This is a genomic window from Serratia bockelmannii (genome assembly GCF_008011855.1).
Lineage (GTDB): Bacteria > Pseudomonadota > Gammaproteobacteria > Enterobacterales > Enterobacteriaceae > Serratia > Serratia bockelmannii.
In genome coordinates, this window is sequence record NZ_VOUX01000031.1 from 111,294 (window position 1) to 163,819 (window position 52,526).

Sequence of the window (52,526 nt, forward strand, 5' to 3'; positions counted from 1 at the left end):
AGGCTGACGCCATCCTGTCGATCGATACCACCAAGGGCAATCGCATCATCAACCACAAAGGCTATGCGCTGTCGCCGACGGTGAAAGAGGGCTACATCCTGCGGGTGGCGGAAGATCTGCTGCGCATCATGGAGATGACCAGCGGCCGCCCAGCGGTGACCTTCCCGATCACCACGCAGGATATCACCCCTTATGGCAACGGCGTGCATCACCTCAACAGCATCCTGCAGCCCTCGACCGCTACTGCGGCGCCGGTGGTCGGCGTGGCGATTTGCAGCGAATCGGTGGTGCCGGGCTGCGGCACCGGCGCCAGCCATGAAACGGACATCGCGCTGGTGGTCAAATTCGCGGTGGAGGTCGCCAAAGAATTTGGCCGCGGCACTTGCCGGTTCTACGATGCTGCCGAATTCGGCCAGCTGCTGGCGCTGTACGGCAGTCTGAGCCACCTGCAAAAAAGGAGATAGACCCATGACGGCTTCATTCGCCACGCTGACCCTCGGTCAGGCGCCGCGCAGCGATATCATGCCGCTGCTGTCTGCTTATCTGCCGGCGGAGCGGGTGAGGCACGTCGGTTTGCTGGACGGCCTGGATGCCGGGCAGATCGCCGAGCGTTATGCGCCGCAACAGGGCGATAAGCTGCTGGTGTCGCGCCTGTTGGACGGCACGCAGGTGACGCTCGGTGCCGCTCGCGTCGAAAGCGGGTTGCAGCAGAAGATCCGCGAGTTGGAGGCGGCGGGGTGCCAGGTGATCCTGCTGCTGTGCACCGGCGAATTCGGCCAATTGCAGGCGGAACAGGCGCTGTTGCTGGAGCCGGATCGCATTATTCCGCCGTTGATCTCCGCGATCGTCGGCGCACACCGCGTCGGCATCGTGGTGCCGATGGCGGAACAGGTTGAGCAGCAGGCGCGTAAATGGCGGCAGCTGGCGACGCCGCCGAGCTATGCCGTCGCCAGCCCCTATCTGGCAGATGATGCCGCGCTGGAGCAGGCGGCTTGCGCACTGCTGCGGCAGGGGGCGGAGGTGGTGGTGCTAGACTGCATCGGTTATCACCAGCGTCACCGCGCCTTTTTGCAGGCGCGTCTGTCGGTGCCAGTGTTGTTGTCGAACGTACTGGTCGCCAAGCTGGCTGCAGAGTTAGTCGACTGATTCAAATAGCGAAAAGTTACCGCTCGACGCGGTCTCAGGCGCTTTGCGCCCGTGGATCTCCCTGGGCTTCAGCAGCCCTGACTGCCGGTGAGAAGCCCGGCAGCGTTTTACTCTGCGCCGCGATCGCATTTCGCGCGAAAAACCAGTGACAGATCAACCGCAATCCCCCAATATGGATTTTCCATCAAGATGATTACGCGGGTGCCAGTCTATGCTGAAAGTGAATGAGTATTTTGCCGGAAAAGTGAAGTCTATCGGTTTTGACAGTAGCAGCATCGGTCTTACCAGCGTGGGCGTGATGGAAGAGGGCGAATACACCTTCTCCACCGCGCAGCCGGAAGAAATGACGGTGATCACTGGGGCGCTGAAAGTGCTGCTACCGGGCGCGCCGGACTGGCAGGTGTTTACGCCGGGTGAGAAGTTCTTCGTGCCGGGGCACAGCGAGTTCAACCTGCAGGTGGCCGACGCGACCGCCTATCTGTGCCGCTATCTGAGCAAATAAACGTTGCTCGTTAGGGGAACGCAGGGCTCAGCGAAGGCTGGGCCCTGGTCGTTTCTGAGGCGGGATTAACGCTGGGCTTCGCCGCCGAGCGCTTCGATGGTGTTTTTGATCAACGCCGCCAGCTCGCTGGTCATCAGGATAAAGTCGGCGTCAAAGCGCTGGGCGAAGTCGTCGCGATCGATGTCGTCGTTCTGCTCGCGCAGTGTGTCGGCGAACTTCAGGCGCTTGAGCGAGCCGTCGTCCGATAGCATCAGCTGAATGCGCTCCTGCCAATCCACCGCCAGCTTGGTCACCAGCTTGCCGGCTTCGATATGCACCGCGATTTCGTCGCTGATCAGATTCTGTTTCTTGCAGCGGATCACGCCGCCTTCTTCCAGAATCGCTTTCAATTCCGCTTCATCCTGAATGGCGAAGCCGGCCGGCATCTCGCCGGAACGCACCCATTCGGTCAGCGTCAGTTCGATCGGGCTTTCCATCGTCAGCGGCACCACCGGCAGCGAGCCGAGGCTCTTGCGCAGCAGCGCCAGCGTATCTTCGGCGCGTTTGGCGCTGGCGGCATCGACCATGATCAGATCGTTGACGGTGTCGATCCACATGAAGGTCTGGTTGAAGCGGCTGAACGCGCGCGGCAGCAGGCTGTGCAGCACTTCGTCCTTCAGCGCGTCTTTCTCGGTTTTCTTCAGTTTGCGGTGTTGTTCCGCCTCCAGGCGCTCAATCTTGGCCTGCAGCTCTTGCTTGATGACCGGCGACGGCAGGATTTTCTCTTCCTTGCGCGCGCAGATGACGATCTGGCCGTTGACCGCGTGCGTCAGCGCATCGCTGTGCGAGCCCATCGGGGAGACCCAGCCAGTCTTCGCCATGTCCTGGCTGCCGCACGGCGTGAAGGCGAATGCGCTGAGTTGTTTTTCCATTTCATCCGCGTTTAACGCCACTTCGCGGCTCAAACGGTAAACCATCAAATTCTTAAACCACAGCATAATGTTATCCCTGGCTGGGCGTGCGCTCGGCACGCTGATTCGTCAAAAGCAGGGCGGCATGATAACGAATTGACGCTGAAAAATCGCCCCATTCTCTCCGAATTGCGTTGCTTTACGCACCGAGAAAGGGCGGGGTGGAGGGTGGGAAACAGGTGATTCATCTGCGCGCTTACATTAGGCTGTGGCAACGCTACGTGGCATCGAGGAGAAAAATACGTGCGCATTGGCATCGACTTGGGTGGGACGAAAATTGAAGTGATTGCGTTGGCGGACGACGGGCGGGAGCTGTTTCGCCATCGCATCGCCACGCCGCGCCATGACTATGGGCAAACCCTGGCGGCGATCGCCGGGCTGGTGAAGCTGGCGGAAGATCATACCGGCGAATTGGGATCGGTCGGGATCGGCATTCCCGGCACGCTGTCGCCGTTTACCGGGCGGGTGAAGAACGCCAACTCGGTATGGCTCAACGGCCAACCGCTGGACAAGGATCTGTCGGCGCTGCTGGCGCGCGAGGTGCGTATCGCCAACGACGCCAACTGCCTGGCGGTGTCGGAAGCTACCGACGGCGCAGGCGCTGGCGCGAAAACGGTGTTCGCGGTCATTATCGGCACCGGCTGCGGCGCCGGCGTGGCGCTGAGCGGCCAGGCGCATTCTGGCGGCAATGGCATCGCCGGCGAGTGGGGCCACAACCCGCTGCCGTGGCAGGATGACGATGAGCTGCGTTACGCTCGCGACGTGCCGTGTTACTGCGGCAAGCCGGGCTGCATCGAAACCTTTATTTCCGGCACCGGTTTCGCTACCGACTATGCGCGCCTGAGCGGCAACGCGCTGCAAGGGCATGAGATCATGGCGCTGAGCGAGCGGGGCGATGCGCTGGCGGAGCAGGCGATCGTTCGCTACGAAATGCGGTTGGCGAAATCGCTGGCGCACGTGATCAACATGCTGGATCCGGACGTGGTGGTGCTCGGCGGCGGCATGAGCAACGTGGATCGCCTGTACCGCACGGTGCCGCAGCGGGTGAAAAGTTGGGTATTTGGCGGCGAGTGTGAAACGCCGATCCGCAAGGCGGTTCACGGCGACTCCAGCGGCGTACGCGGTGCGGCCTGGCTGTGGCCGCAACAGCAGCGCTAAACGTTGCAGCAAAGCGCGAGGCTGCTCGCGCTTTAAACCCTTCCCTGTACAAAAACTGGACGGCGTTTTATGATTTAGCTAACTTAGCTAAGGAGGACGCGTATGTCGATTCAGGCCAATATGCACGAAGCCAAATCCAATCTGAGCCAGTTGGCGGACAGAGCCGCGGAGGGAGAAACCGTGATTATTGCAAAAGCAGGGAAGCCGTACGTACAGCTGGTCGCCATCAAGGGGGAAGCGCGCCGCCCTGGCGCCGCCAAGGGCAAGTTCACCGTGCCGGCGGATTTCAACGCCGAGGATGCGGCCATTGCGGCGTTGTTTGAGGGCGATGCATGAAGCGCCTGTTGCTGGATACCCACGCGTTGCTGTGGTGGCTGATCGATGACGCCTGCCTGGGCGCGAACGCCAAAAGGCAGATCGCCGATCCGGGCAATGCGGTGTACGTCAGCGCGGCCAGCATTTGGGAGATCTCGATCAAGCAGGCGCTGGGCAAACTGGCGCTGCCGGAAGATATCTTTGCGATCATCGAGGCCGAAGATTTTCTGTCGCTGCCGATGGACGCCTTTCACTGCCAACAGGCCGGGCAGTTGCCGCCCTATCATCAGGATCCTTTCGATCGCATGCTGATCGCACAGGCGCAGGCTGAAGGGCTGACGCTGGTCTCCGCCGACGCGGTGTTTCCGCAGTACGGCGTGCGGGTAGCCGACGCTCGCCGTTAAGCCGGCTTTTCCTCGCTTTCGCTGCGCACCCGTTCGATATGAATGGTCAGAAACATCATCTCTTCCGTGGTGAGCTGATGCTGATAGTGCTTTTCGATGTGGCGGTTGATCTTACCGGCGCAGGCGAATGACTCACGGTACTTCTCTTTCACCACCTGATAGAGCGAGTCGTCGTCGCTGTCGACGTAGTTTTTCCCCAGCAGGCGCTGGGCGAAGAATTTCAAATGGGTGACGAAACGGTGGTAGCTCAGGGATTCCTCGTTGTAATCAAAGCGGAAATGGTATTTGACCAGGTTGAGGATCTCTTGCATCACGCGGGTAATATGCAGCGTGTTGTGCATCTCGTCGTTAAGCTGGGCGTTGACCAGGTGTAGGGCGATAAATCCGGCTTCGTCCTCCGGCAACGCGGTGTCCAGCCGTTGGGCGATCAGGGCCAGCGCCTCCAGCCCGACGGCGAACTCGGCCGGATAGAGCTTTTTAATCTCCCACAGCAACGCATTTTTGATATCCAGCCCTTGCGCATGGCGCTGCAGGGCGAAGTGGATGTGATCGGTCAGCGTGATGTAGACGATGTTATGCAACTTGCCCGGCAGGCGTTCGCGGGCGAGAGTAATGATCTTGTCGGCGGTGGTGACGCAGGCTAATGGGATCTCGGCGAGCAGCTCTTTATAGCGCTCGGCGGTTTCTCCGCCGTTATGGGTGAATACCTTTTCGATCAGGCTTTCGTCCAGCGTATCGCCGGGCTTCTTTTTAAAGCCGATTCCTTTTCCCATCACCACCGTCTCTTCCTGACGGTCGTCCAGCGTAATCACCACGTTATTATTGAGTATTTTAGCGATTTTCATGGTTTTTCCCGGTGTTTCAGCATCCTGAAAACGAAAAAACCTGACGCCCGGAAGCGATCCCGGGTGTCAGGTTTTGCCTGTATTTTATGTTTCTTCCCTGCGGCCCTGAGCGGCGGAGGGGATACAGTAACAATCCTATTATGTTGGCATAATAACCCGTGCCCGCCGCGGCTCAACGCTTTTCACTGCGGAGTGCCGCCGCGGTCACACTTCTGCGCCGCGCGCCGCGGGATCATTCCAGCCTGAAATGCGCCTCCAGCCGGCTGACGCCGAGCCCGTTGACCTTTTTCACCTTGATCTGCACCGGAATACGTTCTTTCATCGCCTCGACGTGGCTGATCACGCCGATGGTTTTGCCGGAGGCATTCAGGCTGTCCAGCGCATCCAGCGCGGTATCGAGGGTTTCGGCGTCTAGCGTGCCGAAGCCTTCGTCGAGGAACAGCGAGTCGATGCTGGTTTTGTGGCTGACCAGATCGGACAACGCCAGCGCCAGCGCCAGGCTGACCAGGAAGCTCTCACCGCCGGACAGGGTGCGGGTATCGCGCAGCGCGTCCGCCTGCCAGGTGTCCACCACCTGCAGCTCCAGCGCATCGCTGGTTTTGCGCTGAAGCAGGTAGCGCCCATGCAGCCGGCCGAGTTGCTGGTTAGCCAGATAGACCAGATGATCGAGCGTTAACCCCTGAGCGAAGCGGCGGAACTTGTCGCCTTCTTTCGAGCCGATCAGCTGGTTGAGGTAGCTCCAGTCGTCGTAGTCTTGCTGACTGCGGGCGATCTGCTCGAACAGCGCCTGCTGATTAAGGCGACGGGCGGCGTCGCTTTCCAACTGGTTGCGCAGTTCACCCTGGCGCAGCTGCAACGTTTTCAACTGCTGTGCCAACTCGGCCAGCGATTGGGTGAGCGCGTCGAGATCCGTGTTGGCTTCATCCACCCCCTCAGGGCGGTTCAGCCGATGCTGCTCCAGCGTTTGCGTCGCCTGCGTCAGCAGGGCCGCGGCCTCTACCTGCCGCTGTTGCAGTTGCTCTCTACGCTGCTGCAATTCGCGGCGCAGTGTGTCGTCCAGCAGCGCGGCGGTGAAGGCGGTTTCATCAGCGAATTCGCTGTCGGCCAGCGCCTGCTGCCACTGCTGCTGCGCCTGCTGCAGCCGCTCCTGCATCTGGGTGTGCTGTTGTTGTAACCCGGCCTGCTGGCCGGTCAGGCGCTCGCGCAGTTCCTGCGCCTTTTGCCACTGTTCGGCGGCCTGTAAGCTGGCCTGTTCACAGGCGGTTTGTTTGGCGCGCAGCTGTTCCCGCACCTCGGCGACCCGCTGTTCGCCGAACAGCGCCAGCCGCTGCGCGCGCCGCTCTGCGAGAGTTTTCTCGCCTTCCTGCCAGCGTTGTTGCAGGTCTTGCTGCTGTTGCAGGCTGTCGGCATAGGTTTTCTGCAGCAGCGTAAAGCGCTCTTCGAGCAGCGCCAGCTGTTGCTGCGCCTGCTGCTGCTGCGTTTGCAGAGCGGCGAGCGCGTCTTTTGCCTGTTGTACTGCCTGCGCCGCCTGTTCATGCTGCTGCAGCGCGTGCTGCCCGCGCCGCTCTTCATCGTCGCAACCGCTCAGCCAGGCGCTGAGTCGCTCGCTCTCCGCCAGCGTAAAGTCGAACGCCAGCGGTGCGCTGAGCTGCTGCCACTGCTGCTGTTGGGCAGCCAACTGCTGTTCATCCTGCGCGATGGTTTGCTGCTGGCGTTGTTGCTGTTCCTGCAGGCCTTCGCAGCGGGTACGCAACTCGGTGCCCTGGGTTTGCAGTTTCTCGGCGAGAGTACGCATCTCAACCAAACGCTGTTCCGTGGCCGAAGGCTGTACAGCCTGATACTGCTCTACTGCTGGATGGCTGGTGGAACCGCACAGTGGGCAGGGGGCACCGCTTTGCAGCAGGGCGCGCTCCGCTTCCAGACTGACGATGCGTTTTTCCAGTTCGTGGATCTGCTCCACTTCCTGCAGCTGCGCCTTGTGCTGTTTGAATTGCTGACGCGCGCTCTCCAACTGCTGTTGCAGCCCGGCGAGCTGCGTTTGCCGCTCGGCGTGCTCCGCCTGTTGCCTAGCCAGACGCTCGCGGGTCTGACGGTTAAGGGACGCCAGAGTAAACAGCTGCTGGCGTGTTGGGCGCAGATCCGCCAGGGCGCTCAGGCGTTGGCGCAGCGGGGCCAACGGCGTTTGCGCCTCCAGCGCCTGTTGCTGCTGTTGTTGAACGGCCAGCGCTTCGTTCAGCGCGTTCAACTGCTGCTGATGTAGTGCGCCCTGTGCCGTCAGCTGGCTGCGCTGAGCGGTGAGCTTCTCCAGCGTAGTTTGCTGCTGGGCGCACTGCTGCGTGGTGGCATCGGCGGCCTGTCGTCGCTCGGCCTGTGTCGACTGCAGTTGGGCTATTTGGTGGTCGAGCGGAGCGACTTGCTCATCGATCAGCTGTTGCTGCTGCTGCATATACTCGGCATGGGTTTGCTGCGCCAGGCGGGCTTTTTCCACCGCCTGCTGCAGCGGCGCCAGCTGCGCCGAGTGCTGTTCCTGTTGCTGCGTCAGCTGGGCTGCCTGCTGTTGTATCGTCTGCAGTTCGGCGCGGCAGCGATCGCGTTCGCCGCGCAGCGGCCGCAATTTCTCGGCCGGTTCGCTGAGCGCCAGCTGCTGCAGCTGCGGGGCGGCCTCTGCCTGCTCGCGCTGGGCGGTTTCCAGCCGCCGTTGACCCTCGCCTTGCTGTTGCCGGAGGCGTTGCCATTGCTGCAGCCAGCTCAGCGCCTGTTGCTGTCGCTGGGTTTGCTCGCCGAGGGCGATTTCCTGCGCGCTCAGCGCCGTCAGCTGTTCGGTCAGAGACTGGCGCTGCTCGTCGTTCAGCAGTTCGATGCCGCTGGCGCGTTGGTGTAACCCATCCAGGTCGGTTTTGGCCTGCTTGTGCGACTCGAACACCTGTTCGGACAGTCGCCCATAGATTTCGGTGCCGGTCAGCTCTTCCAGCAGTTCGGCGCGATCGTTGGCATCGGCATTGAGGAAGGCGGCGAACTGCCCCTGAGACAGCATCATCGATTTGGTGAAGCGGCCAAAGTCCAGCCCGGTGATGGCTGCGGTAAGCTCCAGCTTGTCGCGCACCTTGTCCGCCAGGATCTTGCCGTCCTCGCGGCGCGCCAATTCGACCTTCGGCGCCTGCAGATTGCCGTCCGGCGCATTCTTGGCGCGGCGCTGGCTCCAGAAGGCGCGATAGCCGACGCCCTTGACCTCGAATTCGACCTCCGCCAGCGATTCGGCGGTGTGGCGGGTCATCAGTTCATTCTGGCTCGGCGTGACGTTGAGGCGCGGCGTCTGGTGGTACAGCGCCAGGCAAATGGCGTCCAGCAGGGTGGTTTTGCCCGCGCCGGTCGGGCCGGTAATGGCGAACAGGCCGTTGCTGGCGAACGGCTCGGCGGTGAAGTCAATTTTCCATTCGCCCTGCAGCGAGTTGAGGTTTTTTAACCGCAGGCTGAGGATCTTCATGGGTTGGTCTCCTCAGGATTGTGCTGCACCGCATCGACCACCTGGCGGAACAGTTGGTGCATCCGCCGTTGGCGTGCTTCGGGCATGTCGGCCTCCTGCGCCAGGCGCCGTTCGAACACCTCGTTGACGCTCAGTTCGTTCAGCGTTTCCTTATCCTGCTGCGCGATTGCCTGGCGGCGCTGCTCTTTGCTGCGCCGCAACAGCACCACTTCCACCGGCAGCTCATCCGCCATCAGTTGGATGCGGCGCTGAATATCGCTGAGGTAGTCCTGCGTCGCCACTTCGATATCCAGCCACACCGGCAGCTCGCCGGCATAGTCGGCAAATTGCTGCAGTTGCCGTTCGATCTCGGCCAGATCCCCTTTGATCAGCTGCATGGGCTGGAACTGCGGGATCGTTAACGCATCTACCTGCTGGAGGGCTCCGTCGGCGAAATCGACCAGGAAGACGCTTTTGGCTTTGCCCAGCTCATCGAAGCTGAGCGGGATCGGTGAGCCGCTATAGCGAATATGCTCTGACTTGGCGACGTTCTGCGCGCGGTGAATGTGGCCGAGCGCGATGTAATCGGCGGGCGGGAAGGCCTGCGCCGGGAAGGCGTCCAGAGTGCCGATATAGATGTCGCGCACCGAGTCGGAGGTGGTGACGCCGACGGTGGTCAGGTGGCCGGTGGCGACGATCGGCAGCGGCAAGCCCAGCTGGTCGCGGCGCTCGCAGGCCGCCTGATACAGCGTCTGATAATGTTCGGCGATGGCTTCCTGCAGCGCCTGCTGTTTCTGCGCGCCGGATTCGCCGGCGCGGCTGGTAAGCAGATCGCGCGGCCGTAGGAACGGGATGGCGCACAGCACCGCGCCCGGCTGGCCGTCGCGCTGGTTAAGCACCACGATCTGCTGTTCGGCCGCGCCTTGCGCGCTCGCGATCACCGTGGTGTTCAGGCAGGAGAGCAGTTCCCGCGATTCGTTCAGCGTCGCCACCGAATCGTGGTTGCCGCCCAACACGACCAACTGGCAGCCGGTGCGCTGTAGTTCCACCACGAAGCGGTTGTACAGCTCGCGGGCATAGCTGGGCGGTGAGCCGGTATCGAACAGATCCCCGGCGACGATCAGCGCATCCACCTGTTGCTGTTCGATCTGTTCGATCAGCCAGTTCAGAAAAGCCTGGTGCTCGGCGGCGCGGCTTTTGGTGAAAAAGTACTGGCCAAGGTGCCAGTCAGAGGTGTGGATCAGGCGCATGACACTCCCGGATGCAAAGATAATGGCGATGATTATAAAGGCCGCGGCGGCGGCTGTCCCGGCGCAATGATGATGACAACCGGATGATTTTTCTTTACTGCGGGAAATAATCGCTATGCTTACTGCCTATAACGGCCGGTTTTTTTCATAAAAGTGTCACAAAACTGACGCATAATGGCGCCCGAAAAGTCGCTAACACATTGGCAGGATTGACGATGGCAAGACGCATACTGGTGGTGGAAGACGAAGCGCCGATCCGTGAGATGGTGTGCTTTGTGTTGGAACAAAATGGTTACCAACCGTTGGAAGCCGAGGATTATGACAGCGCCGTGACGCGTCTGTCTGAGCCGTTCCCTGATTTGGTGTTGCTTGACTGGATGTTGCCCGGCGGTTCCGGCATTCAGTTTATCAAACATATGAAGCGCGAAGCGCTGACCCGCGATATTCCGGTCATGATGCTGACCGCGCGCGGGGAAGAGGAAGACCGCGTGCGCGGCCTGGAAGTGGGGGCGGATGATTACATTACCAAGCCGTTCTCGCCCAAGGAGCTGGTGGCGCGCATCAAGGCGGTCATGCGCCGCATTTCACCGATGGCGGTGGAAGAAGTGATTGAAATGCAAGGCCTGAGCCTGGACCCGTCCTCCCACCGCGTGATGGCGAACGATCAGGCGTTGGACATGGGGCCGACCGAGTTCAAGCTGCTGCACTTCTTTATGACCCACCCGGAGCGGGTTTATAGCCGTGAGCAGTTGCTTAATCACGTCTGGGGCACTAACGTTTATGTGGAAGACCGTACCGTTGACGTGCATATCCGTCGGCTCCGCAAAGCGTTAGAAACCAGTGGGCATGATAAAATGGTTCAAACCGTTCGGGGCACCGGCTACCGGTTCTCAACGCGCTACTGATCGCGCTGCGCTGGAGAATATGCCGTGTTAGAACGTCTGTCGTGGAAGAGGCTGGCTCTGGAGCTGGCTCTTTTTTGTTTGCCCGCCTTGCTGCTGGGGCTGATTTTCGGTTATCTGCCCTGGTTTCTGCTGGCCTCCGCGCTGGCTGCGCTGGTGTGGAATTTCTACAACCAGCTCAAACTCTCCCATTGGCTGTGGATTGACCGCAGCATGACGCCGCCGCCCGGCCGCTGGAGCTGGGAGCCGCTGTTCTATGGCCTGTATCAGATGCAGCAGCGCAATCGCCGCCGCCGGCGCGAGCTGGCGCTGCTGATCAAGCGCTTTCGCAGCGGGGCCGAATCGTTGCCTGACGCGGTGGTGATGACCACCGTCGAGGGCAATATCTTCTGGTGCAACGGGCTGGCGCAGCATCTGCTCGGCTTCCGCTGGCCGGAAGACAACGGCCAGCACATCCTCAACCTGCTGCGCTATCCGGAATTCAGCCACTATCTGCAACAGCAGGAGTTTTCACGTCCGCTGACGCTGCAGTTGAACAACGAACACTACGTCGAATTCCGCGTGATGCCGTATTCCGAAGGGCAGTTGCTGATGGTGGCGCGCGACGTCACCCAGATGCGCCAACTGGAGGGCGCACGGCGCAACTTCTTCGCCAACGTCAGCCATGAGCTGCGCACGCCGCTGACGGTGCTGCAGGGCTACCTGGAGATGATGGGCGACGAAGAGCAGGACGGTTCGCTGCGCAGCAAGGCGCTTAGCACCATGCAAGAGCAGACCCGCCGGATGGACGGGCTGGTCAAGCAACTGCTGACACTGTCGCGCATCGAGGCGGCGCCCAATGTCGACATGAACGAGCGCGTGGATATCCCGCTGATGCTGCGGGTGTTGCAGCGCGAGGCGCAGTCGCTGAGCGGCGGTAATCACGAGATCACCTTCCGGGTTAACGAGCAGCTCAACGTGTTCGGTAATGAAGATCAGTTGCGCAGCGCGGTGTCTAACCTGGTGTACAACGCGGTCAACCACACGCCGAAGGGCACCCACATCGAAGTGAGCTGGCAGCAGACGGCGCACGGCGCGCAGTTCCAGGTCAGCGACAACGGGCCGGGCATCGCCGCCGAGCACCTGCCGCGCCTGACCGAGCGTTTTTACCGCGTCGACAAGGCCCGTTCGCGCCAGACCGGCGGCAGCGGGCTGGGGCTGGCGATTGTCAAACACGCGCTCAGCCATCACGATGCGCGGCTGGAGATCCTCAGCGAACCAGGGATCGGCACCCGCTTTATCTTTACCTTACCCAATCGGTTGATTGTTCCCGCCGCTTTATCAGAGAATGCGGTGAAAAATTAACGCGAGACACCGGTATGACCCGAATAACCCGAGGGCTGTTGCTTTGCCTGGCGCTGCTGGCCGGGCGCGGCGCGCTGGCGCAGCCCGACGGCATGCTGGCGGGCAACCTGTCCAGCGTCGGTTCCGACACCCTGGCGAATCTGATGGCGCTATGGGCGCAGGATTTCAGCCAGCATTATCCCAACGTTAACCTGCAGATCCAGGCCGCCGGATCGTCGACCGCGCCGACCGCGTTGGCGGCGGGCGCCGCGCAGCTGGGTCCGATGAGCCGGCCGATGAAGGCCGCCGAGGTTTCGGCGTTCGAACATCGTTACGGCTATGCGCCGCTGGCGGTGCCGGTAGCGGTGGATGCGCTGGTGGTGTTGGTGCATCAGGACAACCCGCTGCGCGGCCTCAATCTGCAGCAGCTCGATCGCATTTTCTCCGCCACCCGGCGCTGCGGCGAAAGCAAACCGCTGACGCGCTGGGGCGAGCTGGGGCTGAGTGGCGACTGGGCGACGCGTTCGCTGCAGCGTTTCGGCCGCAACTCGGCGTCCGGCACCTACGGCTATTTCAAACTGCGTGCGCTGTGCGGCGGCGATTTTATGCCGCGCGTCAATGAGCTGCCCGGTTCAGCCTCGGTGGTGCAGGCGGTGGCCGGTTCGCTCAACGGCATCGGCTACGCCAGCATCGGTTTTCGCGCCAGCGGCGTGCGGCTGCTGCCGTTGGCGGAGTCGGGAGAGGACTATGTTGCCCCTACCGCCGCCAACGTGCGCAACGATCGCTACCCGCTGTCGCGCTATCTGTATATCTACATCAACAAAGCCCCTAATCAACCGCTGGAGCCGCTGACCGCCGCGTTCCTCGACCGCGTGCTGTCGACTGCCGGGCAGAGCCTGGTCAATCACGACGGCTATCTGCCGCTGCCGCCGGGCGCCCTGCAGAAGACCCGTCAGGCGCTTGGGTTGCCACCGCTCGCGCCGGCCATGATGAAATAACCGACAAAATGCGACGTAATTTTCGCCTTTTTTCACGGCCAAACGAAGCTCGTGCCACGCGAAAATCGGGCTTATATTGGCGTTTTCGCGCGGTAAAGTGATATATGCTTCACGTTTCGTGAATCTGCTGTTCAAAAATGATACAAATCATGTAGTGTATATTTATTGATAGCCAATATGATCGACTGGTGGCTAAAGTTTATATGGTCGATAGCTCTGCTTTTCGCCGTGCGTCTTGCCTTGAAGCGCTATAAACGTTTACCTTAGCCCTCGTTGTCGGATTAAACCTCCATTTTTATAACTCCTAAAATTTTGCCCATCTTCATGAGCGGCCACTTTCGAATAGGGACATAAACGCCGGATCGACTGCGTTTAGGGTGCTTATTTGGCGCTGCAACGTTAGGGCATGCCGGCAACCGGGTGGGGCGTTACGCCACCACGCTATCGGACCATTTTTTTCATTTGAACAGGCAACACGACATCGTATGAGTCATCGTTTAACGTCAAAAGATATCCTGGCACTGGGTTTCATGACCTTTGCCTTATTCGTTGGGGCCGGGAACATCATCTTCCCGCCGATGGTCGGCTTGCAGTCCGGTGAACACGTCTGGACCGCAGCGCTGGGCTTCCTGATCACCGCCGTGGGTCTGCCGGTCATCACCGTCATCGCGTTGGCGCGCGTCGGCGGCGGCATCGACGCCCTCAGTTCGCCGATCGGCCGCGGCGCCGGCCTGCTGCTGGCGACCGTCTGCTACCTGGCCGTCGGCCCGCTGTTCGCCACGCCGCGCACCGCCACCGTATCCTTCGAAGTGGGCATTGCCCCGCTGACCGGTGACGGCACCATGCCGCTGTTTATCTATAGCCTGGTGTACTTCGCGCTAGTGATCGGCATCTCCCTGTATCCGGGCCGTCTGCTCGATACCGTCGGCCACGTGCTGGCGCCGCTGAAGATCGTGGCGCTGGCCGTACTGGGCATCGCCGCACTGCTGTGGCCTGCCGGCGCGCCGATCCCGGCGACGGCGGCTTACCAGAGCGTGCCTTTCTCCTCCGGCTTCGTTAACGGCTATCTGACCATGGATACGCTGGGGGCGCTGGTATTCGGCATCGTTATCGTCAACGCGGCGCGTTCACGCGGCGTGAAAGACGCCGGTCTGTTGACTCGTTACACCATTCTGGCCGGTTTGATCGCCGGCGTGGGCCTGACGCTGGTTTACCTGAGCCTGTTCAAGCTGGGCTCCGGCAGCGGCGCGCTGGTGCCTGACGCCACCAACGGCGCGGTGATCCTGCACGCTTACGTTCAGAACACCTTCGGCGGTTTGGGCAGCTTCTTCCTGGCGGCGCTGATCTTCATCGCCTGCATGGTGACCGCGGTAGGCCTGACCTGCGCCTGCGCCGAGTTCTTCGCGCAATATCTGCCGTTCTCGTACAAGACGCTGGTGTTTATCCTGGGCCTGTTCTCGATGGTGGTGTCCAACCTCGGCCTGAGCCACCTGATCCAGATCTCCATTCCGGTGCTGACCGCGATTTACCCGCCGTGCATCGTGCTGGTGGTGCTGAGCTTCACCCTGCGTTGGTGGCACAGCGCGCCGCGCATCATCGCGCCGGTGATGCTTGTCAGCCTGTTGTTTGGTATCCTTGACGCGGTGAAAGCGTCCAGCTTCCAGCAGCTGCTGCCGGCCTGGACCACTCACCTGCCGCTGGCGGAGCAGGGGTTGGCATGGTTGCCGCCTTCGCTGCTGATGCTGGCGCTGGTCGCGATTTATGATCGGGTGTGCACGCGTTCCCAAGTGACCGCGCACTGATAATCCCCCGGCTTAATCTAGGGCCACGGACATGTCCGTGGCTTTTTTACGTTTAAAACTATGGGTCATTTTCATGCAACAACAGTCACCCACCACTGTCCCCGACAATAAGCTGAAACGCGGCCTCAGCACGCGTCATATCCGCTTTATGGCGTTGGGGTCAGCCATCGGCACCGGGTTGTTCTACGGCTCGGCGGACGCCATCAAAATGGCCGGCCCGAGCGTGCTGCTGGCTTACCTGATCGGCGGCATCGTGGCCTTCATCATCATGCGCGCATTGGGGGAGATGTCGGTCAACAACCCGCAGGCCAGCTCATTTTCCCGCTACGCGCAGGACTACCTCGGCCCGATGGCGGGTTACATCACCGGCTGGACTTACTGCTTTGAAATCCTGATTGTCGCCATCGCCGACGTGACCGCCTTCGGCATCTATATGGGGGTCTGGTTCCCGGAAGTGCCGCACTGGATCTGGGTGCTGAGCGTGGTGCTGATCATTGGCGCCATCAACCTGATGAGCGTCAAGGTATTCGGCGAACTGGAATTCTGGTTCTCGTTCTTCAAGGTCGCCACCATCATCATCATGATCGCGGCCGGTATCGGCATCATCATCTGGGGTATCGGCAACGGCGGGCAACCGACCGGTATTCATAACCTGTGGTCGAACGGCGGCTTCTTCAGCAACGGCTTTATCGGCATGATCCTGTCGCTGCAGCTGGTGATGTTCGCTTACGGCGGCATTGAAATCATCGGTATTACCGCCGGCGAAGCCAAAGATCCGAAAAAATCGATTCCGAAGGCCATCAACTCGGTGCCGTGGCGCATTCTGGTGTTCTACGTCGGTACGCTGTTCGTCATCATGTCTATCTACCCGTGGAACCAGGTGGGTACCAACGGCAGCCCGTTCGTGCTGACTTTCCAGCATATGGGCATCACCGTGGCGGCAGGCATCCTCAACTTCGTGGTGATTACCGCGTCGCTGTCGGCGATCAACAGCGACGTGTTCGGCGTCGGCCGCATGCTGCACGGCATGGCCGAGCAGGGCCATGCGCCGAAGATGTTCAGCAAGGTGTCGAAACGCGGCATTCCCTGGGTGACGGTGGTGGTAATGATGCTGGCGCTGCTGCTGGCGGTATACCTCAACTACATCATGCCGGAGAGCGTGTTCCTGGTGATCGCCTCCCTGGCGACCTTCGCCACCGTGTGGGTGTGGATCATGATCCTGTTCTCGCAAATTGCCTTCCGCCGCAGCCTGAGCAAAGAGCAGGTGAAACAGCTGGCGTTCCCACTGCGCGGTGGGGTGTTTACCTCGGTGGTGGCGATCGTGTTCCTGGTGTTCATCATCGGTTTGATCGGCTACTTCCCAACCACGCGCGTCTCGCTGTACGCCGGCCTGGTCTGGGTGGTATTGCTGCTGGCGGGATACTGGTTCAAGGTCAACCATCAGAAAAAACGCGCGCCGTTGGCGACGCAGCAAGACTAAATGGAAAAACACCGGCTAAGGCCGGTGTTTTTTTAGCGTTGGTCTTCCACTTCATCCTCTCCGGCGGCGCGCGCTTCGATGCGTACGCCGCCGTCGTTCAGCCGTTCCTCTTCTTCCTCGCCGGCGCAGCGCGCCAGCACTTCGCGAATGTCCTGCAGGTTGCTGCTGAGCGCACTTAGCGAAGGTTGCAGATTGCGGGGCATGCGGCTTTCATCCAGCGACGCGCTGTGCAGGCAGCCGATAAACAGCAGGGTGGCCAGCAGGGTAAACAGCCGGTGACGTAACCGTTTCAGCAAGGGCTTTCCCTCTCGGTAGTGAAGGTGATGGCGCATTAACGCCGTTTTCGCCGGGGAAAAGAAGGGGATGGAGATATCTGCTGGCAATTGAAAGAGAATAATTACCAGCAGACACAGTTACGTCAGCCGACGTCAGGAAGCGTTCGCGCTTTGTTGCAGCATGCCGCGCAGGTCATTGCCGGTTGGCGTTTGATGCACGCGCAGGCCGAACTCGTCGATCACCGCCAGGATATGGTCGAAAATATCCGCCTGAATGCTTTCGTACTCCGCCCAGACCGTGGTGTTGGTAAAGGCGTAGATTTCCAGCGGCAGGCCCTCCGGCGTTGGCGCCAGCTGGCGCACCATCAGCGTCATATTCTGGTGAATGCGCGGGTGAGCGCGCAGGTAGGCTTCCAGATAGGCGCGCAGCGTGCCGAGGTTGGTCAGGCGGCGGCCGTTGAGCGGCGAGGCCAGATCGACGGCGATCTCCTGATTATGCTGGCTCAGCTCCTGGGTCTTGACGTTCAGGTAGCTGTGCAGCAGCGGGTTGCGCTGCAGGCGGCGCTGTTCCTCTTCCGACAGGAAGTGCACGCTGCCGGTGTCGATATTCAGGCTGCGCTTGATGCGGCGCCCGCCGGATTCCGACATCGACCGCCAGTTCTTGAACGAGTCGGAGATCAGCGCGTAGGTAGGAATAGTGGTGACGGTGTTGTCCCAGTTACGCACTTTGACCGTGGTCAGGCCGATGTCGGTGACCGCGCCGTCGGCGCCGTATTTCGGCATTTCCAGCCAGTCGCCGATCTTCAGCATATCGTTGGCGGAGAGCTGAATGCCGGCCACCAGCCCGAGGATCGGATCCTTGAACACCAACATCAAGACCGCGGTCATGGCACCCAGGCCGCTGAGCAGCAGCAGCGGCGATTTGCCCATCAGCAACGAAACGATCATGATGCCGATCAGGATCGCCGCCACCAGTTTCAGGCCCTGGAAAATGCCGCGCAGCGGCAGCTGATTGGCGATCGGACTTTGGCGCAGCAGCGCCAGCAGCGTATCCAGCAGCGAGAACAGCGACAGCAGGGTGAAGGCGAGGATCCACACCTGCGCGGCGGTGACGATCACCGCCTGGGTTTGGCTGCCGCTCTGCAACCACAGCGTCGCCTGGATGCTGATGATCACCCCTTGCAGCAGCAGCGCCACGCGCTGGAACAGTTTGTATTGGGTGATGGCCTGTTGCCAGACGCGCTGCGATTGCTGGCCGCGGCGCTGAAGGGCGGCCAACACCACCCGGTGCAGCACCAGGTGGATCACCACCGAGATCAGAACAATCAACCCCAATACCATCAACAGCGACATCACTCCGCCGAATTCCAAACCAAACTGTTCCAGCCAGCGCGTTATCTGTTGTTGCATTACCGCTCCTTAAAAAATGCGCAAAAAATATCCTGTAAGCTCAAAACGCGTTAGCCTAAGGGGTAACGTGAAGGATTTGTGCCTGTTTACCTTTTTTTACATCGAGTTAGCGTTATTTTTCGGTCTCCGCCCCCCGGCTCATCCCTGGGTTTTGCGGCCAGAGAGGAGGGGGAGTTGCACTTAACGTGGCATTGTTCGCTTCTTGAAGAACGCCGTCGATTTCGTTTGGTACAGCAGGAGAAACAGTATGCTTAACGCCTGGCATCAACCGGTCCCGCCTTTTGTGGTGAAGCAAGGGCAACGTTTGGATATCACGCTGTGGTTACAGGGGGATGAACTGCCGGAACGGGTGTTTTTGCGCGCCGAACCGGACAACGAAGAGTGGCTGCTGGTGATGAAAGCGCAGCGCCACGAGGGGATGCGGCGCTACCAGGCCAGCCTTACGCTGAATGAGGGCGAGCCGACGCGGCGTTACTGCTTCAAGCTGCTGTGGGCCGATCGCCAGCAGTGGTTCGGCCCACAGGGCTGGTCGCCAACGCCGCCGGGCCAGCTGGCGCAGTTCGCCGTCGACGAGCCCGACCATGGCCCCGAGTGGGTGGCGGATCAGCTGTTCTACCAGATTTTCCCCGATCGCTTCGCCAGCAGCGGCGGCGAGCACGGCATCCAAAGCGGCAGCTACCGCCATCACGCGGCCGGTGCCGAGGTGATTCGGCGCGACTGGCAGCATCCGCTGGAGGATCGTCACGCCGCCTCGACCTTTTACGGCGGCGATCTGGACGGCATCTGCGCCAAACTGCCGTATTTGCAGCAGCTGGGCGTGACCGCGCTGTATCTGAACCCGATTTTTACCGCGCCGAGCGTGCATAAGTACGATACCGAGGACTATTACCAGGTCGATCCGCACTTTGGCGGCAACGCGGCGCTGCAGCGTTTGCGAGTGAGCACTCACAAGGTGGGCATGAAACTGGTGCTGGACGGGGTATTCAACCACACCGGTGACTCGCATCCGTGGTTCGACCGCCATCGCCAGGGCGAAAACGGCGCCTGTCACCACCCCGATTCACCGTATCGCGGCTGGTTCAACTTTTACCCGGACGGCCGCGCGCTCGACTGGAAGGGCAACGCCAGCCTGCCGAAGCTCAACTTCGCCGAGCCGCAGGTGGCGGAAGCGATCTATCGCGGGGAAGGCAGCGTGGTGCGCCACTGGCTGCGCCCGCCGTACAGCATCGACGGTTGGCGGCTGGACGTGGTGCACATGCTGGGGGAGAACGGCGGTGCCACCGGCAACCTGCACCACCTGGCTGGCATCTATCAGGCGGTGAAGCAGGAGAATCCGCAGGCCTACGTATTGGGCGAACACTTCGGCGACGCGCGCCGCTGGCTGCACGCCGGCGTGGAGGATGCGGCGATGAACTACATGGGCTTTGCGCTGCCAGTGCGGGCGTTCTTGGCGGGGCTGGACGTGGCCTATCACCCGGTGCGGCTGGACGCCGCCGGGTGCGCGCAGTGGATGGACGGCTACCGCACGGGGCTGCCGCACGGCCGCCAGCTGATCCAGTTCAATCAACTGGACAGCCACGATACCGCGCGTTTCCTCACGCTGTTGCAGGGGAACGCGGCGCGCATGCAGATGGCGGCGGTGTGGTTGCTGAGCTGGATCGGCGTGCCTTGTCTCTATTACGGCGATGAGATTGGCCTGGACGGCGGCAACGATCCGTTCTGCCGCAAGCCGTTCCCGTGGGACGTCGGTGACTGGGATCGGCCGCTGCTGGCGCTGTTCCAGCGCATGGCGGCGCTGCGTAAACAGAGCCTGGCGCTGCGTCGCGGCGGCTGTCAGGTGCTGTACGCCAGCGGAGAAACGCTGGTGTTCGTGCGTCTGTATCAGCAGGAGCAGGTGTTGGTGGCGCTGCAGCGCGACGGCAGCGGCCAGGCGCAGCTGCCGCACAACCCGCTGTTGGCCCGCGGCCCGTGGCGGCGTGTGGAAGGGCGGGGAGAGTTGAGCGAAACGGCCGGCGGGCTGCGCCTGCAGCTGGCGGAAGAGTCGGCCACCGTGTGGCGGTATGAAGGCTAAGGGAACTGCGGGGGCCGTAAGGCCCCCGCGATCAAGGTGAGTAGGCGTTTACATCAGTAACCGACCGCGGAGCCTGCCGGGCGACGCACGTCGTTGGCGCCGTACAGGTAACCTTCGCGCACTTTGCCGGAAACCGCCGAATCGTTGCCGGAGTTGGCCGGGCTGACGCCCGCCGCGCCCGGCAAACCGACCAGAATCAGTTCGGCGGCGCCCCATGGCGTTTGCTCGACCATCTTATAGCCCATGCCGCTCAGCAGCTTCAGCGTATCGGCGGAAACGCCGCGCTGTTCGTAGTACACCTCATCCGGCAACCATTGGTGATGGATGCGCGGTGCGTCCACCGCTTCCTGCGGCGCCATACCGTGGTCGATCACGTTCAACGCGGTCTGCAGGGTAATGGTGATGATGCGTGAGCCGCCCGGCGAGCCCAGCACCATAAAGATCTTGTTGTCCTTGGTCACCAGCGTCGGGCTCATCGACGATAGTGGGCGCTTACCGGGGGCAATGCTGTTGGCGGTGCCTTGCACCAGCCCGTACAGGTTTTTCTCGCCCACTTTCACCGTGAAGTCGTCCATCTCGTCGTTGAGGAAGAAGCCGGTGCCCGGTGCGATCACCACGGCGCCGAAGCGGCCGTTGACGGTATAGGTGGTGGAGACCGCGTTGCCGTCGTGGTCGACGATCGAATAATGGGTGGTTTCCGGCTTCTCATGCGGTTCCATGCCGGGCTGTACGTTTTCCGACGGCGTGGCCTTGTCCGCGACGATTTTCTTGCGGATCTGCTCGGCGTAGCTCTTGCTCACCAGCCGGTCGATCGGGTTCTTGATGAATTCCGGGTCGCCGAGGTAGGTGTTGCGATCCATGTAGGCATGGCGCATCGCTTCGGTCATGGTGTGAATGGCCGCCGCCGAGTTGAAGCCCATGCTTTTCAGGTCATAGCCTTCCACCACGTTGAGGATTTCGCACAGCGTGACGCCACCTGAGCTGGGAGGCGGCGCCGACACGAACTTGTAGCCGCGATAGCTGCAGGTGATCGGCGGGGTTTCGGTGACTTTATAGTTGGCGAAGTCGGCGGCGGTCAAAATGCCGCCGCCCTGTTTGGCCGCCGCCTCCACCGCCTGTGGGATCTTGCCTTTGTAGAAGGCGTCGGTTCCCCCTTTGGCGATGGCTTCCAGCGTATTGGCCAGATCGGTTTGCACCAGTTTGTCCCCCGGCTGCAGCGGGCTGCCGTCCGGGCGCAGGAAGATTTTGGCCGACTCGGGATCCTGTTTGAAGCGTGCGACGGTGGTGTCGAGAATATCGGTGTCGGCGCGGGTCAGCACAAAGCCTTCGCGCGCCAGCCTGATCGCCGGCGCCAGCACCTGTTCACGGCTCAGTTTGCCGTACTTCTCACGCGCGGTTTCCATCCCCAGCACGGTGCCAGGCACGCCCGCCGCCAAATAGCCGTACAGGCTGGCGTCTTTCTTCACCTTGCCGTCGGCATCCAGATACATGTTGGCGCTGGCCGCCGCCGGCGCGGTTTCGCGGAAGTTGATGAAGGTGTCGGTGCCGTCCGCCAGGTGGACGGTCATAAAGCCGCCGCCGCCGATGTTGCCGCAGCAGGGGTTCACCACCGCTTGCGCATAGCCGACCGCCACGGCGGCGTCGATGGCGTTGCCGCCCATCTTCAGGATATCCACCCCGACCTGCGAAGCCAGATGCTGCGAGGTGACCACCATGCCGTTTTTGGCTTCCACCGCTGGGTTGGATGCCGCATACAGGCTGCCGCTGACCAGCAGCGCCGCCATGGTCAGGGGTTTGCTCCATTTCTGTAAAAACATAGTTATTCCTACCCTGTCAGTTTTTTATTGTGTTGTGTTTGCTTGCCGCTGTTCGCTTGCAAAGCGCGAGCCAGCGTTATTGATAGTAGCCGCAGATGGGCATTCACGCGGCGAACTGGGCGGGAAATGTGAGCGGAAACAGGGAAATAAAGCACTGAAGGCGGGCGGTCTGCCCCAAAAAGGGGCATAAAAAAACCGGCCGCGTGGGCCGGTTGATTCACTATCAGGCTGAAATTACAGCTTGGCAGCGTTTTCAGACAGGTATTTTGCCACGCCGTCTGGGGAAGCGCCCATACCTGCTTTGCCTTTTTCCCACTGAGCCGGGCACACTTCACCGTGCTCTTCGTGGAATTGCAGCGCGTCAACGGTACGGATCATTTCGTCGATGTTACGGCCGATTGGCAGGTCGTTAACAACCTGAGCACGCACGATGCCGTCTTTGTCGATCAGGAAGGAGCCGCGCAGCGCAACGCCAGCTTCCGGGTGTTCGATGCCGTAAGCTTTCTGGATTTCACGCTTAACGTCAGCAACCATTGCGTATTTCACTTCACCGATGCCGCCTTTGTCGACAGGGGTTTTACGCCATGCGTTGTGGACGAATTCTGAGTCGAAGGAAACGCCAACCACTTCAACGCCACGCTTCTGGAACTCTTCATAGCGGTGATCGAAAGCGATCAGCTCGGAAGGGCATACGAAGGTGAAGTCCATTGGCCAGAAGAACAGCACGGCTGGTTTACCGTTCAGGTGCTTCTTCAGGTTGAAGTTTTCAACGATTTCGCCGCTACCCAGTACGGCAGCTGCAGTGAAGTCAGGGGCTTGACGAGTTACCAGGACCATAATTACTCCTGTAATAGGTGTTAAAGGGTGGATGTAAAAACAAGGGCCAGTATAGGGGCCACGACTTGGCGAATAAAGGGCAAAAGACCAATCGATGAGATAGCTTTTACCTATTAAATTCATTAATTAAATTTGACAGGCTTTAAAAGTAACCTTTTCCCACAAAAGGGCAAGCGGCAAAGCGTAAATTCTTGCAAGGCGCTGCAATTTCAAACGCTTGAGCTTGACCTCAGAGCGTTTTGTCCTTCGCCTGCTGCATCATTTGTGGATAAAACTGCCAGAATTGTGTTTCAAGCTGATGATAGTGTCGCTCGACGTCGGCGAACGAGCCTGCCAGGGCATCGAGGCGCGGACGGCGGCTGGCCATGCCCTGCAATACCCGGGCGATGAACGGCAATTCGGCGTAGCGTTCCAGCCAGCGTTCCGGCCACAGATAGCCGTTCAGGTTCTGAAAGCGTGGCGGCGTGAGCGGCAGGTAAGGTTCGATCTGGCTGCGGGCTTCCTGGGTAAACTGGTGCAGGTCGCGTGAGGGCTCCAACTGCTGCCAGTGGCGCGCCAAAAAATGGTCCCACACCACGTCGAGGGTGATCGGCGCCACGCGGCGGTAGGGGGCGCTGAAATAGTCGCGGCAGGCTTTGACCTGCGGCAGGCTGTCGGTCAGCACGTCGACGCGACGGTGCATCATGATGCCGGCCACCACGTCGGGCTGGTAGTCGGCGGCTGGGTTGCCGCGCACGAAATCGGCCAGCAGGTTGCCCAGCAGCGAGCTGTCCGCCAGCATGGCCAGGTGAAGATGAGCGAGAAAATTCATCCCTCAACTATACCCGAAGTCAGGCAAATCCTCCTTATTTCTTGCCGCTGACCGCCCCCGGCTTTAGACTAGGCCGCCTGTTTTTTACCAACCAGCCATAAATTGAAGAAGTGAATACCCATGCGCGTCGCTGATTTTTCGTTTGAACTTCCCGAATCCCTGATTGCCCACTATCCCCAGGCCGAACGCAGCGCATGCCGCCTGCTGCAGCTGGACGGGCCGAGCGGGGCGCTGACGCACGGCGTATTCACCGATCTGCTGGATAAGCTGGAAGCCGGCGACCTGCTGGTGTTCAACAATACCCGCGTGATCCCGGCGCGCATGTTCGGCCGCAAGGTCAGCGGTGGCAAGATAGAAGTGCTGGTGGAGCGCGTGCTGGACGACCATCGCGTGCTGGCGCACGTGCGCGCGTCGAAAGCGCCCAAGCCGGGCGCCGAGCTGCTGTTGGGGGATGATGAGAGCATCGCCGCTACCATGGTGGCGCGCCACGAGACGCTGTTCGAGCTGCGCTTCAACGACGAACGCGATGTATTCACCATTCTCAACGCGGCCGGCCACATGCCGCTGCCGCCTTATATCGCTCGCCCGGATGAAGACGCCGACCGTGAGCTGTATCAGACGGTCTACAGCGAGAAACCGGGCGCGGTCGCCGCGCCGACCGCCGGCCTGCACTTCGACGAACCGCTGCTGGCGGCGCTGCGCGCCAAAGGCGTGGAAATGGCGTTCGTGACGCTGCACGTCGGCGCCGGCACTTTCCAGCCGGTGCGCGTGGAAACCATCGAAGATCACGTGATGCACGCCGAATACGCCGAAGTGCCGCAGGAGGTGGTGGATGCGGTACTGGCCTGCAAAGCGCGCGGCAAGCGCGTCGTGGCGGTGGGCACCACCTCGGTGCGTTCGCTGGAAAGCGCCGCTGCGGCCAGCAAAGAGGCGCTGATTGCGCCGTTCTTCGGCGACACCAGCATCTTTATCTATCCGGGCTATCACTACCAGGTGATCGACGCGCTGGTGACCAATTTCCACCTGCCGGAGTCCACCCTGATCATGCTGGTGTCGGCCTTCGCGGGCTACAAAAATACCATGAACGCCTATCAGCAGGCGGTGGCCGAGCAGTACCGCTTTTTCAGCTACGGCGATGCGATGTTCATCAGCCGTAATCCGCAGGCGGAAAACGAGTCCGTCGGCGGTTAATTTCCCGGGCTGCGCCCACGGTGCGGCCCCGTTTCAACGACATCAGACTGTTTCTCTGATGCTCATGCGGCAACATGAGTTAGGGGGCGTGTTTGTTTTACTGTAAAAACATTAACTTACAAGAGTAATTCTTACGGCGTCGCTTGTGTTTTCGGTGTCTTGTGCCAAAAACGTGACAATGCCGCTGAATTTGTTCAAATGCTCACCGCTCAGGTGGGCATACTTATTGACCATCTCGAGCTTCTCCCATCCCCCCAGTTCTTTTAACACCATCAACGGGGTTCCGTTCTGAACGTGCCAGCTTGCCCATGTATGGCGGAGATCGTGAAAGCGAAAATCTGTGATACCAGATAGCAGGAGTGCGCGTTCGAAATCCGTCCTGTTTATGTACCCCTCCTTTTCTCCGTCAGCCGAGAACACATACTCGTTGTCGAACGGGATTTCCCTCATAACTGTCACTGCGTCATCATTCAGCGGCAGCGGCCTGGCCTTTCCTGACTTTGCATTTTCAGCTGTCACAACGGCCACTCGTCGCCCCAGATCAACATCCTTCCATTTCAGCGATAAAATCTCCCCCAGACGAGCACCGGTCAGCAAAGCAAACGAGCACACCCACTTCATCCATTGATGGTGTAAATTTGCGATCAGTGACTTTGCCTCGCTCTTTTCTATCCATCGAACTCTAACCGTTGGCTCTCTCAACGACTGCGCGTAAGGTTGCCTATCAAGCCATCCACTTTTGTCGGCGAGCGAGAAGCCCCTCATGATGAATGATCGGTATCGGTTTTTGGTAGCGTTAGCCAGGCACTTTCTGGTAGCCAGGTTATGAGTCGGCAGGTTATCTACAATTTCTTCCCCGGTGATGGAGGACACGACTCTACCGCCGAAGATGCCAAGCCAGTATCGAGCGTAAATCTGCTTGTTCTCATAACTTGATTGCCCTTCGGCATCTCTCAGCGCCAAGACAACCATATCTTCGAACAGCCTCTCCGGTCGCTTGTCTAGGTTGGCTACGGCCCAGAGCTCATGCTTTAACTTGTCGTGAAGTTGCTGAGCCTTTACCTTTTCCTCGGTGCCAGCAGAGCGTCTAATTCTCGTGCCGTCTGGCGCGGAGATATCAATCCAGTATTTTTTACCCCTCTTGAAGATCGGCATCGTTTTGACTCCTTGCTGCCGACCACAGCCAGTCGGAAGACATTGTTATTGGTCTGCGAGAATTTTTCTATGCTTTCTTTGTTAGCCCTCCACGACCCGCCGACTTTGAACATGTGAAATTTCGCAGGGTTTCGGTATATCGTATGGGGGGAGACTTGAATTTTTTCCGCGTACTCTTTGAGCTTCATGAATTTGGCCTCGTCCGAGGCTGCGCGGGTGTCGGCCATGATTACCTCGTTATTTCCCCTCCCGCACCCGATGAACCTCACAGCAAAGGCGCAGCCACACCGGCGGAGACTTCGGCCAGTATGGGGCTATCTTCACTGCGTGCTTATCGAGTAACTGACGGAGGGTTAAATTGTTGGAAGGGGAGTCGAAATCTCTTAAAAGCTCCCTGGCTGTACTGCGGAGAAGGTTTTTCTTTGTGGAGTCCATATCATGCAACGCCTACCTCCATCGTTATGCCTTTTCCTATGCGCAGGAGTTCGTCTCTGGATATGGTTGAGAACTGGCATCGAGGCTTGATAAATGGCCGCCAGATGAAAAGCAAACTGCCTTTGCTGTTGCCATTCTTCCCCGGCTTGCCCGTTGCTGAATTGATAAACGCCAGGCGGCCATCGGTGATAAAGCGGACTTCATCGACTGACTGCAGCGCTAACGAAAACCAGCCCGTCGATGTGTCCGCCGGCAACAACATCACGATCGACTGATTCTGCACGCGGCATTGCTCCGCAGCCTTAAACACCCACGGGGTTATGTCGCTGTATGGCGGATTGCACCAGATGGCGCCGTAACTCACCCAGTCGATTGACAGCGCGTTATCCTGCTCTGTCTGGTAGTGAGCGCATAGCGCGTTGCCATCGTCCGCCGCTGCATCCAGGAAGAAGCCAAATTCAACATCCAGTGCGTTGAAAACTTCGATCGGGGTTTGCCACCGGTCTTTGTGTTCTGGCGGCGTGTTGCTGGCAAAAACAGTGCTCAATTCTCACCTCCCCAGCAGCGCACGGCCGCGTTAACGCAAAACTCTATGCGGATTTTAATCCACGGAACATCGACTGCTCGCGCGAGTTTGAGGGACTTCTCCCAAACTTCAGCGGCCTTTTCATACCATCCGCGTTGTTCACATTCAGCCGCAATTCTGGCGATATTGCGGTATGCATCATAGGTGCCCATGTTTAAATCCTGATTTGGTTGTTGTAGCGCTCGTGGGACATAACCTCCCATGAGTTGCCGTTATCTTTTGACAGCAATCGCCAGCAGCGGGCCACTGGCAGCGTTAAATGCTTATGTTGGTATGTCCGGTTGGGTTTCTTTTTGCCCTCCCTGTAGGCGCATAGAACCCCCTCAGCTTTGGCGCGGATTCGTTGTGGAATTCGTGGTTTCATTTTTACCGGCGGTTTATTTGGTGATGGTGGTCGGATATCAAACCCATAAAAATTTACCTGCCAAAGAAGTAAAGGCATGATGTGGATGACGTCCAACAATAATCGCGAGTGTTACCCATGATAGGAACAGTGGTTGCAGCTAAAGAAATTGATGATGAAGCCACACGAAGCTGCTATTTGGTAAGCTTTGGAGAAAATGAATATGCTGTCCTTACCTCTCCATGTGATGTTTTCCTGAGGGTCGGGGATGTCATCTACGAAGAAGAAGGCCGCTGGCGCTCCGAAGCTCTTGGTTGGTTGAGAGTTGGACCAATAAACATAACGGATAAGGCCAGGGCTGAAGAAGAATATGCAGAACTAAAATAGCTTCTGCCACCCACCCTCCGGCGCTGCTGCCAGCATTGCGGCATCAATTTGTTCGCGCAGTTTAGTGGCGTGATAATCATCCTCTTCATCAGTGATGGTTTGCGCTGTGAACATTGCTTCACTCCCATAGCGAAGAGGCTTTCTAACTGTGACATGGTGCGCTACGAGCCAGTCCATGCGCCGGGTGTCATCCGGTACTGCTGGCGCTGGCGGGGCGGTGAATAATCGCTGCAAGCTACTCAACAGCACCACTCGCGATTGTCGCGGGCATTCACCCGCGGGCAATGCATGGCGTTTAATTCGCTCGATATCGCATGCCACCGGCTGCGCCTCCCGGTTAGCCAGGAGTTCGCGAGATGCCCGCCATGCTTTCCACATCAAGCGCACAGCCGTCGAATTGGACTCAGTGATAGGCATCGCCATTTCTTCGTTAAACCACTCTTCAAACTGCTGGCGTTCAGTCGTTAGTGTCATGCATCCTCCCCTCTACGGTGAAGCCAGCGGCGCGAACTGTGTTTTTAAATCCTTCTTGCAACTCTTTCGCAGCCTCTGGCTTGTAACAGTCGAAGGATGGCAACCGCACCGGCGTAGCCAGCCGCTTTTCCAGCTCGGCTATGCGCTTCTCCTTAGTTTCCAGTTCTGCCAATAGAGCAAGGATAGTTTCAGGATCTGCCGCCGCCACAAAACGGGCCAGTTCCACGCGCTGGCTTTTAGCGGTCAAATCTGAAGCATCAAAGCCACTCCCGTCGATTATTTCAATGCCTGTATCGGCGCATAAAGTAGCTTGCGTATTGGCTTTACCGATGAATGCTTTAAATCGCTTGATAGGGCATTTATCAGCCCGTAATTTCAATGCGCTCAACTTATTGTCCATCTGCTGCCTCATGATTGACGACGTAGTTTTTCGTGAATGGCTTCACCGGAAACTTCATTCTCTTCACAGCCAGCCGTGAAATCTGCCTGGTGCTCAGCAATGAACTCTTTCAAGGCGTAAGCCTCTTCCTCTTCAAGCTGGTATTTTCGGATGTCTTCGAACGCCACCATGCATAGCTTGCCGCCGAGAATCTTTGTGCCAAACCCAACGCCAGGCTCCTTGCCGTCTTCGAACTCAACAACGAACGTGTACTTGCTCATAATGCTTTCTCCTGGGCCTCGGCCCTCTGGACTGGTTCTTGCTGTTTGTATGAGCGGCCATAAATAATGGATTCAATAGTTGATGTGCTTACCAGGAATTGAGCCGCCAAGTCCTTCACCTTCTTGCCTCCACTCCTTAGGCTTCTTATCTTCTGCGCCTGCTCATCAGTAAGCTTCGAGCCTGGGTGATTTCCGCCTATTTGATATGTTCCATGTTTCTTTCTGTCATCCGCATTCTCCTTGGCTGTGCCATATTTCAGATTTGACGGACGATTGTCTTTTGGATCTCCATTCAGGTGCCTTACTTGCAGTCCGGTTGGGCATGGCCCATGGAAAGCATCTGCGACAAGTTGATGAACTCCAACTGAGCGAGATTTACCTGATTCAAAAGAGATGCTGACATTCAAATAGCCCTTATTTTTCTTGCATTGCTTCAGGTAATAACTGAATGCAGGGTCAATGCTCGAAGCAGATCCACGATTTTTGCCTGTTCCGCGTCGGCGGTGAGAAACAATCCTGCAATCATCCGTCGCCGAGTAACCCGGGTAAGAGGGGAATGGTTTAATCATTTAACCCTCCGGAACGATATCGCCCACACCCATGGGTTAGCTCGCCAGCTTTCTTCGCCGTAGATGGACTGCCACAATTTCAGGAACCCAACGCGATATAGCGCTTCTGGCGGCGTGATGATGTGTTGCGATGGCGCCACACCTTCAGACTTGGCGTCCTCTTCGCTGAGATCGTTCAGCCGCTCAACGCGGACGCCGGTAATTTCCAGCGTGATTCTGCTTGCCCAGCGCGGCATGTGGATTGATGGGCGCCAGCGAAATGGCACATGAACATCACTTTCAGGGCTATAGATTCCCCGAACGCCATTCACTACTTCTATATCCGAACAGCGATTGTTATCCGCTGCATACCAGACGCGATCATTTGGATAGTAATTGGCAAAATCTGAGCTCCACGTCTCGCGCACCCACAACCGATCGCCTACCGCTCCGAACGGACACGCATAACCCTCATCTTCACCTGCAACGCCGAAAACCTGACCCGTAGCCGGTTGCAGATAACCGTCTTTATCGATGACTCCAGGGGTATACCAGCGAGCGGAATAATCCAATTCAAGGGACATATTCATAGGGTGGAAATGCTCAGATGGCTGAACCTTCATAACCCGCCGCGTCTGGGTCTTGCGGCCTGATAAAATCGCTCTCACCATTTCTGAGTTGAAAATCACTGGGCGCTCTTTCATTTGGCCTCCCGCAGCTCGGTGGCGAAATGCTTAGCCCTGGCCTCTACCTGACGATAAATACCGGCCTCTTTCTGGTCGCCGTCTTTGGCCGCCATAACCTCCTGCTGTGATGCCCATGCGGCAAACTTCTCCACTCCCTGCGCCTGGATAGCTGCAAGTGCTGCGTCAGTCTGGGTAACTTCCAAATTGACTGCATTGTCTACTGCCGTGAAAAGCATGCCGTCGGTTCCGGTTTCCAACGTGTCAGCAATGTCATCAATCGCTGCGCGCATTGCCGCATTCTCCACAGCCAGCGCGTCGCACTTGACCAGTGCCGCCGCAGCATCAGAGAAATACCCTTTGCATTTGGCTTCCGACATTGAAAGCTGGCGGTCAAGCGCATTAACTCGCTGCAATGCTTCCTGCTCGCCAACTATTGCATTGCCAAGGTTGTACTCAAGGCGATCGCATTTATCTGCCAGCGCATCGCACTTGGCTTTAAGTGCTTCATATGTCAATGCTTCAACTTGAACCGTCATCGTCATTTCTCCTGATAACCCGCTTGCCATCGACAATGACGGCATTTTCTTCAGCCTCTAACGCGTCGAGGTAATACCAACCAGGGCGCTTAACTGGATCGCCTTTTTTCAGGCCTTCGAATTGCTTGATCGCGTTGTTAACGACTTCTTGCGGGCTTTTCCCGCGATTGGATTGATCTGACATGAGAGTCCTTAGCCCTGCATGACAGGGCTATGTTTTGTAGAGACCAGCTCAGAAGGGAATGTCATCGTCAAAATCAGGTGCGTGTTGTTGCGTGGCGCTTTGTTGCCGCTGCTGGGCGACCTGCTGAAGGCGAGAGGTCGGTTGGTTGTTTTGGTTGCCAAGCATAGAGCGCTGCCCACCGATACCACTCGTTTGAGGTGCCGTGTCATTGGTTAAGCGTTCATCCTTATCCTTCAGGACAGCCAGGAGCTTATCAACGGCCTCGGCCGGCGTTCCGTCGATCGCCTCCTTGTAGGTTTTACGCGTGTTGGCGCCAAAAACTTGTTTGATGTCGAATTTGTAACCGTCTCCGCCATCGTTTTTGGTGTAGAGAATTTTTTGCAGAACGAAACCGATCGGCTTTCCTTCAAGCTCTTTGCAGTGAAGTTCGATATCGCCTTCGCTGTTCGTTTGCTCGGTAGCGTTGAGTTGCTTAACTTTCGTCAAGCCCATAATGGCGTTGATCAGCGCCGAGCCATGCTTAAGCGGCTGTCCTTCGCGGCCTTTGTAATTTATGCGCAGGTAGTTGATTTTGCCCACGTCGGACTCGATGGAGAATTCCATCGCTTCGGATTGTGAGTCGCGCCCGGTGGTAAAAATGGCGCTGCTGATATTGCCTGCATAGGCGCCAGTTTCAGAAGCGCCGGCGGCGCCGGCAGTACGTGCGGATTCGTCATCAAAGGTAAACATTGGTTGCATTATGCTGGTGCTCCATCGTTGAGTTCGTAATATTCGCGGATCGCCGCATCAACGGCGTTCAGGTCGTTATCGATTTGGAAGCTGTCAAACAGCCCGATCGGTGACTTAACCGGGTCGGTTCCATCTGATTGCGTGGTGAAGTAGTAGCGGCCATCAGTAACACCAGTGCGTAGGGCGATACTGAACATGCCTTCGACGGTTATTTTTTCGTCAAGCATCTTGCCGATAGTTTTCATCTTGACGCGGCCGGCGGGTGTTTCTTCGGTGTGAGCAAGGAAGTAGACGATCAGGTCATCGGCTGCTGCCTGTGCGGCTCTGATTACGTCCCAGGCGCCACCGCCTATTTCAGTGAATTTTTCGAAAGATTTTTCACTACGCCGGCGCATGAACTGATTGCCCATCACATACTGGAAGTCATCAACAACGACGAATTTTTTACCTGCTCGCCGTGCGAAGTTGATGATCAAGACAATATCCGCCGGTATGTCGGTAAAGAACACGTTGCCGGTTTTGGCCTCGAAATCTCGCGGTTTCCAGCCGGCGGAACGGAATGGCAGGCGTTTGTTTTCCGGGTTGATGAGAAAACCGTCATCAGGGTTAAGCTTCATCATGCTTGCAGATTTGCCAGATCCGGAATCGCCCAGGATAAGGACTGGAATACCCATCAGACGAGCGCCCCCATCGCGTGTTTTATGGTGAACTCCTGGTCTTCATTCAGATCCATATTCGCCAGCGCCCAGCGCAAGTAACCAGGATCGTCTGAGGCGATGTCGACGAAGGTTTTCCCCTTATGCTTACCGAACTGCATCGTGTGTAGCAGTGATGGGCGTACGGTGATGTCGCGCATTTGTGAAATGCTCCAGCGCGCGATGCTGTTCATATAGAGCAGGTTGGTGGCTGTCACATAGCAGTCATACAGCGCACGGTGAGCATAGAGGCCTTCAGGCACATCGGGCTTAAGGCCGAAGCGATAGCGCAGGTACTGATTGCCATGCCGCTCTTCAGGCCATAGCTTGCGCGCCAGCTTCAGCGTGCAAATCCATGGGGCCGTGATTTGCGGAAGCTTCTCACGGTCAAAAGCGGCATTGTGTGCGACGTAGATATCAGCACCGAGGTAACGGTCTATCACATCGTCGATCGGCGGTGCGTCAGCGACCATTTCTTCGGTGATGTGATGAATAGCCATTGCTTCAAAACTGATGGGCTCAGGAGGGTGTACAAGGTCGCTCATGGGGTTGCAGATAACGCCATCAACGATGTCGACGCTGGCTATTTCAACCACACCGCCTTCAAAGCTGGTGGTTTCAGTGTCAATTACACGAAAGGTAGTGCTCATGATTAATCCCGATGGTTCGTGCATCGGCTATGGCGTCGATTTGTGCCAATCGATGCGCCAGCCGGTCGAGGTCAGCGGCGCCCAGCTTGTTAGCGATGCAGATTGATAGAATGAGGTGTTCAGCTGCGACTTGCTGGCGTGTTGGTGTCTCGATAACCATCAGATCCATACGGCGCCCATAGCCAGCAGGCATAAAGTCAGAATGGTCAGGGTAAAGATGCTTTTGCCGTAGTTACGCTTGGCGGAAAAGTCACACCCAGATAGGTCATGCTTATGTTGAATACGCGTGTTCAGGCTCACCATGCTGGCCTCCGCTGTATTGTGTGCATCCGCCGTTGCAACGATTTGATGTTTTGGCGGGAGTGATAGTAGGAGGCGCAACGATCAGCGCACACCAGGATGTCGACCATCTTGAAGCGGCCGTCGGAATAACGCTGAACCTTCACATACTTGCACTTCGACTTTGGCAGCTCTTTTTTACAGTGTTCACATACCGTTAGCGTTGGCAGTGGTGTCATAACATGTCCTCTCGGTAGAAATTCACATGGGTAAGCGCGCCCCACAAGGTGCGCTTATTGATGTGAAAAAAGAGCCCCGGCGAGTGGGGCAAACTGGAAGAAACGAAGGTGTCATGGTGAGTGCCAGGGTGATGCCTGGCTTCAGATGCCTTTACTTTTAAGCCCAATAAAAAACCGCATCCCTCCGGGCTGAATAACTTTATCTGGACAGGTAAAACCCCAGCGCCGACCAAAGCGCGACGCAGATGACAACCACGCCCAGCCAGACTTTTTCGTTGAATGTCATGATTGCCTCAGTGCGCCCCGTAGGGCGCGGTGGGTGTTAATAGCCGCGTTTTGCTTTGCGGGCGTAGAACAGCGCTGCTATGGCTGCAAATCCATCTGCACGAAGTTCACGGTAGAGAATTAGGCCGTAACTTTTCATCGTGTAACCCTCTGCTGTTAGTTGGCGCACTGGTGCTTTTTGCTGAATACGCGCTGAGCCTGGATTGCTTTGCCCGCATCTGGTGTACGGTAGAAAACCTCGCGGCATTTGTTGCAGAACAGAACCTTCAGGCCGTGGCCATCAGTACCCCAGCCAACGTGCTCATTGATTGCTTTCATCGTGTAGCTCCTCAGTGGTTTTATGCCTACCGCCCAAACTGGCAGCGGCAGGGTAAATCCACTCGTCGTTTTAAGCTGCTTGTGCGTTCGCCGGGCGCTAACCGGTTACTTAGTGATGCTTTACGCCTCCTTTCCCTCACTGCGTCGCCGTGGGAACCCGACCTGTAACACCGTCGTCGCGTGGCTGGCCTGTAGGCCATGAGCCGATTTACTGCTTCATTGGCTTGATCTCCTTTGTTGATAAATCGTCACCCAGTCCTGTCCGCTGCATGCCGTTGGTGCCATACCCCCGTAAGGGCTGGGGACTACCGGGTACTGAGTTGCGCAGATCTCTCTGCTCAGTGCTGGGTGACTAAACCTGATTGTTAAAGAGCGTCCCGGTGGTTTGGGGTGACGTTGTTGCTGTCGATGAACCAATAATCAACCATTGGTTATTTTTAGTCAATACCATTGGTTGATTTTATGGTTGATTTTCTCTTATGTGGTTGATGTTTGGTTTGTTATTTTTTGAAAAAAAACTGAGCGGGATTTGTGAGGGGATTTTTGGGCGAAAAAAAACCGGCCAAATTGGCCGGCTTGTAGGGTTGGATGTTTACCAGGCGGATGATGACCAGAACACTCGTCCGAGAACCACCAACTGCTCTTTGCGTTGCTGGTAGTTTAGGTGTTCCTCATCGTACTCGTCTTTATTGAGAGAACGGATAGTTACTCCACCGTCAGGGTGTTCCATCAGTATCTTCACTCGAAGCAAATTACCATGTCGTATCGCATAGGTCTTACCCTCTCTGATCCGGGTGTCATCAGTGTTGATACCCACTATATCGCCATCATGTAAGCGTGGCTCCATGCTGGAACCTGAAATTTTCACCAGCTTTGCTGCGGATGCAGAAACGCCCATGTCATGGAGGAATTGACGCCTAAAGGTGAAAGTAGATGATGCCTTTTCAATCATGTCATATGTGCCATCCCCAGCAGAGAATCGCACATCCAAGAGAGGTAGTTCGACAAACTCATCATCATCTATGGGTTCAGCCGTTGAACTATCATCGTTGTCATCATCAAGCTGAATTACTGCGCTATCCCTACTGTTCCCGCGCCCGTATTCGAGCCATTCGGCCCTAACTCCAAGCCATTCGGAAAGAGCAACAATACGATCAACCTCAGGACTGGATTCAGCATTAAGCCATTTCCCAACAGCAGTTGTGGTAACAGCAATGCCGCGCTTTTTAAGAGCTGCTTGGATATCAACTGCTCGCCCATGAAGCCTTACGCCAGCCTCATCGCAGGCAAGCTTAAGCCGCTCTGCAAACTTTTCGCGTAATTCGTTTTTAGTAACCATTGGTTGATTCTCTTATAGATTGACTCAACTATCAGTTGTGCTATAACATCAACCAATAGTTATTTTTTGGTTGTGGAGATAAACCATGAATGAAGTAAAAAAGGCCATTAAAGCTGTAGGCGGCCCTGCAAGAGCAGCAGAAATCTGCGATCGGTCTGTAACGGCTATCCAAAAATGGCAAAGCAAAGGGTGCCTTCCTCGCACTGAATACACAGGTAAAACCAAATACGCAGAGATCCTGGCAAGTCATTCCAATGGAGAAGTAATTGCCTCTGAGCTTTTGGAAAAAGCGAACCCTGACCGGGTGTCATGCTGACTAATTTACAAGGAGATTATTTATGGAAAACAACGCAATAGCACGAAAGTTAGAACCACCGATTATCAACCCCGTTGAGATTGAGTGCGTTCTGCTCACCCGGCTTGCGTCAGTAGGGCAGAAAGCCTATGCCGAGCATCTTGGCATCAGTGAATCCACAGCCAGCCGCCGCAAAGGTGAAGGGCATTTTGCAGCTATGGCAAAGGAGTTAGCGTTTCTGGGTATTCAGGCTGCACCCCCTGAAGCCGTGCTGGTTTCCCGTGATTATTTGGCGTCTGTTGAGACATTGGCTGATATCGGATTAAAAGCAGAGCGCAGCCGTCCTGGGCCGCTGGGGTGGGACTAATGAATCATATCCAGTTCATTGAGAAACATATCAAGCAAAAGCTGATTGAGGCTGGCTATAGCTCTGCTATCGCTCAGGGGGGGGGCAAATGAAGGTGTTGACCTCTACAAGCGCAGTTCACAAGCCAGCGCCAAAGGAAGGATGTTTGATGACTGTTATCGGCATGCGCGGTTGTGGGCAGAGAAAAACAGCACAGCCGTTGATAAGCCGATCAAGAAAAAACAAAGCCGAACTGCGCCAACAGCTCGGCCGGGTCTTTTTTAAACCGTCGGAGGTTTGAATCATTATGCGCAAAAACAAACGCACAACGCAAGAGCGCGAAGTTACCCGCGATGACTTTTTGAAGCCGGCAGATCCGATCGGAACGATGTCACCCGTTTTTCATAAACGGTTTGTGGAGGAGTTCCGCAGGGTAAAAGCGCAACAGGAAGGCCGTCATGAGTAACACCGCTGAAATTATCCAATTCCGTGCGCCTGTAGAGCGTGAGGAGCATCGAGTGGCCGATCTTGATGATGGGTTCACCCGTGTTGCTAATGAGCTGCTGGACGCTGTTCTGGCTTCAGGGTTAACCGAAATCCAGCTTCACATCGTGCTGGCCGTATGGAGGAAAACTTACGGCTGGAACAAAAAAATGGACTGGATCAGCAACGAAGAGTTTGAGCGTATGACGACCAAGGACAGGACTAAATGCTCAACAGCAAAAAACCAGCTTATCCGTATGCAGGTGCTTGTTCAGAAAGGACGTTCAGTAGGAATGAACAAGAACATTTGCGAGTGGGAAACCAAGTTTAACGGATTCGGTAAAAGTTTTACCGAATCAGTAAAAGAAAGTTTTACCGAATCAGTAAAGGGGGCTTTACCGAATCAGTCAAACACAAAAGACACTATTCAAAAGACATTAAAAACAGATCCCCCTAAAGCCCCCAATGGGGAATTTTCGGAGGAAGTTCTCTCACAAGCAAAACAAGCCCTGGAGTATTACAACGAACTCACAGGGGGTTCCTGCCGTTCTGCAGAACCATTCGCAGTGCTGCTGACCGAAACCAAAACCCGCAGCGCGTACACCCTGCAAGACCTTCAGTTGGTTTGCCGTTGGGTGGTGCGCACCTGGAAGCAGCGAAATAACACCGTTGCCAAGCCGGCGAACATCTGCCGGGTAAACCGGTTCGATGGCTACCTGTCCGACGCCGAAGCCTGGCAGAAAACCTGCGTAGAAATCGACTGCCAAGCGGTGGTGGATATTTACAACGAAATTACAGCGGGCCGTATGGCGCCTGTAGAGCTCGACAGGGAGCGCGAAATTTCTATCCGTGAACTCACCACCCACCTCGCCACAAAGTCACCTGAGGGCTTTGGTGCGTATTTTTCGGCATTCCTTGAGGACGCCAGAGAGTTTTACTTCGGCGGGCCGACTGGGGAAGGCTGGCATGCTGATTTCGAATACCTGATGAAACCTCAAACATTGCGCAAAGTTCGGGAGGGAACCCTGTGATCAACATCGACATCGAAGCAAGCGTGATTGGCGGCTTGCTGCTAAGCGGTTTGACACCGGATGCCGCTGACGTAGTGGCTACGCTTGACCCAGAATCATTTTCTGTTCCGTTTTACCGCAACACGTTCAGGGAAATTACTCGCCAGGCCAATAACCGCGGACTGATTGACAGTTTGCTGATCGCTGAGGCAATGGGGGATCAGCACTTTGGCGATGTCATGGAAACCTGCCGGAAATGTCCAAGCGCTGCGAACCTCAAAGGCTATGCCCGCCTTGTGGGAGAGTATTACCAGATCCGCCAGTTCACAAAACTGATGGAATCCAGCTACGACCTGATCGCCGGCGCCCAGAACCATGAGCGGGCACTCGCAGGCATTCAGGAGTTTTCGAGCAAGATTTTTTCGATTGCCAAGCCTCACGATGAGCATCGCCCTGTTCACATCGATGAGCTGCTGGAGTCTTACGCTGAGCTGTTACAGCACCGCATGGACAACGGCGAAGAGTCGGACACGCTGAAAACAGGCATCCCAGAGCTCGACGCAATTACCGGCGGTCTTAACCCTGTCGATCTCGTTGTCGTGGCCGCACGCCCTGGTATGGGAAAGACCGAGTTTGCACTCAAGGTGGCCGAAGGCGTGGCAACGTCGACCGTTCGAATCGGCAATGCCGAGATGCCGCGCGGCGTTCTCATTTTCAGCATGGAGATGAGCGCACACCAGGTTATCGAGCGCCAACTTGCCAATGCGTCAAACATGCCTGTTTCAGCGCTCCGTAACCCGGCGCAGAAAATGGGCGATGAAGAGTGGGCGCGAGTTTCTGCCGGCATCAGTCGCCTGCAAGGGCTTCAGGTTTGGATTGTCGACGCCTCAAAGCTCAACATCGAACAGATCCGCGCGATTGCAGAGCGACTGAAGCGTGAACACCCAAACCTTTCGTTGATCCTCGCTGATTACCTTGGGCTCATTGAAAAGCCACGCGCAGAACGAAACGACCTGGCTATTGCGCATATCTCTGGTGGACTGAAGCGCATGGCGAAAGATTTAAAAACGCCGGTGATGTCACTCAGCCAGCTTTCCCGAGACGTTGAAAAGCGCGCACCTGGTCAGCGCCGGCCGACAAACGCCGATTTGCGAGATAGCGGAAGCATTGAGCAGGACGCAGACAGCATCATCATGCTGTACCGCGAGGCGGTTTATCAGGAAGACAGTCCGGCGGCGCCATATGCCGAAATCATCGTAACGAAAAACCGCTTCGGCTCGCTCGGAACGGTTTACCAGGAATTTCGTAATGGTCACTTCATGCCGACCGATCAAGCGGCTGCATCGCAGATCTGCCGTGCCAAGCCTCAGCAAAAACAAGAGCGTCGATACGCCAGCAAGAGGGATATCTGATGAACGATTTTTGCCTGCATGAAACCACCAAGGCACAGCTTTGGCCTGTTCTAAAAGAGCTGGTGGCTACCGGTAAGCGTTACCGCGTAAGCATCGTTGAATGGCGAGAAAAAAGGTCTCTGAGTCAAAACGCGTTGCTCTGGAAGTGGAATGGAGAGGTAGCGGCTCAACTTACCAGAACCGGTAAAGGCAAGTTTGATCAGGACTACGTTCACGAATATCTGAAAGACCTGTATTGCCCTCCTAAGCCGATCACAGTGATGGGGGAAACGCGTTACGTGAAATCGACCAAGCTACTCGACACCGGGGAAATGACTCGCTACCTGGAGCAAATCGACATGTGGGCACATCAGCGCGGACTTCGTCTGACGATCCCGGCGCAGTGTGAATATCGCCAACTGATGGAGGCGCAAAACGCGTGAAAACCTACAGCATCATTCCAGTGCCAAAGCCGCGAATGACTCAGCGTGATCGCTGGGCATTACGCCCGCCCGTTTTGCGTTATCGCGCTTTCTGCGATGAGGTGCGACACAACCGCATATCACTGCCCGAAAGCGGCTACCACGTTACCTTCGTTATGCCGATGCCGCCAAGCTGGAGCAAGAAGAAACGGGCTGAGATGGCCGGGAAACCGCATCAGCAGAAGCCGGACAAGGACAATCTGGAGAAAGCGTTGCTGGATGCCATTTTTGAGGACGACTGCCGCATTTGGGACGGTCGAGTAACAAAGATTTGGGGCGAAGTAGGCCAAATAATTATAGGGGAAATAGCATGAGATTAGAGTCGATTCCGAAATACTTTGCACCGAAATCACCGACCTTTAGCGACTCACCGCGCGCGACGGCTTCGGACTCTTTGACCGGTACTGACGTGATGGCGGCATTTGGGATGTGCCAGGCGCAGGCGGAGTTGGGCCTTTCGGCGTTCATGGGGAAAATGGGTGTCAGCGATGCCGATAAGGTCAAGGCGGTGACACTGCTGGCGGAGAAGGGCGTGGCTGAATCAGTTCGTGTAGCGCCTCTGAGAAAGCTGCCTGATGAGACAAGAGTTCGCGTTGTTCTGGCTCTATCAGTTTTTGCCTTCCTGGATTACTCCCGCAGCGCATCGAGTGAGGTTGCTTGTGATTGCTGCTCCGGCACCGGATTCATTGAGGTCGAAGTATTTACGAATAAAGTTCACACCCCTTTCCCTGCGAAAGAGTTTGTTAAAGCGTCGATCCGGTTTTGCGCGGATGGCTTCAGACCTTCCGAGTATGAAGTGCGCCGGGAACTGAGAGAGGTTGTTCGCGTTAAGTGCAAAGCCTGCAACGGGAAAGGCAAGGTATCGACGGCCTGCCGTGATTGCTCTGGAAGAGGTACTGCAGTTGATAAGAAGGAGTCAGCAAAGCAGGGGGTTCCGGTCAGAGGAACCTGCAAGCGATGCTCAGGCCGTGGCTATGAGCGCATACCAGCGTCACACGCTTACGCAGCCGTGCAGATGGTCACCGATTCGATTTCCTCGGCGACCTGGGATAAGACCGTGAAGCCATTTTATGACGGCTTAATTCGTCTTCTGGAGAGCGAAGAGAGCCACGCAGAGAGGGTATTGCAGCGAGTGACTGCATAGCGCGAAAAAAATAGTGCAATATTTTATCGTGAGCTATTTACTTTTTCCGAAAACTGGGTAATTATCTTTCTAACACTAGAAATCCGTCTGATTGTTAAGGTGGATTCAAAAATTTCAAAGGCTGCCTTCGGGTGGCCTTTTTGCATTTCAGCCCCAGCCAACATCCGACACACACCTGGCACACCCCGTATCGCCAAATCGTTTACGGCTGGTGGCTGATCCTGCTTTCTGGAGAAAATGATGAAGGTAATTATTGAAGCGCAGGAAGGCATTATCTGGATGCGTAATGCACAAACTGGTGAAGGTATAACTTCAACAGGTTACGTAAAGGACGGCACTCAGCAGAAGATTATTGCCGCCCTTGAAGAGGCTCTCTTTCAGGCAAAAGGCCAATTCGGGTTAGTTGATAACGTTAATTGAATACCGGATGTTGGCTCTATGACCTGGTGGAAGTGCCAAGACAACATTCCAATATCCGCTATGCGGAACACCAATCCTAACCGGGAACCGCGTGTAGAAACCTCCGTAATAGCGTGCACTTCTTCCTGATTTGTAGGCTGAATAGTTACTGTCATCCAGAAGCAAAACGTTAATTTGGTGTGAGCACTGGACGGAAACTACGCTACCACTTTCCATGTATTCCCGGCTATGAATGTGTGACATAAGAAACCCTCTTGGTGGTGTGAGAACTTCCAAGATACCACCGCCGCCTGAGGTGGAAAAATAACAGGCAAATAATTCAAAAGCTGAGCTAATGCTCGGCTTTTCTCGTTTTACTACAGCACAGCCCGATAACCGGGAGGTGGAGTCATGAAAATGCACCCAGACAATCCAAACCTACCGTATTGGTGGTCAAGCCTTCTCGGCCTTTTTTCGCTGCTGTCGCTGCAGGATTACGTCTTTATTGTAGGGGCGTTGATATCCGCCTTCTTTACGATCAAGACGTACTACGCCAAACGGAAGGAAGAGCGCGAACGCCTGGTAGAGGAGCGCCATCGCACGAAAATCATGGAGGACTATCTGCACGGTGTATCAGCCAGGCCAGAAAGCGAGCGACCAGCGGCAGTTGAGGTTGTAGCCGAAGCGATGCGCAGAGCAGAGGGATGATATGTCGATTAGCAAATCAAAACTCAGCGCCGTAATGCTGGCCCTAATCGCCGCCGGCGCATCGGCTCCTGTGATGATGTCGCAGTTTCAGGAAGAGAAAGAAGGCCAACGCCTGAACGCCTACCAGGACGGAGTCGGCATCTGGACAATTTGCGGCGGCGTGACGATGGTCAACGGCCAGAAGGTTGTGAAGGGCCAGCGCCTGACCGCTGAGCAGTGCAAGCAGATTGACGCAGTCGAGCAGAAAAAGGCGCTCGACTGGGTAGACCGCAACGTCAAGGTAACGCTGACTGAACCGCAAAAAGTCGGCATCGCGTCATTCTGCCCTTGGAACATCGGCCCCGGAAAGTGCTTCACCTCCACCTTTTACAAGAAATTGAACGCCGGCGACCGCATTGGCGCTTGCCGCGAAATCCGCCGTTGGATATACGACGCCGGCCGAGATTGCCGCATCCGCTCAAATAACTGCCATGGGCAGATCCTGCGGCGCGACCAAGAGGCCGAGCTGGCTTGCTGGGGGCTGGACAAATGAAGCCCTTACTCATTATTGGCGCTGCCTCAATCGTATTGGTTTCTGTGCTTTGCGCTGTGGTCAACTACTACCACGATAAATCGGAGAGGCTGGCAAGCGAGGTGAAGCAGCAGGAAAAGACGCTGGCGCAGCAGTCAGGACTGATTTCATCCCTGCAAGCACAAGACCGGAAGAACCGAGCCTTGGCTGCGGAGCAACAACAAAGAGAGCAGCTACTACGGCAGCGTGAGGAAACCTACCAGAGGAAATTGCGTGATGCACTTAAAGGCAGTAAATGTGGGATTAGTCCTATGCCTGCCGCTGTTGTTGAGCTCCTGCAGCAGAACGCGGCCGGTACCGCAGCAAGTCGTTCTATTACCCCCTGAATCAGTGTTTACACCATGCGAGCAGCCAAACCTACAAGGCGACACCTGGGGCGATGCACTGAGCTACGCGCTGGAGCTCCAGACGGCGCTTAATATCTGTGCTGGTCAGGTTGAAACACTGAATAAGTGGCGAAAAAAATTGAAAAATGAGTGACACTAAAACGAGTATGCTTACAACACCAATAGGCGTGAACACCTATTGGTGATAGAGCTAGAATAGTGTACTAAGGACTTCTATACCTGCATATAATGATCCGAAAACGGTTAAGTGTGTATTAGCTAACTCCATCAATGATTTGTACTTTTCGAGGCGTGATGGTTTATCATCAGCCTCCTTGAGCTCATTCATTGTCTTAATTATCTGATTTTTAATTGATTCATTCAGCGAGCTACTGTTGATTTCAAGTTTTGTCGATTCGATAGCAGCATCCAAACTGGTCGTTTCTACAGAAAAATCGGATACCTGATTGCTATGAGATTCACCTTCAAAAACAATGCCATCTCCGCCCATGTGGCCGACACGGACATTACTAACGACGTTATTATTAGCACCTTCAGTAAATCTTACTACAGCACTTTTTTTCTTTTCCATTCCAGAACCTTAATTTTATCCAGTAAATTGAAGTTATTGATCATACCAAACATGCTATTAACGTAAACAAATAGCCAGTTTTATAGGTAGAGAATTGGTTGCCTCTCACAAAGCATCTATCTAGGTGTTGCGTAATGAGCAAAACAAAGTCACTGCATTTACAAAACTTTCTGATGCAATAGGTGATCAATCTTGCAAGCCGGAAAGGCAAAAGTGGCGAGGCAACCCCGCGAGGTGTGGCTGATACTGCGATTTGATAGATGGGTGATTAACTGACTGGGAATAGGTATTGAGAGAAGTGAAGTGCGATTTTGGCCAATGCGGTTAGAAAGACAAAACCGGACGATATGGCGACATAAAACTCAGGTGGATAGTTCATAAGGCCTCCTTGGCTAGTTGGAACGTGTAGTTGCTATAAGGGTAACTAATCAGGATTAGCCGGAAGGTAGTGCTGATTATCAATTGTGTCGGCATTTAGAACTCCAACGCCTTGACGCCCCTATAGTCGGGGTTTACCCCCTGTGCGGCACTTCCCTAAAGCGAGGCGTAATGGCTTACATACAGCTGGAGGCTGGCGTATCATCCTCTGAACTAGGAGGATTTTATGTCATACAATCTCGGCAATCTGCCAAAAGAAGAAATGGACAAGGTTAACGTAGACCTTGCGGCGTCAGGTGTGGCGTACAAAGAGCGAATGAACATGCCGATCGTACCGGCGCAGGTGGAGGCGGAGCAGCCTGAACACCTACGCGAACTCTTCCGCGAACGTCTGCAGCACTACCGCAGCCAAAGCCACAAGTTTCCAGGGCCAAACGACCCGCGATACCAGCAGATGGCAGAGGCAAACGGTAAGAAGTAAGCATAGGCCCAGGTGCTCGAGTGGCTGAAGAGTGACACCGATATAATCCTTAGCGCTGGCGCGGTAGCCAATAGTGCGGGGATCGCAGGTTCGAATCCTGTCCTGGCAACCAACAAAGTTAACCCGCTTCGGCGGGTTTTTTTATGCCCTGAAAACTGGAGACTTTAATGTCCGAAACGGTAGAAATCACACAGGGGCAGAGTATCCGCCTCCGATTGTTAATGTTAGTTGGTTATGAAACGACAGCGGCAGCTAAGGCTATTGAATTTGTGGCTGATGATCCTTTCAAAGCGAACTTATTCGAGCAGCAGTTTAATCGTATCACCGAGTTTACTGATGTCATTTCCAGAACCATGAAGGCGATTCAGGAGAGCAAAGAGGCGCTACCACTATTCGATTCAACTGGATCATAGGCATCGCAGCAGCCATTCAGTGAGTGGCTGATTCAATGCTACCGATAACCAGCAGGAGGAAGTCATGGCAAAGCAAACGCAGGATGAAAGCCATGTTCGGCGGCCATATCCGCCCCTACAGTTCATCGAGTCCCATCAACTGATGCCATACATCGGCCTAGTGCCTGCAAACGAAGTGCAGGAGTGGCTGAAGCGTCAAATTATCGACGAAGCCGGCAGCCTGTTTAACCCAGACCACGGACACCTTGCAGACGCCGATCTGCGCTTCATGTGGGCATCGTCTGCGTTTGAGAAAAAAGGGCGCCATGTGCTCGGCCAGGCTGAAGAGGTAGCGATGCGCGCCGGCGGCTGGCAGAAGGCCAGGATGGAACAGCAGATACATGAGTGGTTCGGCGATGTGCCGAAATTCATCATCACGCTTGCTGCCGACTACTGCTCACAGTGTTCTGATGCTGAGTTCTGCGCCCTGGTCGAGCATGAGCTTTACCACATCGCGCAGGCAACAGACGATTTCGGCGCGCCAAAATTCAACAAGGAAGGCCAGCCGGTGCTGAAGCTGCGCGGCCACGACGTTGAAGAGTTTGTTGGCGTGGTTCGCCGGTACGGCGCCAGCATGGAAGTTCGGGAACTGGTTGATGCGGCCAACAGGCCTGCGGAGGTGGCACAACTAAACATTGCCAGGGCGTGCGGTAACTGCATGTTGAGGCTGGCGTAAATATTGGACTGTATTGGACGGATGGTGATTTATGGCTGCATTAAAACCAGATGTAAAAGCCTTCATCATTCAGTCGCTTGCGTGCTTTGACACCCCTACGTTGGTGGTAGAGTCCGTCCAAAAAGAGTTTGGGCTAAAAATCACGCGTCAGCAGGTTGAATCTCACGACCCTACAAAGGTTAGTGGCAAGTCGCTGGCTAAGAAGTGGGTAGACCTGTTCCACACGACGCGGGAGCGATTCAAGACGGAAATCTCAGACATTCCGATCGCCAACAAGGCCTACCGGCTGCGCGTTCTTGATCGCATGGCGACGCGAACCGAAACCATGAAGAACTACGCATTGGCCGCTCAGATCGTCGAGCAGGCCGCGAAAGAGTGCGGCGATGCGTATACGAATCGACAGAAGGTAGAGCACACAGGTAAAGACGGCGGCCCCATCGAGTCGGCCACGTTGACGAAAGACGAATACAAGCAGGCTCGGCGGGAGATGTTGGAGGATGACGACTGTTGAGCAGCGGAATTATGCCCGCAAGATAGAGTGTGAAGAGGATGGGATGTATTTCTCCCGCTACTTCTTCAAGCAGAGAACTGGCGGCAAGATGATCGTCGCACCGCATCACAAGGTAATCCAGGAGACACTGGATCGTGTGATCGATGGCGAGATTCAGCGTCTGATTATTAACGTCCCTCCAGGCTATACAAAAACAGAACTGGCGACCATCAATATGATGGGGAGAGGACTGGCGCTAAATAGGCGTGCCAGGTTCATGCATCTGTCGTATTCGCACAACCTTGCTCTTCTTAACTCATCTACAGCGCGAGGAATAATAAAGTCTCGTACTTATCAATCCATGTGGCCTATGGAGCTTCGCGATGATGCTGATAGCAAGGCGATGTGGTGGAATGAGTTTGGCGGCGGCGTGTATGCGTCATCAGCAGCAGGCCAGGTAACCGGATTTCGAGCCGGGCACATGGAACCAGGCTGGCAAGGCGCTCTGGTTATAGATGACCCAGTAAAACCTGACGACGCTTACTCTGAGATCGTCCGCGATGGCGTAAATAACCGCTTTAACGAGACAATAAAATCACGACTGGCGATCGAGACGACGCCGATGATTGTGATTATGCAGCGCATCCACTACCACGATCTGAGCGGTTATCTTCTGCGCGGAGGTAGTGGTGAGAAATGGCATCATCTGAACTTGCCGGTGATTATCGACAACAGTCAGTCATACGCTGCGCAGTATCCAGAAAACACCCACGCTATACCGATTGACCACGGATTGCCTGATGGTTGGCTGTGGCCATTCAAACACAACGAATCGCATCGAACATCTCTGTTTTCTCATCGCCGCACTGCGGAAGCTCAGTATATGCAGAAACCTCGCCGCTTCAATGCTGAGGGGGCGCTGTGGAACGAGCAGATGATAAGCGCTGCTCATGAACTACAAATCAAGCATGACAAGGTTCGTACAGTCGTGGCGATTGACCCACAGGCAACCAACAGCGATGAGAGTGATGAAACAGGGATAGTTGCTGCAAGTTCCTATGGCGCTGGAGACAAAAAGCAATTCTCGGTTGATGGGGATTACAGCGGTAAATATTCCCCAGCAGGATGGGCTAAAAAAGCGATATGGGCGTATGAACATCATCAGGCAGATGCGATCGTCATAGAGACAAACCAGGGTGGTGATATGGCGGAGGAGACACTACGTAATGCAGGCTTTAAAGGGCGGATTATTCGAGTTCACGCCAGTAAGGGGAAGTATGCCCGAGCGGAACCGATATCAGCCCTGTACGAGCAAGGCAGGGTGTTGAATCAGGGAAATCTCTACGTGCTGGAAAATCAGCTGATGGAGTATATACCGACCACTGCCAAAAAGTCACCAGACCGCCTTGATGCCATGGTTTATGCGCTGACTGAACTTAACGGCTCTCAACCGAGAGGGATGATGCTCCCTAAGCGGCTACAGTAAACCACTCCAAACGGAAACCACATGAACAAAAATCTCCAACTGGCCGTCAACCATGCGTTGAACGACGCCAGGATTGAGCGTGCTCGTATGGCGATGCTTGGGCCATCTATGGGTCTGGATAATAAACGCGGCTCCGCCTGGTGCGAATACGGCTTTCCTGAGCAGATCACTTACGACAACCTTTATTCACTGTATCGCCGCGGTGGTATTGCGCATGGCGCCGTGGAAAAGCTGGTGGGCAAATGCTGGCAGACCAACCCAGAGATCATCGAGGGTGATAAGGCCGACGAGAAGCGCGCGGAAACTGCCTGGGAGAAAAAACTCAAAACGGTATTCACGAACCGGTTATGGCGTGCTTTTGCAGAGGCTGACCGCCGTCGGCTTGTCGGACGTTACTCTGGCATTTTGCTGCACATCCGCGACAACAAACCATGGAATACCGAAGTAACCAGAGGCCGAGGCCTAGAAAAAGTCACGGTAGCCTGGGCTGGTTCACTAAACGTGAGCGAGTGGGATACCGGGCTTAACTCGCAAACATACGGCCAGCCGAAGATGTGGCAATACACAGAGCGGCTTTCAAATGGAGCCTCGCGACGTGTCGAAATCCATCCAGGCCGGATCTTCATCCTTGGCGACTACACCGACGACGCTATCGGGTTTCTTGAGCCAGCATACAACGCCTTCGTCAGTCTGGAGAAAGTAGAGGGCGGTTCCGGTGAGTCATTCCTGAAGAACGCAGCTCGGCAGCTGGCGCTAAGCTTCGACAAAGAGATTGACTTCGGCAGTCTGGCGTCTATGTATGGTGTCAGCGTTGACGAATTGCAGGACAAGTTCAACGAAGCCGCGCGAGAGATGAACCGCGGCAACGATGTGCTTATGAGCCTGCAGGGCGCCGATGTTACCTCCCTAGTTTCCCCTGTGTCTGACCCAAGCCCAACCTATGCCGTGAACCTGCAGACGGCTTCTGCCGGTGTTGATATTCCTTCGCGGATACTGGTAGGCAACCAGCAGGCTGAGCGCTCAAGCACCGAAGACCAGAAGTACATGAACGGACGCTGCCAGAGTCGCCGCGGTGATCTGTCTTTCGAAATTGAGGACTTCTGCGACAAGCTGATCGACCTGAGAATTATCGATTCTGTCGGACAGAAAACGGTTATCTGGGACGATCTAAATCAACAGACTCGCGCTGAGCGTCTGGCGGACTCTAAGACCATGGCAGAGGTGAACAAGGCTATGGTTGAAAGCGGTGATACGGCGCCGTTCAGCGGTGAGGAAATTCGCACTGCTGCAGGATTCGATACTGAAGGCGGCGACCCGCTTGGAGAGACAGGGGATGACGACGAAACCTAAGCCGCCAATCCTGCCGAGCAACATCAAAGACCCCACAGGAGTTGATAAGTTAGAGCGTGGCGCCATGCGTGAGTTTGCAAAGCGCATGAAGCTGATAACGAAAGGCTATATCGACATTCTCAACCGCATCCCCTCCGAACCCGTCGTTAACGAGCGCTACACCTTCCGTCTTGATCAGGGGCTTCTGTCGATGCTGCTGCAGAACGGTGAAGCGCTGGTGGACGAAATTCTTCTGGAGGGCGGGGAATTCAATCTGTGGTTCTTTGGTCGCTATGTGTCCGTGGCTTACCAACGCGGGACGGCGCAGGAGTATTACAACCTCTCCCAGCAATCCTCCGCTTACGCTGCCGGCCAGCAGGATGTTCCCAACATCTTGTTGAGTGAGCCCTATCAGCTGCGGCTGATTCTGGTCAGAGCGCGTGAATTCGAAGAGATGAAAGGGCTCAGCGCTCAGGTTAAGAGCGATATGGCGCGAATTCTGACTGATGGTATTGCCAGGGGGCTCAATCCGCGAGACGTAGCCAAAAACCTCAACGAGCAAACCGGCATTGAAACCCGGCGTGCGAATCGCATAGCCAGGACGGAAATCACTACCGCACTGAGGCGAGCACGCTGGGATGAGGCTCAGGATGCGCAAGACCGCTACGGCATCAAAACAAAGCTGCTTCACATCTCTGCGTTAAGCCCTACCACCCGAGCAACGCACGCCGCCAGGCATGCTCACCTATACACGCAGGATGAAGTTAGGGAGTGGTACGCGAAGAACGGAAATGCCATCAACTGCAAATGCTCGCAGCTTTCCGTGCTGGTGGATGACAAGGGTAACCCTCTCACTCCTTCGATCATCGACAAGGCCAAGCAGACGTTCAACGACATGAAGGAGAGAGGCTACAAATGGGCAGAGGGTTAATCCATGAAAGTTCAAGTTAACGTCACTACGAAGGTCAACAGCCAGGCAATTCGCCGGGAGTCATACAACGGCCGCGAGCATCTTGTTTTGCCGAGCTACACACTGCCGGCAAACGTGGTCATGAATGATGGGCTATATACGGCCAGCGAAATCGATGCTCACTATCAAGGGCTTGAAGGCACGCTGGCGCCGCTGGGGCATCCTCAGCTAAATGGCGCATTCATCTCTGCCTTTTCTCCTGAAGGTATCAACCAGGGCCATATCGGCGCCTGGAATCGCAATGTGAAGAAATCTGGCAACCGGATTTACCTAGAGAAGTGGGTTGATACCCAGATCGCCAACCAAAGCGAGGGCGGCAGGGAGCTTATCTCCCGCGTAGAGGCCATTGAGCGCGGCGAAGATGTTCCACCTATTCACACCAGCGTTGCGGTGTTTCTCGACCAGCTTGAACCCAATGAGCAACAGAAGGCCACAGGTGCCAAGTGGGTGGCGAAGATTCACGGCATGGATCATGACGCAATCTTGCTGCATGAAGTAGGCGCAGCGACACCTGAGCAGGGCGTTGGTCTGATGGTTAACGCTGACCTTGCCATGCCGTTAAAAGCTAATTCTGGCGCGCTGATTGGCGAATCCTACCGGGATCGTGAGCAACGCCTAGACCGCGCTGCAAAAGATAAATTTGCTCCCGGCGAAAATGAATATGCCTGGGTGGCAGACTTCACCGACTCACAGGTAGTGATCATCCGCAACGGCGGCGCCGCCCAGGTTTATGGCTACACATCGGAGGGCGGAAAAATCACCTTTGATGAAACCGGCACGCCGGTTGCGCGTCAGGAATCCTGGGTGACGGTCGTCGCCAACAAAGTTAAATCCCTTTTCAATCCGCAGGAACAACCTGCAACCAACCACCAAACGGAGGGCGACATGCCTTTAACCACTGAAGAGAAACGAGAGCTGATCACCGAAATCGGCAAAGGCCTGGCCGCCAACTTCGCCGAGGCGCTCAAGCCTATCACCGATAAAGTTGATGCGCTGCAGGCAAACCATAACCAACTGGCCGAAACCCTGACTGCAAACTCTCGCGCGGAAGAGAAAACCAAGCGTGAAGCCGTTGCGGCTGTTCTTGGTGAACTGGCTGCTAATGCCCTGACAGGCGAAGCGTTGGATGACGCTTTTAAGCGCCTGGGAAGCTCGGCTCAGTTGGGCGGTAACTCCGGTCAGCATCAGCAAGAAAATGGCGCACCTGCCGCCGAAGAACACTTCAAATAAGGGGGCTATCCAATGCCACGTTATCGTCGCGTAAACATCGACGGAAAGTCGCTGTATAAGACCGAAACCCGCACCACTGCCGCGGCACTTTTGCCAGGCACTGCTGCCGTCATCAACGCCAGCGATGAATTCGCTCAGGCTACCGCGCTAAATGGCCGGATCTACATCATCGACGTTGCCTACCATCAAGGGCTGAAAATCACCGAGGCGGTTCCTGCTGGAGACTCTGCTGTAGGCAACTACGTGGAAGAAGGTCGTGAATTTGCGCTGCTCTGCGTACCTGGCGCGTACAAGAAAGACAGCCCGATCAAGCTTGGCGCTAACGGCCAATTCACCCTGGCAACTGCTGACACTGATTCAGTGATCGGTTACAGCCAGGACGAAGCCACCATCGCCGCCGGCGCTACCGATTTCATCCGCGTGCGTATGCGCGTTGGCACTGTCGCCGCTGGCGCTTAAAAGAAGGATAAACGCACATGTATTTCTCCAAAGAGACATTGGCGGCTAATAGCCGTCTCGGCGGTCACTGGAATGAGCTGTGGGCGAACCGCAATATGTGGAACGCCAATCATAACGCCATGATCGCTGCCAGCCGCGCCCACATGACGCAGGAGTGGTTGGCAGTAAACGCTGCTGGTGGCTTTACTCGTGATTTCTGGGCGGAAATTGATCGCCAGGTACTGCAACTGCGCGATCAGGAAGTTGGCATGGAAATCATCAACGATCTGATCGGCGTGCAAACGGTTCTGTCCGTCGGCAAAACTGCCAAGCTGTACAGCGTGGTCGGTGATATTGCTGATGACGTGTCGGTAAGCATTGACGGCCAGGCGCCATTCTCCTTTGACCACACCGAATACGCCAGCGATGGCGACCCAATTCCGGTATTCACAGCCGGCTATGGTGTGAACTGGCGTCATGCTGCCGGTCTGAACACCGTGGGTATCGATCTGGTGTTGGACTCGCAAATGGCTAAGATGCGTAAGTTCAACCAGAAGCGCGTCAACTATTACCTCAACGGTGATCCTAACATCCAGGTTCAGTCCTATCCTGCGCAGGGCATTAAAAACCACCGCAACACCAAAAAGCTCAATCTGGGGGCTGGTGCCGGCGGCGCAAACATCGATCTGACTGCAGCAACGATGACTCAGTTGTTCGAGTTCTTCGGCAAAGGTGCATTCGGTGCGCTGGCGCGCGCCAACAAAGTCGCTCAGTACGACGTGATGTGGGTATCCCCAGAAATCTGGGCAAACCTGGCGCAGCCATACGTGGTCAACGGCGTTGTGAGTGGCACTGTATTGCAGGCGGTACTGCCATTTGCACCGGTTAAAGAAATTCGCATGACCTTTGCACTGAAGGGTAATGAGTTCGTCGCATACGTTCGCCGCAAAGATGTGATCTCTCCGCTGGTTGGCATGGCTGTGGGTGTTGTCCCGCTGCCGCGGCCTCTGCCAAACGTTAACTACAACTTCCAGATCATGTCTGCCGAAGGTCTGCAAATCACTGCGGACGATCAGGGGCTTTCTGGTGTTGTCTACGGCGCCAATCTGGCGTAAGGGGGAAACATGGCTAAATACGAAGTTATTCGCCCCTGGAATGGCGTAGAGATCGGTGATGTGTTGGAACTGGAAAATCTTCACCCAGCGCTGAAATCTAACGTGCGGTTGATGCGTGGCGCGGCCGGCGGTGAACTAACCCCGGCCACCCCGGATGCCGGCAACGAAACAATGTCGCGCAAGGATGCTATCAAGGCGCGGCTCACTGATCTGGGGATTGAGTTCAAAGGCAACCTCGGCGAAGAAAAGCTCGCTG

General features: G+C 56.3%; 67 protein-coding genes (2 of these 67 cut by a window edge). 39 read left to right on the top strand and 28 right to left on the bottom strand.

Annotated elements, in window-relative coordinates:
- From FOT55_RS14840 to ppnP, 3 genes are all read left to right on the top strand, one after another.
- Positions 1–464: the 3' end of a DUF1177 domain-containing protein gene (locus FOT55_RS14840; RefSeq protein ID WP_025301732.1), read on the top strand. The gene continues 466 nt to the left of window position 1, outside the view; 464 of the gene's 930 nt are visible here — the last part of the coding sequence; its start codon lies beyond the left edge, outside the window; it ends in the stop codon at positions 462–464.
- Positions 465–468: 4 nt separating this feature from the next.
- Positions 469–1,146, top strand: coding sequence for an AroM family protein (locus tag FOT55_RS14845; protein WP_089195581.1), 678 nt, complete (start codon positions 469–471; stop codon positions 1,144–1,146).
- A gap of 211 nt (positions 1,147–1,357) precedes the next feature.
- Positions 1,358–1,648 carry a pyrimidine/purine nucleoside phosphorylase gene (ppnP, locus tag FOT55_RS14850; RefSeq protein ID WP_004940463.1) on the top strand — a complete coding sequence of 97 codons (291 nt, stop codon included), beginning with the start codon at positions 1,358–1,360 and terminating at the stop codon, positions 1,646–1,648.
- 65 nt (positions 1,649–1,713) lie between these two features.
- Here the strand turns inward: ppnP and rdgC are convergent, their stop codons facing one another.
- Entirely contained in the window at positions 1,714–2,625 is a 912-nt protein-coding gene (gene rdgC / locus FOT55_RS14855; RefSeq protein WP_004940461.1) for a recombination-associated protein RdgC, read from the bottom strand.
- Between the two features lie 216 nt (positions 2,626–2,841).
- Here rdgC and mak point away from each other — a divergent pair, with 216 nt between their 5' ends.
- The 3 genes from mak (at position 2,842) to FOT55_RS14870 (ending at position 4,475) form a co-directional block, all read left to right on the top strand.
- Complete coding sequence (gene mak / locus FOT55_RS14860) at positions 2,842–3,756, top strand: fructokinase (protein WP_025301734.1); 915 nt, start codon at positions 2,842–2,844, stop codon at positions 3,754–3,756.
- 102 nt (positions 3,757–3,858) lie between these two features.
- On the top strand, positions 3,859–4,092 hold the full coding sequence (locus tag FOT55_RS14865) for a type II toxin-antitoxin system Phd/YefM family antitoxin (RefSeq protein WP_089180592.1): 234 nt from the start codon (positions 3,859–3,861) through the stop codon (positions 4,090–4,092).
- Entirely contained in the window at positions 4,089–4,475 is a 387-nt protein-coding gene (locus FOT55_RS14870) for a type II toxin-antitoxin system VapC family toxin (RefSeq protein WP_049206211.1), read from the top strand. Before FOT55_RS14865 ends, FOT55_RS14870 begins: the two co-directional genes overlap by 4 nt.
- Here the strand turns inward: FOT55_RS14870 and licT are convergent.
- The 3 genes from licT to sbcD all read right to left on the bottom strand — a co-directional run bounded on the left by licT (position 4,472) and on the right by sbcD (position 10,033).
- On the bottom strand, positions 4,472–5,320 hold the full coding sequence (gene licT, locus FOT55_RS14875; protein ID WP_043135622.1) for a BglG family transcription antiterminator LicT: 849 nt from the start codon (positions 5,318–5,320) through the stop codon (positions 4,472–4,474). The two genes, FOT55_RS14870 and licT, sit on opposite strands and share 4 nt — an antisense overlap.
- A 232-nt stretch (positions 5,321–5,552) precedes the next feature.
- The gene (sbcC, locus tag FOT55_RS14880) at positions 5,553–8,804 is read right to left on the bottom strand and encodes an exonuclease subunit SbcC (protein ID WP_147823626.1); all 3,252 of its coding nucleotides are present in this window, start codon (positions 8,802–8,804) and stop codon (positions 5,553–5,555) included.
- Positions 8,801–10,033 carry an exonuclease subunit SbcD gene (gene sbcD / locus FOT55_RS14885; protein ID WP_025301739.1) on the bottom strand — a complete coding sequence of 411 codons (1,233 nt, stop codon included), beginning with the start codon at positions 10,031–10,033 and terminating at the stop codon, positions 8,801–8,803. The genes sbcC and sbcD overlap by 4 nt, the downstream gene beginning before the upstream one ends.
- Positions 10,034–10,248: 215 nt before the next feature.
- Between sbcD and phoB the strand changes: the two genes are divergently transcribed.
- The 5 genes from phoB (at position 10,249) to proY (ending at position 16,538) form a co-directional block, all read left to right on the top strand.
- Entirely contained in the window at positions 10,249–10,938 is a 690-nt protein-coding gene (phoB, locus tag FOT55_RS14890) for a phosphate response regulator transcription factor PhoB (RefSeq protein ID WP_004940438.1), read from the top strand.
- Between the two features lie 24 nt (positions 10,939–10,962).
- Positions 10,963–12,279, top strand: coding sequence for a phosphate regulon sensor histidine kinase PhoR (gene phoR / locus FOT55_RS14895; protein ID WP_004940434.1), 1,317 nt, complete (start codon positions 10,963–10,965; stop codon positions 12,277–12,279).
- Between the two features lie 14 nt (positions 12,280–12,293).
- Positions 12,294–13,256, top strand: coding sequence for a PstS family phosphate ABC transporter substrate-binding protein (locus FOT55_RS14900; RefSeq protein ID WP_025301741.1), 963 nt, complete (start codon positions 12,294–12,296; stop codon positions 13,254–13,256).
- A 485-nt stretch (positions 13,257–13,741) separates the two neighbouring features.
- Positions 13,742–15,058, top strand: a complete 1,317-nt coding sequence (gene brnQ / locus FOT55_RS14905) for a branched-chain amino acid transport system II carrier protein (RefSeq protein ID WP_025301742.1) — start codon at positions 13,742–13,744, stop codon at positions 15,056–15,058.
- 73 nt (positions 15,059–15,131) lie between these two features.
- Positions 15,132–16,538 carry a proline-specific permease ProY gene (gene proY, locus FOT55_RS14910; protein WP_025301743.1) on the top strand — a complete coding sequence of 469 codons (1,407 nt, stop codon included), beginning with the start codon at positions 15,132–15,134 and terminating at the stop codon, positions 16,536–16,538.
- A gap of 32 nt (positions 16,539–16,570) precedes the next feature.
- Here proY and FOT55_RS14915 read toward each other — a convergent pair whose 3' ends face one another.
- Both FOT55_RS14915 and FOT55_RS14920 read right to left on the bottom strand, forming a co-directional pair.
- A complete protein-coding gene (locus FOT55_RS14915; protein ID WP_089180595.1) occupies positions 16,571–16,834 on the bottom strand; it encodes a hypothetical protein in 264 nt (87 codons plus the stop codon).
- Positions 16,835–16,966: 132 nt separating this feature from the next.
- Positions 16,967–18,223 (bottom strand): mechanosensitive ion channel family protein, encoded by a 1,257-nt coding sequence (locus FOT55_RS14920; RefSeq protein WP_025301745.1) that lies wholly within the window; start codon positions 18,221–18,223, stop codon positions 16,967–16,969.
- Between the two features lie 247 nt (positions 18,224–18,470).
- Between FOT55_RS14920 and malZ the strand changes: the two genes are divergently transcribed.
- On the top strand, positions 18,471–20,294 hold the full coding sequence (gene malZ / locus FOT55_RS14925) for a maltodextrin glucosidase (RefSeq protein ID WP_147823627.1): 1,824 nt from the start codon (positions 18,471–18,473) through the stop codon (positions 20,292–20,294).
- Between the two features lie 53 nt (positions 20,295–20,347).
- Here the strand turns inward: malZ and ggt are convergent, their stop codons facing one another.
- The 3 genes from ggt to FOT55_RS14940 form a co-directional block, all read right to left on the bottom strand.
- Positions 20,348–22,111 (bottom strand): gamma-glutamyltransferase, encoded by a 1,764-nt coding sequence (gene ggt, locus FOT55_RS14930; protein ID WP_033637292.1) that lies wholly within the window; start codon positions 22,109–22,111, stop codon positions 20,348–20,350.
- Between the two features lie 234 nt (positions 22,112–22,345).
- Positions 22,346–22,948: a peroxiredoxin C gene (locus tag FOT55_RS14935; RefSeq protein ID WP_004940403.1), complete on the bottom strand. Its 603-nt coding sequence runs from the start codon at positions 22,946–22,948 to the stop codon at positions 22,346–22,348.
- Positions 22,949–23,177: 229 nt separating this feature from the next.
- Complete coding sequence (locus tag FOT55_RS14940) at positions 23,178–23,759, bottom strand: ACP phosphodiesterase (RefSeq protein ID WP_147823628.1); 582 nt, start codon at positions 23,757–23,759, stop codon at positions 23,178–23,180.
- Between the two features lie 120 nt (positions 23,760–23,879).
- Here FOT55_RS14940 and queA point away from each other — a divergent pair, with 120 nt between their 5' ends.
- The gene (queA, locus tag FOT55_RS14945) at positions 23,880–24,950 is read left to right on the top strand and encodes a tRNA preQ1(34) S-adenosylmethionine ribosyltransferase-isomerase QueA (RefSeq protein WP_004940394.1); all 1,071 of its coding nucleotides are present in this window, start codon (positions 23,880–23,882) and stop codon (positions 24,948–24,950) included.
- Positions 24,951–25,061: 111 nt separating this feature from the next.
- Here the strand turns inward: queA and FOT55_RS14950 are convergent, their stop codons facing one another.
- The 4 genes from FOT55_RS14950 to FOT55_RS25760 all read right to left on the bottom strand — a co-directional run bounded on the left by FOT55_RS14950 (position 25,062) and on the right by FOT55_RS25760 (position 27,568).
- Positions 25,062–26,105, bottom strand: a complete 1,044-nt coding sequence (locus tag FOT55_RS14950; RefSeq protein WP_147823629.1) for a tyrosine-type recombinase/integrase — start codon at positions 26,103–26,105, stop codon at positions 25,062–25,064.
- A gap of 436 nt (positions 26,106–26,541) precedes the next feature.
- Positions 26,542–27,087 (bottom strand): phage N-6-adenine-methyltransferase, encoded by a 546-nt coding sequence (locus FOT55_RS14960; RefSeq protein ID WP_147823630.1) that lies wholly within the window; start codon positions 27,085–27,087, stop codon positions 26,542–26,544.
- Positions 27,084–27,278 carry an ANR family transcriptional regulator gene (locus FOT55_RS14965; protein ID WP_187181947.1) on the bottom strand — a complete coding sequence of 65 codons (195 nt, stop codon included), beginning with the start codon at positions 27,276–27,278 and terminating at the stop codon, positions 27,084–27,086. The genes FOT55_RS14960 and FOT55_RS14965 overlap by 4 nt, the downstream gene beginning before the upstream one ends.
- Before the next feature lie 2 nt (positions 27,279–27,280).
- Complete coding sequence (locus FOT55_RS25760; protein WP_462362593.1) at positions 27,281–27,568, bottom strand: ParE family toxin-like protein; 288 nt, start codon at positions 27,566–27,568, stop codon at positions 27,281–27,283.
- A gap of 39 nt (positions 27,569–27,607) precedes the next feature.
- Here FOT55_RS25760 and FOT55_RS14975 point away from each other — a divergent pair, with 39 nt between their 5' ends.
- On the top strand, positions 27,608–27,856 hold the full coding sequence (locus FOT55_RS14975) for a hypothetical protein (RefSeq protein WP_147823632.1): 249 nt from the start codon (positions 27,608–27,610) through the stop codon (positions 27,854–27,856).
- Here FOT55_RS14975 and FOT55_RS14980 read toward each other — a convergent pair.
- The 13 genes from FOT55_RS14980 to FOT55_RS15030 form a co-directional block, all read right to left on the bottom strand.
- Positions 27,848–28,330: a hypothetical protein gene (locus FOT55_RS14980; RefSeq protein ID WP_147823633.1), complete on the bottom strand. Its 483-nt coding sequence runs from the start codon at positions 28,328–28,330 to the stop codon at positions 27,848–27,850. The genes FOT55_RS14975 and FOT55_RS14980 overlap by 9 nt on opposite strands.
- Complete coding sequence (locus FOT55_RS25690; protein WP_147823634.1) at positions 28,314–28,730, bottom strand: ead/Ea22-like family protein; 417 nt, start codon at positions 28,728–28,730, stop codon at positions 28,314–28,316. The genes FOT55_RS14980 and FOT55_RS25690 overlap by 17 nt, the downstream gene beginning before the upstream one ends.
- Before the next feature lie 8 nt (positions 28,731–28,738).
- Entirely contained in the window at positions 28,739–28,990 is a 252-nt protein-coding gene (locus FOT55_RS14990) for a hypothetical protein (protein WP_147823635.1), read from the bottom strand.
- Positions 28,987–29,559 (bottom strand): HNH endonuclease, encoded by a 573-nt coding sequence (locus tag FOT55_RS14995; protein ID WP_222706557.1) that lies wholly within the window; start codon positions 29,557–29,559, stop codon positions 28,987–28,989. Before FOT55_RS14995 ends, FOT55_RS14990 begins: the two co-directional genes overlap by 4 nt.
- Entirely contained in the window at positions 29,556–30,242 is a 687-nt protein-coding gene (locus FOT55_RS15000) for an ASCH domain-containing protein (RefSeq protein ID WP_147823636.1), read from the bottom strand. Before FOT55_RS15000 ends, FOT55_RS14995 begins: the two co-directional genes overlap by 4 nt.
- On the bottom strand, positions 30,239–30,760 hold the full coding sequence (locus FOT55_RS15005; protein ID WP_147823637.1) for a hypothetical protein: 522 nt from the start codon (positions 30,758–30,760) through the stop codon (positions 30,239–30,241). The genes FOT55_RS15000 and FOT55_RS15005 overlap by 4 nt, the downstream gene beginning before the upstream one ends.
- The gene (locus FOT55_RS15010) at positions 30,744–30,944 is read right to left on the bottom strand and encodes a hypothetical protein (RefSeq protein ID WP_141997345.1); all 201 of its coding nucleotides are present in this window, start codon (positions 30,942–30,944) and stop codon (positions 30,744–30,746) included. Before FOT55_RS15010 ends, FOT55_RS15005 begins: the two co-directional genes overlap by 17 nt.
- A 48-nt stretch (positions 30,945–30,992) precedes the next feature.
- The gene (locus FOT55_RS15015; protein WP_085819283.1) at positions 30,993–31,682 is read right to left on the bottom strand and encodes a hypothetical protein; all 690 of its coding nucleotides are present in this window, start codon (positions 31,680–31,682) and stop codon (positions 30,993–30,995) included.
- Entirely contained in the window at positions 31,682–32,347 is a 666-nt protein-coding gene (locus tag FOT55_RS15020) for an ATP-binding protein (RefSeq protein ID WP_049188569.1), read from the bottom strand. The genes FOT55_RS15015 and FOT55_RS15020 overlap by 1 nt, the downstream gene beginning before the upstream one ends.
- Complete coding sequence (gene exoX, locus FOT55_RS15025; RefSeq protein ID WP_147823638.1) at positions 32,347–33,018, bottom strand: exodeoxyribonuclease X; 672 nt, start codon at positions 33,016–33,018, stop codon at positions 32,347–32,349. The genes FOT55_RS15020 and exoX overlap by 1 nt, the downstream gene beginning before the upstream one ends.
- 159 nt (positions 33,019–33,177) lie before the next feature.
- Entirely contained in the window at positions 33,178–33,321 is a 144-nt protein-coding gene (locus tag FOT55_RS25440) for a hypothetical protein (protein ID WP_187181948.1), read from the bottom strand.
- Positions 33,322–33,977: 656 nt separating this feature from the next.
- Positions 33,978–34,139, bottom strand: a complete 162-nt coding sequence (locus FOT55_RS25445) for a hypothetical protein (RefSeq protein ID WP_154640411.1) — start codon at positions 34,137–34,139, stop codon at positions 33,978–33,980.
- 592 nt (positions 34,140–34,731) lie between these two features.
- Entirely contained in the window at positions 34,732–35,478 is a 747-nt protein-coding gene (locus FOT55_RS15030; RefSeq protein WP_147823639.1) for a S24 family peptidase, read from the bottom strand.
- Between the two features lie 85 nt (positions 35,479–35,563).
- Between FOT55_RS15030 and FOT55_RS15035 the strand changes: the two genes are divergently transcribed.
- The 10 genes from FOT55_RS15035 to FOT55_RS15070 all read left to right on the top strand — a co-directional run bounded on the left by FOT55_RS15035 (position 35,564) and on the right by FOT55_RS15070 (position 41,049).
- On the top strand, positions 35,564–35,794 hold the full coding sequence (locus FOT55_RS15035; RefSeq protein ID WP_072269640.1) for a helix-turn-helix domain-containing protein: 231 nt from the start codon (positions 35,564–35,566) through the stop codon (positions 35,792–35,794).
- 22 nt (positions 35,795–35,816) lie between these two features.
- On the top strand, positions 35,817–36,140 hold the full coding sequence (locus FOT55_RS15040) for a CII family transcriptional regulator (RefSeq protein ID WP_147823640.1): 324 nt from the start codon (positions 35,817–35,819) through the stop codon (positions 36,138–36,140).
- 88 nt (positions 36,141–36,228) lie between these two features.
- Entirely contained in the window at positions 36,229–36,420 is a 192-nt protein-coding gene (locus FOT55_RS25450; RefSeq protein ID WP_187181949.1) for a hypothetical protein, read from the top strand.
- Between the two features lie 6 nt (positions 36,421–36,426).
- A complete protein-coding gene (locus FOT55_RS25455; RefSeq protein ID WP_154232795.1) occupies positions 36,427–36,585 on the top strand; it encodes a hypothetical protein in 159 nt (52 codons plus the stop codon).
- Entirely contained in the window at positions 36,578–37,633 is a 1,056-nt protein-coding gene (locus tag FOT55_RS15045; protein WP_147823641.1) for a replication protein, read from the top strand. Before FOT55_RS25455 ends, FOT55_RS15045 begins: the two co-directional genes overlap by 8 nt.
- Positions 37,633–39,024, top strand: a complete 1,392-nt coding sequence (locus tag FOT55_RS15050; protein WP_147823688.1) for a replicative DNA helicase — start codon at positions 37,633–37,635, stop codon at positions 39,022–39,024. The genes FOT55_RS15045 and FOT55_RS15050 overlap by 1 nt, the downstream gene beginning before the upstream one ends.
- Positions 39,024–39,446 (top strand): NinB/YbcN family protein, encoded by a 423-nt coding sequence (locus FOT55_RS15055; protein WP_085819278.1) that lies wholly within the window; start codon positions 39,024–39,026, stop codon positions 39,444–39,446. The genes FOT55_RS15050 and FOT55_RS15055 overlap by 1 nt, the downstream gene beginning before the upstream one ends.
- A gap of 35 nt (positions 39,447–39,481) precedes the next feature.
- A complete protein-coding gene (locus FOT55_RS15060; protein ID WP_212637321.1) occupies positions 39,482–39,799 on the top strand; it encodes a RusA family crossover junction endodeoxyribonuclease in 318 nt (105 codons plus the stop codon).
- Complete coding sequence (locus FOT55_RS15065; protein ID WP_147823642.1) at positions 39,796–40,629, top strand: antitermination protein Q; 834 nt, start codon at positions 39,796–39,798, stop codon at positions 40,627–40,629. Before FOT55_RS15060 ends, FOT55_RS15065 begins: the two co-directional genes overlap by 4 nt.
- A 240-nt stretch (positions 40,630–40,869) precedes the next feature.
- Positions 40,870–41,049, top strand: a complete 180-nt coding sequence (locus tag FOT55_RS15070; protein WP_060387656.1) for a hypothetical protein — start codon at positions 40,870–40,872, stop codon at positions 41,047–41,049.
- Here the strand turns inward: FOT55_RS15070 and FOT55_RS15075 are convergent.
- Complete coding sequence (locus FOT55_RS15075) at positions 41,029–41,292, bottom strand: DUF1883 domain-containing protein (protein ID WP_072265526.1); 264 nt, start codon at positions 41,290–41,292, stop codon at positions 41,029–41,031. The genes FOT55_RS15070 and FOT55_RS15075 overlap by 21 nt on opposite strands.
- 147 nt (positions 41,293–41,439) lie before the next feature.
- Between FOT55_RS15075 and FOT55_RS15080 the strand changes: the two genes are divergently transcribed.
- From FOT55_RS15080 to lysC, 4 genes are read left to right on the top strand one after another with little or no spacing between them, the layout of a single operon-like run.
- On the top strand, positions 41,440–41,736 hold the full coding sequence (locus FOT55_RS15080) for a hypothetical protein (RefSeq protein WP_147823643.1): 297 nt from the start codon (positions 41,440–41,442) through the stop codon (positions 41,734–41,736).
- 1 nt (position 41,737) lies between these two features.
- On the top strand, positions 41,738–42,268 hold the full coding sequence (locus FOT55_RS15085; protein ID WP_147823644.1) for a lysozyme: 531 nt from the start codon (positions 41,738–41,740) through the stop codon (positions 42,266–42,268).
- A complete protein-coding gene (locus FOT55_RS15090) occupies positions 42,265–42,633 on the top strand; it encodes a DUF2570 family protein (RefSeq protein ID WP_147823645.1) in 369 nt (122 codons plus the stop codon). The genes FOT55_RS15085 and FOT55_RS15090 overlap by 4 nt, the downstream gene beginning before the upstream one ends.
- Entirely contained in the window at positions 42,524–42,787 is a 264-nt protein-coding gene (gene lysC, locus FOT55_RS25540; RefSeq protein WP_222706558.1) for an Rz1-like lysis system protein LysC, read from the top strand. Before FOT55_RS15090 ends, lysC begins: the two co-directional genes overlap by 110 nt.
- A gap of 57 nt (positions 42,788–42,844) precedes the next feature.
- Here lysC and FOT55_RS15100 read toward each other — a convergent pair whose 3' ends face one another.
- Entirely contained in the window at positions 42,845–43,225 is a 381-nt protein-coding gene (locus FOT55_RS15100; protein WP_147823647.1) for a hypothetical protein, read from the bottom strand.
- Between the two features lie 604 nt (positions 43,226–43,829).
- Between FOT55_RS15100 and FOT55_RS15105 the strand changes: the two genes are divergently transcribed.
- The 11 genes from FOT55_RS15105 to FOT55_RS15155 form a co-directional block, all read left to right on the top strand.
- Positions 43,830–44,084, top strand: a complete 255-nt coding sequence (locus tag FOT55_RS15105; RefSeq protein ID WP_033646503.1) for a DNA polymerase III subunit theta — start codon at positions 43,830–43,832, stop codon at positions 44,082–44,084.
- A 167-nt stretch (positions 44,085–44,251) separates the two neighbouring features.
- Positions 44,252–44,497, top strand: a complete 246-nt coding sequence (locus tag FOT55_RS15110) for a DUF2560 family protein (protein ID WP_147823648.1) — start codon at positions 44,252–44,254, stop codon at positions 44,495–44,497.
- A 64-nt stretch (positions 44,498–44,561) separates the two neighbouring features.
- Positions 44,562–45,212, top strand: a complete 651-nt coding sequence (locus FOT55_RS15115; RefSeq protein ID WP_147823649.1) for a putative metallopeptidase — start codon at positions 44,562–44,564, stop codon at positions 45,210–45,212.
- 31 nt (positions 45,213–45,243) lie between these two features.
- The gene (locus FOT55_RS15120) at positions 45,244–45,723 is read left to right on the top strand and encodes a DUF2280 domain-containing protein (RefSeq protein WP_060387661.1); all 480 of its coding nucleotides are present in this window, start codon (positions 45,244–45,246) and stop codon (positions 45,721–45,723) included.
- Positions 45,710–47,188 carry a phage terminase large subunit family protein gene (locus FOT55_RS15125; protein ID WP_049188540.1) on the top strand — a complete coding sequence of 493 codons (1,479 nt, stop codon included), beginning with the start codon at positions 45,710–45,712 and terminating at the stop codon, positions 47,186–47,188. The genes FOT55_RS15120 and FOT55_RS15125 overlap by 14 nt, the downstream gene beginning before the upstream one ends.
- Before the next feature lie 21 nt (positions 47,189–47,209).
- Positions 47,210–48,538 (top strand): anti-CBASS protein Acb1 family protein, encoded by a 1,329-nt coding sequence (locus FOT55_RS15130; RefSeq protein WP_147823650.1) that lies wholly within the window; start codon positions 47,210–47,212, stop codon positions 48,536–48,538.
- Positions 48,522–49,448, top strand: coding sequence for a phage minor head protein (locus tag FOT55_RS15135; protein ID WP_147823651.1), 927 nt, complete (start codon positions 48,522–48,524; stop codon positions 49,446–49,448). Before FOT55_RS15130 ends, FOT55_RS15135 begins: the two co-directional genes overlap by 17 nt.
- Positions 49,449–49,451: 3 nt before the next feature.
- On the top strand, positions 49,452–50,717 hold the full coding sequence (locus FOT55_RS15140) for a hypothetical protein (RefSeq protein ID WP_147823652.1): 1,266 nt from the start codon (positions 49,452–49,454) through the stop codon (positions 50,715–50,717).
- Between the two features lie 12 nt (positions 50,718–50,729).
- Positions 50,730–51,176 carry a gp53 minor capsid family protein gene (locus FOT55_RS15145; RefSeq protein ID WP_147823653.1) on the top strand — a complete coding sequence of 149 codons (447 nt, stop codon included), beginning with the start codon at positions 50,730–50,732 and terminating at the stop codon, positions 51,174–51,176.
- A 17-nt stretch (positions 51,177–51,193) separates the two neighbouring features.
- Positions 51,194–52,270, top strand: a complete 1,077-nt coding sequence (locus FOT55_RS15150) for a major capsid protein (protein ID WP_147823654.1) — start codon at positions 51,194–51,196, stop codon at positions 52,268–52,270.
- Positions 52,271–52,279: 9 nt separating this feature from the next.
- A protein-coding gene (locus FOT55_RS15155) for a Zn-dependent oligopeptidase (protein ID WP_147823655.1) crosses the window boundary here: on the top strand, positions 52,280–52,526 show its 5' portion. It continues 47 nt past the right edge of the window; 247 of the gene's 294 nt are visible here — the first part of the coding sequence; the start codon lies at positions 52,280–52,282; its stop codon lies beyond the right edge, outside the window.

Coding starts and splice junctions, on each gene's coding strand:
- FOT55_RS25450 (WP_187181949.1), top strand. CDS start 36,229: ATGAAGGTGTTGACCTCTACAAGCGCAGTTCACAAGCCAGCGCCAAAG.
- FOT55_RS15145 (WP_147823653.1), top strand. CDS start 50,730: ATGCCACGTTATCGTCGCGTAAACATCGACGGAAAGTCGCTGTATAAG.
- FOT55_RS14900 (WP_025301741.1), top strand. CDS start 12,294: ATGACCCGAATAACCCGAGGGCTGTTGCTTTGCCTGGCGCTGCTGGCC.
- queA (WP_004940394.1), top strand. CDS start 23,880: ATGCGCGTCGCTGATTTTTCGTTTGAACTTCCCGAATCCCTGATTGCC.
- FOT55_RS14940 (WP_147823628.1), bottom strand. CDS start 23,759: ATGAATTTTCTCGCTCATCTTCACCTGGCCATGCTGGCGGACAGCTCG.
- FOT55_RS15100 (WP_147823647.1), bottom strand. CDS start 43,225: ATGGAAAAGAAAAAAAGTGCTGTAGTAAGATTTACTGAAGGTGCTAAT.
- FOT55_RS15070 (WP_060387656.1), top strand. CDS start 40,870: ATGAAGGTAATTATTGAAGCGCAGGAAGGCATTATCTGGATGCGTAAT.
- exoX (WP_147823638.1), bottom strand. CDS start 33,018: ATGAGCACTACCTTTCGTGTAATTGACACTGAAACCACCAGCTTTGAA.
- FOT55_RS14845 (WP_089195581.1), top strand. CDS start 469: ATGACGGCTTCATTCGCCACGCTGACCCTCGGTCAGGCGCCGCGCAGC.
- FOT55_RS15020 (WP_049188569.1), bottom strand. CDS start 32,347: ATGGGTATTCCAGTCCTTATCCTGGGCGATTCCGGATCTGGCAAATCT.
- FOT55_RS14935 (WP_004940403.1), bottom strand. CDS start 22,948: ATGGTCCTGGTAACTCGTCAAGCCCCTGACTTCACTGCAGCTGCCGTA.
- FOT55_RS15150 (WP_147823654.1), top strand. CDS start 51,194: ATGTATTTCTCCAAAGAGACATTGGCGGCTAATAGCCGTCTCGGCGGT.
- FOT55_RS15120 (WP_060387661.1), top strand. CDS start 45,244: ATGGCTGCATTAAAACCAGATGTAAAAGCCTTCATCATTCAGTCGCTT.
- FOT55_RS15105 (WP_033646503.1), top strand. CDS start 43,830: ATGTCATACAATCTCGGCAATCTGCCAAAAGAAGAAATGGACAAGGTT.
- FOT55_RS14870 (WP_049206211.1), top strand. CDS start 4,089: ATGAAGCGCCTGTTGCTGGATACCCACGCGTTGCTGTGGTGGCTGATC.
- FOT55_RS15125 (WP_049188540.1), top strand. CDS start 45,710: ATGACGACTGTTGAGCAGCGGAATTATGCCCGCAAGATAGAGTGTGAA.
- FOT55_RS15030 (WP_147823639.1), bottom strand. CDS start 35,478: ATGGTTACTAAAAACGAATTACGCGAAAAGTTTGCAGAGCGGCTTAAG.
- ggt (WP_033637292.1), bottom strand. CDS start 22,111: ATGTTTTTACAGAAATGGAGCAAACCCCTGACCATGGCGGCGCTGCTG.
- FOT55_RS15080 (WP_147823643.1), top strand. CDS start 41,440: ATGAAAATGCACCCAGACAATCCAAACCTACCGTATTGGTGGTCAAGC.
- FOT55_RS15090 (WP_147823645.1), top strand. CDS start 42,265: ATGAAGCCCTTACTCATTATTGGCGCTGCCTCAATCGTATTGGTTTCT.
- lysC (WP_222706558.1), top strand. CDS start 42,524: ATGCACTTAAAGGCAGTAAATGTGGGATTAGTCCTATGCCTGCCGCTG.
- sbcD (WP_025301739.1), bottom strand. CDS start 10,033: ATGCGCCTGATCCACACCTCTGACTGGCACCTTGGCCAGTACTTTTTC.
- FOT55_RS15110 (WP_147823648.1), top strand. CDS start 44,252: ATGTCCGAAACGGTAGAAATCACACAGGGGCAGAGTATCCGCCTCCGA.
- proY (WP_025301743.1), top strand. CDS start 15,132: ATGCAACAACAGTCACCCACCACTGTCCCCGACAATAAGCTGAAACGC.
- FOT55_RS14865 (WP_089180592.1), top strand. CDS start 3,859: ATGTCGATTCAGGCCAATATGCACGAAGCCAAATCCAATCTGAGCCAG.
- FOT55_RS14950 (WP_147823629.1), bottom strand. CDS start 26,105: ATGCCGATCTTCAAGAGGGGTAAAAAATACTGGATTGATATCTCCGCG.
- FOT55_RS25690 (WP_147823634.1), bottom strand. CDS start 28,730: ATGGACAATAAGTTGAGCGCATTGAAATTACGGGCTGATAAATGCCCT.
- FOT55_RS15055 (WP_085819278.1), top strand. CDS start 39,024: ATGAACGATTTTTGCCTGCATGAAACCACCAAGGCACAGCTTTGGCCT.
- FOT55_RS15010 (WP_141997345.1), bottom strand. CDS start 30,944: ATGTCAGATCAATCCAATCGCGGGAAAAGCCCGCAAGAAGTCGTTAAC.
- FOT55_RS25440 (WP_187181948.1), bottom strand. CDS start 33,321: ATGGTGAGCCTGAACACGCGTATTCAACATAAGCATGACCTATCTGGG.
- FOT55_RS15045 (WP_147823641.1), top strand. CDS start 36,578: ATGAGTAACACCGCTGAAATTATCCAATTCCGTGCGCCTGTAGAGCGT.
- brnQ (WP_025301742.1), top strand. CDS start 13,742: ATGAGTCATCGTTTAACGTCAAAAGATATCCTGGCACTGGGTTTCATG.
- FOT55_RS25445 (WP_154640411.1), bottom strand. CDS start 34,139: ATGAAAGCAATCAATGAGCACGTTGGCTGGGGTACTGATGGCCACGGC.
- FOT55_RS14920 (WP_025301745.1), bottom strand. CDS start 18,223: ATGCAACAACAGATAACGCGCTGGCTGGAACAGTTTGGTTTGGAATTC.
- FOT55_RS15075 (WP_072265526.1), bottom strand. CDS start 41,292: ATGTCACACATTCATAGCCGGGAATACATGGAAAGTGGTAGCGTAGTT.
- FOT55_RS14965 (WP_187181947.1), bottom strand. CDS start 27,278: ATGGGCACCTATGATGCATACCGCAATATCGCCAGAATTGCGGCTGAA.
- FOT55_RS15065 (WP_147823642.1), top strand. CDS start 39,796: ATGAGATTAGAGTCGATTCCGAAATACTTTGCACCGAAATCACCGACC.
- licT (WP_043135622.1), bottom strand. CDS start 5,320: ATGAAAATCGCTAAAATACTCAATAATAACGTGGTGATTACGCTGGAC.
- FOT55_RS15005 (WP_147823637.1), bottom strand. CDS start 30,760: ATGACGGTTCAAGTTGAAGCATTGACATATGAAGCACTTAAAGCCAAG.
- FOT55_RS15035 (WP_072269640.1), top strand. CDS start 35,564: ATGAATGAAGTAAAAAAGGCCATTAAAGCTGTAGGCGGCCCTGCAAGA.
- FOT55_RS14990 (WP_147823635.1), bottom strand. CDS start 28,990: ATGAGCAAGTACACGTTCGTTGTTGAGTTCGAAGACGGCAAGGAGCCT.
- FOT55_RS15060 (WP_212637321.1), top strand. CDS start 39,482: ATGACTCAGCGTGATCGCTGGGCATTACGCCCGCCCGTTTTGCGTTAT.
- FOT55_RS15085 (WP_147823644.1), top strand. CDS start 41,738: ATGTCGATTAGCAAATCAAAACTCAGCGCCGTAATGCTGGCCCTAATC.
- ppnP (WP_004940463.1), top strand. CDS start 1,358: ATGCTGAAAGTGAATGAGTATTTTGCCGGAAAAGTGAAGTCTATCGGT.
- FOT55_RS15135 (WP_147823651.1), top strand. CDS start 48,522: ATGACGACGAAACCTAAGCCGCCAATCCTGCCGAGCAACATCAAAGAC.
- malZ (WP_147823627.1), top strand. CDS start 18,471: ATGCTTAACGCCTGGCATCAACCGGTCCCGCCTTTTGTGGTGAAGCAA.
- sbcC (WP_147823626.1), bottom strand. CDS start 8,804: ATGAAGATCCTCAGCCTGCGGTTAAAAAACCTCAACTCGCTGCAGGGC.
- FOT55_RS15000 (WP_147823636.1), bottom strand. CDS start 30,242: ATGAAAGAGCGCCCAGTGATTTTCAACTCAGAAATGGTGAGAGCGATT.
- FOT55_RS25455 (WP_154232795.1), top strand. CDS start 36,427: ATGCGCAAAAACAAACGCACAACGCAAGAGCGCGAAGTTACCCGCGAT.
- FOT55_RS15115 (WP_147823649.1), top strand. CDS start 44,562: ATGGCAAAGCAAACGCAGGATGAAAGCCATGTTCGGCGGCCATATCCG.
- rdgC (WP_004940461.1), bottom strand. CDS start 2,625: ATGCTGTGGTTTAAGAATTTGATGGTTTACCGTTTGAGCCGCGAAGTG.
- phoB (WP_004940438.1), top strand. CDS start 10,249: ATGGCAAGACGCATACTGGTGGTGGAAGACGAAGCGCCGATCCGTGAG.
- FOT55_RS25760 (WP_462362593.1), bottom strand. CDS start 27,568: ATGCCTTTACTTCTTTGGCAGGTAAATTTTTATGGGTTTGATATCCGA.
- FOT55_RS14975 (WP_147823632.1), top strand. CDS start 27,608: ATGATAGGAACAGTGGTTGCAGCTAAAGAAATTGATGATGAAGCCACA.
- FOT55_RS15015 (WP_085819283.1), bottom strand. CDS start 31,682: ATGCAACCAATGTTTACCTTTGATGACGAATCCGCACGTACTGCCGGC.
- FOT55_RS15140 (WP_147823652.1), top strand. CDS start 49,452: ATGAAAGTTCAAGTTAACGTCACTACGAAGGTCAACAGCCAGGCAATT.
- FOT55_RS14995 (WP_222706557.1), bottom strand. CDS start 29,559: ATGATTAAACCATTCCCCTCTTACCCGGGTTACTCGGCGACGGATGAT.
- FOT55_RS15130 (WP_147823650.1), top strand. CDS start 47,210: ATGAACAAAAATCTCCAACTGGCCGTCAACCATGCGTTGAACGACGCC.
- FOT55_RS14980 (WP_147823633.1), bottom strand. CDS start 28,330: ATGACACTAACGACTGAACGCCAGCAGTTTGAAGAGTGGTTTAACGAA.
- FOT55_RS15040 (WP_147823640.1), top strand. CDS start 35,817: ATGGAAAACAACGCAATAGCACGAAAGTTAGAACCACCGATTATCAAC.